Below are 57,671 nucleotides of genomic sequence, written 5' to 3' on the forward strand. Positions count from 1 at the left end.
CAAGGAGGAGATCGACCCCATTCTCAGCATAACTACGAAAGCCGCCTGATCATGACCTCAGGCCATCTGGAAATTTACACCACCTTGACGGACGTGACCGTGGCGCTCCGATGACGAATTTGTCCCATCGTGCTTCCTTCCATTCCTGAGAAAGGATCGCACCATCAAACCGTGGGATCAAACATCTAGTGCCAAGGGCAACTAGCGCCGGTTTGCGTTCACCGTCGCAACCGGGGCATTTTTACGACGGCTTGTCGTGTTCGATTGGCAAGGCTTCGCAGGCTTCGATTTGCCAACCGCCCTGATAGTTTTTCACCAAGCCGTCTTGCGGAAGGTCCATGCCGCCAATCGCAGCAACTTGACCCAAGCACCGGCTAAGGTGCCCACGCAGAACTTCCAGCGCGTCAAAGTAGGCTTCCCGAATGTCGGGCGGGCGGTAGAATTCGCCGAAACGCGGGTGCGGCGGGGCATCGTCGGACCTGTTAAGTAGTTCTTCGTAGGTGAGAAATTGCCGAATGCCTAGCGCCATGGCGTCTACAAGCAGGTAAAGCGAACCGTCTTGTAGGTCGGCAAGTTCAACCTGCTCATCTACCAGAATGCCGCGTATCTCACGCAACGAAGTCAGCGCGTTATCAATGCAGCCGTCGCAGCATTCCCACGCAGAAAGCACGCGCCTGTCAGCAAGGCGAATGACAAGTTCCCGTGCAACCTGCCGTTCCTTGTCCTTCGGGTTCACCGCGATACTAACGAACGGAAGGTTCAAGGTAACGTCGCCAACATGCTTGGTGTAGCGTTGGCGGGCACGGCCCAAAAGTTCGTCATGTCGAAGCGAAATGGAATCTTGCCTGTTCTCATGTCGTTGGCTTACCGCATTCGGGGAACAAACGCAGCCCACAGAAAGAACCGGGTGCGACATTCGATCACGCTTTCGTGAGCGTTCGGCGGGCCAATCTGACCCCCTCAAAGCCCCAAAAATCGCATGGGCAGGATTGGTTGATCGCCAATTTATCCAATGAAATCAATAGGTGATGGCGGAGACGAAGGGATTCGAACCCTCGAGACGGTTTCCCGCCTGCACCCTTAGCAGGGGTGTGCCTTCGACCACTCGGCCACGTCTCCGCTGCTCGGTATATGGACCGAAATCATGCGAAACAAGTGCTTTTTCCAGCACCTGTGAACCGGCATGCAAAATTGACCCCGCAGCGGGGTAATCGGTGTTCAAAAATGACCCCTTACACTTATGGTCATGATGCTCCCGAGGTTGTCGGAGAGCGCAGTGTGGGATGGTGGTCGTGGAGACGATAGCGAAGATCCGGCGGACGTATTTTCAGGACAAGAAGTCGATCAAGCAGGTCTGCCGGGAACTGCGGGTATCGCGGAACACGGTGCGCAAGGTGATCCGGTCGGGTGCGACGGAGCTCATGCCGTTCCGGCGACGGTCTCGCAGCGCCGCCTCGTCCGGTTCGACAAGAACCGCTACTCCGTGGATGGCCGAGCCGTTGGCCGTCCGGTCGAGATCCGCGCCCATGCCGGGCGTGTCGCGTTCTGGCAGGACGGCACGATCGTGGGGCAGCACGCCCGAGCCTTTGGGCGCGACAAGGCCATTTACGACCCGCTTCACGACATTCCAGTTCTGGCACGCAAGCCCGGTGCCCTCCGGAATGGCGCGCCCTTCAGGGACTGGGATCTGCCGTCGGCGATGAGGCCTGTGCCGCGCAAGCTTGGCAAGGTGCCGAACGGCGACCGGCAGATGGTCCAGATCCTGAGCATGATCCCAATCGATGGGCTGGATGCATTGGATGCTGCCTGTGCCAAAGCCCTGAACGAAGGGGCGCCCGCGGTCTGGGTCGTCATCACCATCCTGGCCCGGCACCGGGAGCCGCCACCGCCGCTGACGATCGATACGCCGGACGCGTTGCGACTGAGCTGCGAGCCCGTGCCCGATCGCAAACGCTGCGACAGCCTCAGGAGACCCAGCCATGGAACGATCACAGGTGCTGGACGCGATGGGCCAACTGAGGCTCTACGGCATGAAGGCCGCCTGCGACGAGATCATCACCACGGCCGTCAAGCGTCAGCACGAACCGCAACAGATCGTCGGCGAGTTGCTGGACGCCGAGACTGGCGAGAAGCAGGCCCGCTCGATCAAATACCGGATGACGACCGCCAAGCTGCCTCTGGCGAAAGAGGGCGACGCGTTCCGCTTCGAGGACAGGCCGATCAACGAGACGCTGGTGCGCGATCCGGCTTCCGGCGAGTTCCTCGAACGGCCGCGCAATGTCGTGCTCATCGGTGGCACCGGGACCGGCAAATCCCGCCTTGCCGTCAGCATCGCGCGGGCCTGCATCCGTCGCGGCAAGCGCGGGCGCTTCGTCCACGTCGTGGACCTGGTGAACACGCGCGATGCCGAAGCCCGCGCCGGCCGCCAGGGGCGTACGGCGGACCTGCTGTGCCGCCTCGACGTCCTGATCCTCGACGAACCCGGCGATCTCCCCTTCGCGCAGAGCGGCGGCCCGCTGCCGTTCCATCTCATCAGCCGCCTCTGCGCGCGCAGCTCGATCATCGTGACGACCCATCTCGACGTCGGCGAATGGCCTTGGGTCGTCGCGGACCACAGCGCTGCCCGACCGCCTGGCTCAGCACGGCGACATCGTTGAAACCGGCAATGAAAGTTGGCGCTCCAAGACCCGAGATGACCGGCTCCCACGCTGGCCGTCCGCAACAAGGGGGTCATTCCCGGACGCCGACAGGGGGTCAGGATTCCGTGCCGATTGACATTTTGTGGGCAAGACGATCCCGTGACGGAGACCGACACGAGGGTGCGGAGCGGCCGCCATCCGGCGCCCAGGCTGGACATGGCAATCCGGCCGGACGATCCGGCTTTTCCCGCGGCCGACAGGAAAGCCGCACAGCCCCGCGATGTTTCAGACGCTGTTGCGCGGGATCATTTCGTCCCAGCTTTCCTCATGCACGAGATCCTCGTTCTGCCAGGCGCGCAAGCGGGCGCGGATGCGAAAATCCGACGCCGTTGACGTCAGGCGCGTGGTTGTCTCGGTCCGGATGTCCCAGTCGTCGCGCCGCATCTTGTGGGTCCAGGTCACCTCGCCCTCGGCCGAGATCGGATCGTCCGGCAGGATGGAATAGCGTTCCACCCCCTCTGCGGAATGGGTCAGGCCGTGCTCGGTGATATGAGCCGCCCCTTCATGATCGCGCACATCGACGATCAGGCGGCCATTATCCGCATCCTCGGAGATTACCCATTCGGACCTTGGTGAGGGATCGAAGCTCTGCTTCAAAGGTTGCCCGGCGCGGGGTTCGGCGAAGGCGGGCTCTGCCTTCGGGCTGTCGTGCCGCAGTGGCAGGCTGAGCGTGCTCTGCCCGGTGTCGATTTCCAGCGTCAGCGACTCGGGTGTTGGCCAGGCCAGCGGGAAATAGCTGGTCGACAGGCCCAGACGGATCCGGTGCCCGGCGCGGAAGGTCTGGGCGACATGTTTCATCGGCACGTCAACCGTATAGACATGCCCCGGCTTCAGTGGGCGGGGATGTTCGTGACTGTCGCGATGCGTCAGGTTCAGCAGGCCGTAGCTGACCCGTGTCGCGGCACCGTCCGGGGCCACGTCGACCAGCCGCAGGGCCACCTGCGCGACCGGACGATCGGCGGTGAAGGTCAGGGTCAGGATCGGGTCGCCCACCATGTGCAGCGAAGCGGGCAGCGGGTCGGTCTCGAATGTCAGGCTGCCGGCATCGTCGCGGCGCTGATCGCTGGGTTGATCGCCGACATGTGCGTAGGAACACCACTTGCCACCGTGCCGGCCGACCCAGAGCGGCGAGGAAATCGCGCGCCGGCCGCCGGGCAGGTCCTCGGTATCCGACAGCCGACCATCCGCCCCAAGCGCGAAAGCGGTCCGGGTTATGTTGGGCGAGGGCCATGCCGGTTCGGTGATCCAACAACCGTCGCGGCGTGCATAATGGGTCTGCGGGCGGGCGTGATCCTGAAGGAAGACGCGCAGCGGAGGCTCGTCCATGATCCCCGTGTCCACGCCCTTGAGCCATTGGTCCCACCAGCGGACCTCCTCGGTCAGCCAGTCGATCGCCGGTCCCGGCACGCCGACATGCGGGTAGCGGTGCGACCATGGCCCGACGAGCCCCTTGACCGGGCCCGGCAGATTCTCGACCAGCCGGAACACGCTGCGGCAATAGCCGTCCGCCCAGCCGCTGACCGCGTAGACGGGAATCCGGATGTCGGCGTAATCCTCGCAGATCGAGCCGTGTTTCCAGAAATCGTCGCGCGTCTGATGCTCCAGCCAGTTCTTCAGCCACAGGCCCGAGTTCGTCAGCCGCGCCAGCCACATCTCGCGCCAGCGCGCACCGACATGCGCGGGGTCGGGGGGCAGGGTGTTGATGCCGAACATCACCGAGGCCCACGACAGCTGTTCGCACAGCAGCGTGCCCCCCATGTAATGAATGTCGTCGGCATAGCGGTCATCGGTGGAACAGATCGAGACGACCGCCTTCAGCGCCGGAGGTTGCAGCGCCGCCAGTTGCAGTCCGTTGAACCCGCCCCAGGAGATGCCGACGATGCCGACCTTGCCGTCGCACCACGCCTGATCGGCGATCCAGGCGATGACATCGCAGCCGTCCTGCAATTCGATCGGGGTATATTCGTCGGTCATCACCCCTTCGGACTCGCCGGCGCCGCGCAGATCGACGCGGACATAGGCATAGCCGCGTGCGGCAATCCATGGTGCGCGAGAGTGGTCTCGGGTCAGCGTCTTGTCGTTCTTGCGGTAGGGAATGTATTCGAGAATAGCAGGCACGGGTGTCGCGTCGGACCCCTCGGGCATCCAGATGCGCGCGGCCAGCCGCGTGCCGTCGGGCATGGCAATTTCGGTATGCTCGATCTCGCGGATCGTGGCGGGCAGCGGGTGGTCGATTTTCATGAAGCGGTTCCGAAGTGATGCAATTCAAGGGCTGGTCGCGCCGACAGCGCGCAATGTCCAGTGCGCCCGGGCCTTTCTATTCGACGATATCGGCAAACTCGTAGTTGAGCCGCTTCATGATCTGCTCGTAATTCCACAGCAGCTTGGACTGCTTGCCCGCACCCATCCAAAGCGAGGCCACGGCATAGCTGTAGGCGTCCTGTTCGGGCAGCTCCGACAATTTCATGCCGCGCTTGACATAAGAGGTGATGCGCGTGCCCGGAACCTGCTCTGCGGCGACCTCGATCTCGGCGCGCGACGGCGCGCGCGCAACGGTCGCATCGTTGAAGAACACCCGGTAGAAGAATTCGGCCGCGACCTTGGCAGGCCCCTCGCCGCGTGGCATGTCCGGCTTGCGCCCCAGGCCCAGATCGATCGTCACCTGCTGGTGGCTGACCCCATCGACCATCTCGAACAGGTCGCAATGCGACTGCGCGATGCGGGTATTGATCTCAAGCAGCCAGATCTTGTTCTGCACCTCGTCCCAGTAATACTCGACATTGAAGCCGGCATTGTCGTAGCCGATATGGGCCATGACCTTGCGGGTGATCTCGTTCATCTGGTCCTGAACGCGGGGCGGCAGGGTCGAGGGGTAGAGATAGTAGAAAAAGCTCAGGACCTGCGGATAGCGGATCGAATCCACCGTGCCGTAGGGCACCACCTCGCCGTCATGCACATAGCCCTCGACCGTGCATTGCCGCCCGCCGATCACCCGCTCGGCCATGCAGTAATGCCCCTCGATCGCGCGGATGTCGTCGGGCAGGTCAGCCTGTTCCATCACGTAGTTGAACGGCTCGGAAATCTGCCCGATCTCGGCGCGCAAGGCGGTGATCGCGTAGTCGAAATCCTCGGGGCTGTCGATGCGGAAACCGAGACGGGAACCCGAGGACTTGATCGGCTTGACGAAGAACGGAAAGCGCAGATCCGCCTCGCCGATCTTCGACAGGGCGTTGTCGTCGAACGGATCGAAGGCGGTGAAGGTGGGGGTGTGCTCGGGGATCACCTCGGCCATCACCTTTCGCGACCAGTACTTGTGCTCGCATTTCAGCAGGCTTTCCAGCGAGGCGTTGCGCGTTCCGTATTTCTGGCACAGCAGCGGCAGCATCGTGGAGACCGGAAAGTCGATATAGCCCACGATGGCATCGATCGGCCCGTCAAAGGCGTCGAGTGTTGCCTCGGCCTCGGCCAGCATGGCGGGGATATCGAATTCCTGCGTGTCCGACACCGCTTCCGGGGTCAGCAAGGGGTGGAAGACCACGTCTTCCACGCCCCTCAGCCGCCTGAGGCGCTCGGCGTTGAGTTCGTTCATTCCGACGACGAAAACATTTCTTGTCATTCTGGCAGTCCTTTCATGTCAGGCCGCGCGGCCCTCAGGGCTCATGCGTGGGCCCGATCGGCCTGAACCGGGAAGCTGCGACCCTTGAGCCGCTCGGCGGTGCCGACGATGTCATCGACAAGCAAAAGCAGGAAATCGCCGGGTTTCGCGCCGGCAATCGCCTGGCTCACGGCCTCCCTCTCGCTCATGATGACCTCGACCGAGCAATCCTGCCCCGCCCCGGTGGCTCCGGCCTTGATCAGCTGCGCAACCTCGCCCTCGGTGCGACCGCGCGCGTCGGATTCGTAGACGTAAAGGACGTCGCACATCTTGGCGAGTTGCGCACCCAGCGCCGACAGATCCTCGTCGCGGCGGTTGCCCGGCGCGGTCGAGACCCCGATCTTGCGCTGCTGGCCCAGACCGTTGACCAAAGGTTCCAGCGCCTCGAGAGCGGGCACGTTGTGACCGTAATCGATCAGGCACTTGACGCCGTCGGCCTCGAAATAGTTGGTCCGTCCCGGCATCTGCGCCACCGTCGGATGGAAGGTCCGAAGCCCGGCGCGAATATCGTCGATCTCGATGCCATGCGCCAGCGAGATGGCGGTTGCGGCCATCGCGTTCTGCACGTTGAAGGGCGCGTGCCCCTCGAACGCGATGGGCACATCGTTCACATCCACCACGTCCACCGTGATCTTGCCGCGCAGCAACACGATGCGTCCGTTCCTGACGGTCACGACCATGCGCCGCTCGCTCAGATGCTCTTGCAGCGCGGGATTGTCGGGATCCATGGTGAAGTAGATGATCTCGCCACGCGCCCAGTAGGTGCCATGCTCCATGACCAGCGGGTCGTCGGCATTCAGCACGCAATACCCGCCTTCTTTCTTGACGGCATCCACGACCACGGTCTTGCAGCGCGCCAGTTCTTCAAGCGTGTTGATATCCCGCTCGCCCAGATGGTCCGACGCGATGTTGAGCAACACACCCACGTCGCATTCGTCAAAGCCGAGGCCACGGCGCATGATGCCGCCGCGCGCCACCTCCAGCACGGCATGTTCGACCGTCGGCTCGCGCAGCACGGCATGCGCCGCCGCCGGGCCGGAATAGTCGCCGCGCAGGATCACGTGGTTGTCGATCTCGACCGTCCCGGTGCAGCCCATGCCGACGGAATGCCCGGATTGGCGCAGGATATGCGCGGTCAGCCGTGTCGTCGTGGTCTTGCCGTTGGTGCCGGTGATCGCGGTGATCGGGATGCGGCCATTATCGGTCGGGTCCGGGAACAGCATGTTGACGACATGCTCGCCGACGGGGCGGGGCGTGCCGTGGGTGGGCGCCATGTGCATCCGGAAGCCGGGCCCGGCATTGACCTCGACCACGCCCGCCGATTGCTGGTCAAGCGGCTTGGTCAGGGTTTCAGCCAAAAGGTCGATGCCGATCACGTCAAGCCCGACAAGCCGGGCGATCCGTTCCATGGCAAACTTGATGTCGGGATGCACCTCGTCGGTGAGGTCCGTCGCCGTCCCGCCGGTCGAGATGTTGGCGGTGGACTTGAGAAACACCAACTCGCTCTCGGCAGGGACGCTGTCGAGTGTCAGCCCCGCCTGATCCAGCATGCGGTGGGTCTGCTCATCCACATGGATCTGCGTGAGCAGGTTCTCGTGTCCGACCCCGCGCCGGGGGTCCTCATTCGCCTTGTCGATCAGTTGCTGGATGGTCGACCTGCCGTCACCGGTGACATGGGCCGGGCGACGGCGCGCGGCCGCGATCAGCTTGCCGCCGATCACCAGCATGCGGTGATCCTCGCCCTTGATGTAGCTTTCGACGATCACGGCGCCGGAATCGTCGCGCACCCTGGCAAGGGCGGCTTCATAGCCCGACTTCAGGTCTTCAAGACTGGAAATGTCCGTCGTCACCCCGCGCCCGTGATTGCCGGCCAGCGGCTTGGTGACCACCGGCCAGCCGATCCACTCGGCGGCTTCCTTCACTTCATCCCAGGAATAGCAGGTAAGGCCCTTGGGCACGGCCACGCCCGCGTCACCGAGGATCTGCTTGGTCCAGTCCTTGTCGTCGGCGATCGAGTGGCCGATGATCCCCGACGCGTCCGTCACCGTGGCCTGGAAGCGGCGCTGTTTCACGCCGTGGCCCAGCTGCGTGTAGCTGGTGCCCTCGGTCAGGTTGTAATACGGGATGTTGCGCGCCTTGGCGGCATTGACGATGGCCCCGGTCGAGGGGCCAAGCGCGTTGGCGTCGCGCACCCGCTTGAGATGGTCGATGATCGGAGGCAGATCGACATAGCCGCCGTCATACAGCTTGCGCACGATATCGACGGCAGCCTCGCCCGCCGCGATGCCGGTGGCCTCGTCGCGATAGCGGTAGACGACATTGTAGATGCCGGGCTCGTAGCTGTCGACGCTCTTGCCGTAGCCGACCGAAAAGCCGACCAGGTTCTGCAATTCGATCGCCACATGTTCGACCATGTGTCCGGCATAGGTTCCATTGCGCACCCGCTGCAGAAAGCCGCCCGGCTCGCCGACCGAGCAGCGGTGACCGTAGATGGTGGGAAAGACCGCCTCCAGGCTTTCCGCGATTCCGGGCACCTTGTCGCTGGGTCTGTCTTCGAGATCCTCGATATCAAGGCGCATGTAGATCGCCTGATAGCGGCTATAGTAATTCGGCCCGCGAAGAGCGCGATGCTCAATTATACGCATTATTGTTCTCCGGTTTGTTTGTCCCGAGCTCTGCCTGGCTCAGAACGCGGCGGTCCGACAGGCTGTAGGCGTTGCCGTCGACCAGCGCATGCATCGTGACGTTGTGGACGCTTACCGCCTCACCATCCGCCAGATCGAAAACATTAGAACCTGTGATCCCGGTACTGTCAACGAGGATGACGTGACCGGGTCCGAAGGCATGGATCGTGCCGTCCTCGAACAGGACGGCCGCGTCTTCGCCGATGCCCACGCCCAGATATTCGGGGTTCGTGGCACCCACTTCCATCAGGCGCGAGAACCGACCGCGCTCTAGGAAATGCGTGTCGATGATCACCCCGTCGATCAGACCGAAACCCGCCGTCATCCGGACCGCGCCCTTGCGCAGCGAATCCGTCGCGGAACCGCCATAGACCATCGTGGTCGATTGGCACGCGGCCCCGGCGCTTGTGCCGGCGATGACACCGCCGTGCTCGTAGCGCCTGCGGATGGCGGTCAGGGCGGCGGAGCCTCCGAAGATGCTGGTCAGACGCATCTGATCTCCGCCCGAGATGAAGATCACATCGCTTTTCTCGATCATGTCGATCATGGCGGGACTGGCCGCATCTGCCCGTTCGCGAATCCGGATATCCATGATTTCACTGGCACTTAGCCGTTCGAAGACCGCGCGATATTCCGCGAACACGTCATCGGGGATGCTGCTCGCCGTGGTGATGACGCCAACCCGCGGATTGGGCATGGGCGCAAAACCCAGCACCCGGCGCAGGATGTGGGTATCCAGTTCCTTGTCTTCGGCACCCCCGATCGCAACAAGCTTGCCGCGTGGCGTGGGGTGTATCGGCATGTCCATCAAGGCTCTCCTGTCCGCAAAGGGTCGGCTCAACATATTGTGGAATCTATTACGATACAAACAAGAGTCTGCACGATCTTTGACAGCGTCTCACAGTCGTGTCTAAACGTCGGGCAACCCGCCGAAAGACCTGCGCAAGCGACAGGGGGCGAAACCGGAAAGGACACGGAAATGACGAAGGGTTTTGCCCTGGCGATACATGGCGGGGCAGGGGTCGCGCCACGCACGCAGATGACGTCACAGCGTGAGGCGGCGTACCATGCCGCGCTGTCGCGGGTGCTGCGCATCGGAGAGGACATCCTGGCGGCGGATGGCACGGCGCTCGACGCGGTGACCGCCGCCGTTTCGGCGCTCGAGGACGAGCCGCTCTTCAACGCCGGGCGCGGCGCGGTCTTCACGCGCGACGGCACGCATGAAATGGACGCCGCGATCATGGACGGGCGAAGCCGCCGCGCCGGGGCGGTCGCGGGCATCGCGGGCCCGCGAAACCCGGTGCAACTGGCCCGCGCCGTGATGGAGCGGACGGACCATGTGATGATGATCGGCGAGGGCGCGCTGGCCGTCGCGCGCGAAGCGGGCCTCGCCTTCGAGGAGAACGCCTATTTCTTCACGCAGGAGAGATGGGACAGCCTGCAGGAAACCCTGCGCATGCAGGCAGAGGGAACGCTTGACGACGATCCCTCTCGCCGCCACGGCACGGTCGGGGCCGTGGCGCGCGATCGCAACGGCAATCTGGCCGCCGCCACCTCGACGGGCGGCATGACGGCCAAGCGCACGGGCCGCGTGGGCGACAGTCCGATCATCGGTGCGGGCACGTTTGCCGACAACGCCACCTGCGCGGTGTCGGCCACCGGCGACGGCGAGGCGTTCATGCGCCGGGTCGTGGCGCATGAGATCGACGCCCGGATGCGTCACGCCGGTCAGTCGCTGGTCGCGGCCGCCAGACATGTCGTGCAGACCGATCTGACCGCGCATCAGGGCTCGGGCGGACTGATCGCGGTCAACCACGATGGCGACGTTGTCATGCCCTACAATTGCGACGGCATGTATCGCGGCAGCGTCCGGGAAGGAGAGCCCGCCCACACGGCGGTCTATGACTGAGCCGGCGGGGACGCGCTGCCCCGCGGGTTCGCAGCAACGCGCCCCCGCCGCCGACTGGCAGCCGAGGTTGCGACAGACGCAAACCGGCGACAGGCGGGAACGGGCCGCACGGTCTCGTCGGCCATGCGAGGGTCGTCCCGCGCCCGTGCCGGGGTGTCCGCCACCCCGGCCGGCCTCAGCGACGGGCTAGCGGGTGCCGTTCTGGAACTGGGTCGCGATGTCGCCCGCGAGCCCGGCTATGAGCGCGGCCCAGCTGGATGCGCTTGAGGGGGCGGGGTTCCAGATCTCCTTGTCCGGCGTGGTCGTCGGGTCCGGGCCGGGCGTGTAGGTGGCGGGGTCGCTGCGGCCGAAGCCGCCGCCTTGAGCCTGCGCCTTGAGTGCCGCCACGAGGTCGCGCCCGGTCTCGGGCACGAGGCCCTGCGCCACCCCAAGCATCGCCCCGGCAAGCGTGCGGCGCGCCGCCAGCACCGCCTGCGGTCGGCCGAAGGCCAGCCGTTCGTCGAAGACCGCGGCCGTCAGCGCGGCGTCGAACACCAGCCCGCGCCGCCCGGCATGGGCCGCGCCGGTGAACATCACCGCGTCGTCCACGATCAGCGTTGTCGCCGCGCTGTGGAAGCCGCGCCCCGGTCCGCCCGTGGGCGAAACCCAGGCCACCCGGTCCGTGGCCGCCGCATCGAGGTCGTGCAGCGCCTTTTGCAGCGCGGCCTTTCGCACCTCGTCCACACGCAGGTTGCGATCGGGCAGATGCTTCGCCGGCAGGACCAGCGCGACGTGCAGCGCCGGGTTCGCCGCGAGCCGGTCGATGATCGCCCGAAGAAACCGGATATCGCCGCCCGGATCGGTGAAGCCCTCGGCATCCAGCGAGGGGGTCTGAAGCCAGATCAGATCCTCGGCTCGCCCCACGGCGGCCAGGGCAGCGCGGGCAAAGCCCTGCACGCCGTTGCGGTTCTTGTCCAGAAGCCGGTCGAACGCCGCCGAGGCGATGTCGTCGTCGAAGCTGGCCGAATCCACGATCCCGTCCACCGTCAGCCCGCCCGGAAGCCCCGAGAGCACGGCATCGAGACGCTGCTTGATGCCCGGGCTGGCCGGGTCGGTGCTGTCCCAGGTCGCGCCCGGGTTCACCGTGTCGGGGACAAGCGAGATCAGCAGCCCGCCATGCGTGCCCTTGGCCGCCGTTTCCAGCACCGCCGTCCACGGCCCCGGCACGGTCGGCGCGGTCGCGGCGGTGAAGATGCGGCCCATCAGCCCGATGAACTCGGGGATGTCGGCTACCCGCCTTTCGCGCATCAGAAGCCGCAGCCGGTCTGCGGCCGGCCCGGCCAGCCCCAGCCCCTCGCCGTGGATCTCGGGCGCGGCGTTGACGCCGGGATGCGCCAGCGCGGCGGGCGGCGCCTCGTGCCACAGCCGCCGTCCCGCGACCGCGCCGATCACGCCGCGATTGCCGGTCGTGTCATAGGCGGCGAAATCGAACATCTCCTGGCCCCGCGCGGGCGAATGGAAACCGCCCTCGTGGACGCGGGCCGGCCCGTCGGATTGCTGTGTGGCGGGCAGGTCGCCAGGCGGGGTCTGGGTAAAGGCGGGCTCGTTCGTCACGATCCGGTCCGAGCCGTCGGCGCGGTTCGGCAGGGCCGCGCTCAGGTCGGCACCCCGCAGCGAGCTCATCTCGACGGCGGTGAAATCCCCGGCCGCGACCGCGCCAGTCAGCGCGATGAGGCTGTGGCCCGGAGCGATGGCGCCAGAGCCGGGCGCGGGCTGGGCCGCGGTCTCGGGGCAAAATAGCGTCATGGCACCCAGCGCGGCGACGTCCGCACGTGTCGCATCGGTGACGGCGGGCCGGGCGGCGCGACGGTCAGAGTAGAGGCGGCTGCCCTCGCTGGTGGTGACCATGAGGTCATAGCTGAACTCGGCCGTGGCTTCGCCGTCCGGCAGGGGCAGCACAAGCAGCGCGGTGCCCCCGGCATCGGCCAGCGCCGCGCCTCCGGTCATGCGAAAGCGCCTGCCGGTCGTCGTGTCGCGCCCGTGCGGCCAGGCGCGGATCCAGGCCCCGGGCGGCAGCGTGGCGTCGAAATGCAGCACGACGCTTTGGGCGGCGGAGGTCGCGCCGGCGCTGCTGCCCGAGCCTTTCAGCGTGTGGGCCGAGGCCGCGGGGTCGTCGAAGGCGTTGTCGAAGGGGTTTCCGGGCGACAGCGCGGCCGGGGGCTGGGGCCCGTAGTCGCGGTCGAGTTCGGGAGCGATCAAGTCGACCGTCGCGCCGGCGTCGGCAAGGCGGGCCATGACTTCGGCCGCGACGGCGTCGGCGGTGGCAAGAAAGAGCGGGGTCGCGGTATTCTGGCCCGGGCTGACGCGGCGGCGGGGGTCGGCCTGCGCCGAGCCGGCCACTCGCGAGAGGCCCGTGAGGTGGCGTTCGACATCGGTCACGGCGACACGCTGGAAGTCGCGGGCCAGGGCACCGGCATCCGCCCAGCCGGCGAAGGGCGTGGCGCTGCCCGGCGCGACATAGGGGCCGGCGGGCAGCGGCGCCACCCGCGGGATCGGCGCGGTGTCGGTATCGGCATCCGCCGCAGCAGTCAGCGCGATGGCCGCGCCGGCGGCGGCGGTGAAGAGCACATCCGAGCCGCCCGTCGCGGTCAGCCCGGTGAGATCAAGCCGCCCCTTGACCGCCGCCTCAAGCGGGCCCTGATGGGCGTTGACCAGAAGGACGGTGCGGCTGTCGGCCACGCCGGCGGTGCGCTGGCGGGTGGTGTCGGTCGCCGCCCAGAGATTGTCCCAGTCGGTCGTCGCCAGTCGCTTCCAGATCGCGGCGACCGCGCCGGCGTCGTAGGCGCGCCCGCCTCGGGTGAAGGCCCAGAGCTTCGCGGTCGTGATCGGGCCGGGGCCGTTGTTCTGAAGAAGCCTGCGCTCGTCCTTTTCGGGGCGGCGCAGGATGGCGGCGGGTTTCGCGGCGTTCGCAAGCCCGCCGGCGTTCGAGAGCCCGACATAGGCGGCGCGGTCGGCATCCGTGGACAGGCTCGCGGCGACACCGCGCAGATCCGAGGCGTCGAAATCGGGCAGCAGGTCGCGAAGGTCCGAGACGCTTGCGACGGTGCCCGGCGCAAGTTCAAGCGCGAGATGGGTGATGACCGGGCGGGTCCGCTGGTCGGCAATCGCCGCGGTCGCGGCGTCGGGGCGGGGGACGGCCTGCGACAGCGCGCCGAGGCGCTCGGCCACTTGCGGCAGCAGCCGGAACAGCAGGATGAGCGCGCCGGTCGTGAAAGCCGCCGTCCCGTCCGCCTGCCTCAGCCCGGCGAGCGCCGGGGGGCGCGTGGCGGTGGCGACCTGATAGGAGAGCGTGCCCCCGGCTGGCGCATTCCAGATCGCGCCCAGGGGCAGGCTCGCGGTCACTGACAGGTCGGGGTTCGGTGCGGGCAGGTCGCCGAGGTCGGAGGCGTCGGTCGATGAGGTCTCGAACCAGGGCCCGAGCGCCGGGGAGAACAACCCCAGTGATGACGGTGCGGGAGCGAGCGTGGGCATGGGCGGCCTCTTTCAGACGATGTGCTCGACGGCGGGACTGTTGCGCCCCACCGGGTCGATCAGGCGGACGCGGTAGCGGGTGCCCACAGGCAGCACTTCGGTCGCCCCGCTCTGGACGGCGAAGGCGGTGCCCGAGGGGGCGGGGTCCTCGCTGACGAGCGAGAGACCGGCGTCGGGTTCGGCGCGCTCGACCCGGATGCGCCAGGGTCCCGGCGAGCCGGGCGTGAGGTCGTGCGGATAGGTGAAGTCGATGCGGATGTCGCGCCGCCCGCCGGGCGCCGGGATGCTGGTGCCGCCGACAAGGGTGGGCGCGACCGGCGGGGCGTCCGGGACCAGCGTCAGAGTGGCGGGGGGCGAGGGCTCGGACCAGAGGCCCGGCACCGCGCCCGAGGCCGAAGCGACCGAGCCCGGTTCCGGCGCGCCCTGCACCTCGGCGAGCCAGGCGTAGTTCACGAAGGCCGCGAGCCGGGCGGATGGCGCCACCACGGCCGAGCCGATGTCGCGGAAGGTCGCGGTCTGCAGGCCCGAAACGGGGTCCACCGGTCCCATCGCCACGGTCGCCACCACCGGGTTGCGCAGCGGATCGACCACGCCCGATCGGGTGCGGCGGATGCGCGCGACCGCGCCTTCCGTCAGCCCGGCCCGCAACGCCACCGTCACCTCGGCGACGATCGGTGGCTCTCCGGCCTGGGGCGGCACGAGCCGCACCCTGACCGAGGGCCGCGCGGGCGGGTCCGAATTCGGCACCGCGTAGAACACGGTATCGAGCGTGGTCAGATCCGGGCCGGCGGCGTTCGCGGCCGATTCCACCGCCACCTTGTAGGCGCTGAGCACCCGCAGCGTCCCCGGCAGCCCGTGCCGGAAGCGCAGGATGGGCACGGTCTCGACCGCGTTCTCCAGCCGCTCGAAAAGCGTCGCCGGGAACCGCGCCTGCACCCCGCGCAGAAGCGTCGCGCGGGCGGCGGGGTCGGGCTCGGCCTCGAGTTGCGCCAGAAGCGTCGCGTCGGCGGGCGCGGTCGAGCGGCGCAGGTGGTCGCGCAGCCGGTTTTCGTCAGCGTAATACACGGCATGGCGTTGCGAGGCGCTGCCGGGAATGTCGCGCTCGACCCAGGCGGTGCCGGTCGCGTCTGGCCGGGCGGCGTAGTCGAGCACGTCCGGGATCGGGATCTGCGCGGGCGGATAGGGATCCGTCATCGTCAGCACGACCGGCTCGGAGACAAGCGATCTCTGCCCTGCGGTATCGACCCAGACCGCCGTCATCTCGAGCTGGCGGCTCTGGGTGGCGGGGATCGAGGGGCCGTCGAAGCTGAGGCGCAGGCCCGGCTGGTTCTCGCCCGTCGGGATCGTCTGGTCGGGGATCGAGGCGTTCGGATGGATCTCGATCGCGCTGCCCACGGACAGGACGCGGACGGGGCCGAAGCTGGTCCCGGACACCTTCACCGTGAGTTCGGCGTGGCTGAGTGGAAACGACCCCGGAGCGAGAGCGGCCTGCTCGGGCAGGGGCACGGTCGCGGTGACGCGGCCGACATGGCTGAGCGAGGCCATGTCGGGCTGGGCGTAGCTACCCAGAAGGATCGGGCGCGGCGGCTTGGGCCGCGGGCCGGGCGCACCGGTGGCCTGCGCGAAATCGGAATAGCGCCCGAACCGGTCCATGTTCGCGGCATGGATCGTGAACCCGTCGGGGCCGGTGCGGTTGTTCGCGATCAGCGTCTGCGTCGGTGGCCCTGACGACGGGAAGTTCGGATCGCTCGAGGGTGCCGACGGCAGGATCAGCGTCCGCCAGCGCCCCGCCCCGATGTCCTTCTCGGCGTTGAGCGTCCGCCACGGCCCGCTGCCCTGCGGCTGGCGCATCTGGACGGCGAGCGCGCCGGCGGCCGGCACGCCGTCGATGTCGGTCTCGGTCGAACGGATCGGGGCGGCAGCCGGCGCGGGCAGCCAGGCGACATGCCGTGGCGTGCCCATCACGGGCGCGGTGATCGGATCAAGCGGCGCGCGGTGATCGGCCACCGCGAGCGCGCCCATGTCAAAGCCGGTGAAGGGCGTCAGCGGGTCGGCGCGCGCGGTGATCCCGCGCGCGCCAAGCCAGTTGCCCGCCAGCGCGAGGAAGATGCGGAACAGCATGTCCTGCGACTTCAGCCCGTGCTGATTGCGCGCCGCCGCGACGAGCAGTGCGAACAGAAACCCGCCCTCGGTCAGCACGTCGTTCGTCGGGTTCCGGAAGAAACCTGTCACCCGGTAGAAGCTGAGCCGGAAGGCGGTGTCGTCGCGCGGCAGGTCCAGCGTCTTGTAACCCATCCAGCTGCCAAGGCCGGGATCGGTCTGACCCTGCAGCACCAGACCAAGCGTCGGCGCGCTGGCCTCGGCGCTGTTGTCGGGCAGGATGTTCGTCACCCCGTCCGCGTGCGTGAGCTTGTGCCGCGTGACCTGCTGGTGTTGCGGCACAAGGTCGGTCAGAAGCCTGTCCAGCGGCTTGTCGATCCCCTCGAAGAGGGTAAGGACGCGCCGGAACTCCTCGGCAGGCGGATGGCCCGGCGCGGAAAAGCGCGGAAGCGCCGAGGCGAGATCCTGCATCGGCCGACGCAGCGGCACCTGCGCGTCGACCCGGTCCTTGCACAGCGCCTGCCAGTCCGAAAGCGCGATATAGCGCCGCCCGCCAGCGTGGGGCAGGTTCAGCACGTCGCTTGTCTGCCAGTCGGATTTCAGCAGCCGGTCGGCGTCCAGCCAGCGGATGCCGACGACGGTGCCGTTGCCGCGAATGACCAGCCGCACGATGCCGGGGCCCGAGAAGGCGAAGGGCGGCTCGGATCGCGTCCCCAGCGACGTCGCGGACCCGGTGGCCGAGCGCTGGAAGGCCTCGACCTGCATTGCCGTGGCGAAGGCGCGCGGTGTCGGGATCGGACGGTCGGGCTTCTTCGGCGCGCCGGGATCGGCGATGATCTCGGCCCAGAGCGCGGCGATCCCGGTGCCGGTCGGCAGCGTCACCGTCACCTCGTCGCCGTGGTCCATTGCGAAAGGCGGCGCAAGCGGGTTGCCGGCCTTGTCGCGCCAGATCGCATCGGTGCGGAACGACAGGCGCTCGAACCGGTCCCGTGTCACGCCAAAGCGTTCCAGCACGAAAGGCATCGTCGGCATGCCCAGCAGCGGGTGATGCGCGACGCGGACATGGACGCCCTCTCGGGGGTGGCTCTCGCTGCCGTCGACATGCAGCGCCTGGAGGTTCAGGAGGCCGGGATTCGCGATCTCTGTCATCTCAGAAACCCTCCAGCTCTAGCATCAGGGGTCGGACGCGCATCTGCCTGCGCCCGGTCAGCGTGCCCTCGCTCGTGTCGAAGATCAGCCGGAAGCTCGCCGGATCGACCCCGGCCGGGATCGGCGAGACCGGGCGCAGCAGCGCGCGGGTGGCGTTGCGGCTGAGGCGGGTGACGCGCAGTTCGATCCCGCCATAGCGGCCCTCGCGCAGGCGGCAGCGGTCGGCGATGACCACCTCGGTTCCCGAGATGACATGCGCCTTGCGGTTCAGCGGTTCCAGCGCGTCCACGAGGAAGCCGACGCAGGCCAGCGTCGCGCCCTGTTGCTCCCAGATCTGGATGATGCGCGCGCCGTCCCTGGGCAGGCCGAGTGTTCCCAGCCCCATCGCGTTCATCGCCTCGTCGAAAAGCCGGTCGGAGGGCGGCTCTGCCCCCCTGGGCGTCGCCGGCGCAGGCACCGCGGGAAGGGTTGCGCCGGGCTCGAGGATCAGTTCGGGCGCGGGCGAGGGCGCCACGGAGCCGTCGGTCGAACAGCCGAGCGCCTCGACCATCTCGGTCGGGTTGGCGTAGCGCGAGGTGAAGAAGTTCGCCGCCGAGACGAGCGCGCGGTCGGCGCTGTCCGAGGTCCTGACCGCCCAGAGATTGGCGTCGTAGAAGACGTTCGGCTCCAGCGGATAGACGCCTGCAATGGCGGTGCCGCCGACCGGGCGCTCGCTGTCGATGCAGGGCGCGTCTCGCACCGCATCGGTGATCGCCCGTTCCGCAGGCGTCAGGAATTGCCTGTCGATCGCGAGGATGTGCAGCGTGCCGACAAGCGGCGCGGCGGCGGCGGTGCCAAGGCTGCCGCCGGGTTGCGGCGGCGGATCGGTCCGGCGCAGCTCGATCTCGAGCGCGCGGCCGTATTGCGCGGCAAGGTTCGCCACATGGTCCTGGGTGAAGTGGAACACCACCGGATCGGCGGTGAAATGCGCGATGGCGCCGGTCTCGGGCGAACTCGCCGCGAGGTAGCGGTCGAGGTCGCGGGCGTCGAAGAGATGCTCGTTGGGCCCGTCCTGCCGCGACGGCGGGGCCACCAGCTCGTCGGCGGTGCGGAAGCGGAAGACCTGCGTCGTGCCAGTCTTCCAGTCGGCTTCGTCGGGTGTCGTGGGCGGCTGTTCGTCCTCCTTCTCGCTGAGCCAGCTCTGGAATTTCCAGTCCACCTCGATGCGGTAGGTCGTCCCGGGTTCGAGGATCACGGGCCGGCCGCCGCCAAGAGGATCGGCGCCGTCAAGTTGGTCCTGGATCTCGTCGCGGATCTCTTCGTCATGGGCGTGCCACTGGGCGGCCTTGTCGTCGATGGCGCAGAGCCCGATGAAGGTCACGTCCACGCCGGCGCGACGCGTGCGCAACCGAATCTCGTCGATGGCCTGCGGCACGGACGGCATGGTGTAGCGCACGATATGGCAGACGGTTCCGTCGCGGTTCTGGTGGCTGGCGACGATCTCGGGCGACCAGCCGTTGCCGGTCCCGCCCTCGGCGCGCAGGCGGCCGATGACCTCTGGCAGCGCCGGCACGGTGGCGGCGGCGGCGCGGGTGAGACCGGATTCGCGCCGGGGCACGGGGAAGGGCGTGTCGCGCCTGTCGTCGCGCAGGCAGATCTCCACGAGCCCGCCGACGCCCTTGGTCCGGACCTCGATCCGGGCGATTCCGGGGGCCTTCAGCGTGACGCGCAAGGCTTCGCCCGCGGCCTCGCCGCCCTCGCCCGCGATCCGGGCGCCGCGGGCGTCGTAGCCCTCGATCTGGTATCGCGTCCCGGACTTGGCCAGCAGGTGCAAGCGGACGTTTCGTGCGGGCCGGGACAGCGCGATGTCAAGACCGGCTGCGCCATAGACCAGCGCGCCGGGCCGGTCGCCGCGGCCGGGCAGGGCCTTCAGCACCGGCTCGCCGCGCGGATCGCGGAAGGTGACGCCCTCGTGCTCGATCCGGGCCACCGCGCGGCGGAGCCGCAGTTTTTCAAGCGAGACGCATCGGTTCTGCGGCCGCACCAGCGCGCCCGAGCGGCAGCAGAGCCGGTAAAGCACCGCCTCGTTCGAACCGCCGGCAAGCACGATGCGCCCGATTGGCACCCGGCCCGAGAGCCGCATCACATGGGGCACGCGCTGGCCCTCGGCCTCGGCGCGGGCGACGGCATTGCCGGCGGCGTCGAAGCCCACCGCCTTGACCGGCCCGGCGAACAGCATGACGTGCAGTTCGATCTCGGTGCAGCCCGAAGGCAGCGTGAGTTCGATGCCCCGGTCAGGCACCCACAGCTCTGCCCGCCGGTCGCGGCCGGCGCGCGGCGCACCGGTCGTGTCCACCTGATCGGCGCGGCGCAGCGTGTCGCCTCGCGCCAGTGTGCGCAGGGTGATGCCGTCATGGGTGGCCTCGCGCTGGCCCTCGATCTGCCGGGGCACATCGTCGAATGCGACGCAGGTGGCCTCTGGCGTGGCCGCCCGCGTGAGACAGCACAGCCGGTAGAGGAAGGCCTCGCCCGAGCCGCCCTCGATCATCACCGAGACGATGGGCACCGAGGCCGCAAGCGTCAGCGTATGGCCCACCCCTTGCGTCGGCGGCGTGCCGGCGCTGACAACGGCGTTGCCGCCCGCATCAAAGCCGGTCGCCTTGATCTCGCGCGCGCCCAGCACGACCGAAAGTTCGACCCGCATGCAGGGCTGGGGCAGCGTGACGCGCATCCCCGAGAACGGGATCTGCAGGTCGCCGATGCCGTCCTGGCCGAAGCGATCGGGCTCGGGCACGGTGTCCACCGCGTCGCGCAGCGCGAAGCGCTGGCCTGCGTCCAGCGCCTCGAACCGCGCGCCGTCATGGTCGAACACGGCGCGGTTGACGAGATCGGCGTTGAGGCTGGCGAAGTCGAGGCAGGCTGCACGGTCGTCCGGGTCCGGCTGCCCGGGCCGCGTGCAGCAGACGCGGTAGAGGTGAAACTGCTTGATCCCGTCGGTCAGCATCTCGACCCGGACAATCCCGGTTTCCGATGTCAGGATCGCCAGCGCGGGGCGGTTCGGGGGCGTGTCCTCGATCTGCTTCGTCGTCGTGCCGTCGGCATGATGGATGCGCAGGACAAGCACGCCGTCGCTTGGCTTGAACCAGTGGATCTCCAGCCGGTGGCAGGGGCGCTTGAGCGCGATCTCGGCCCCGGGATCCGAGACGATGACATCGGTGGTCCCGTCGCTGCCGAAGACCGGGTCGGCGATGTTGGAAATGTCGATCCGGTCGGTCGCCTGCAGAAGGTTGCGGCGCGGCGCGGCCCCGTCCTGGACCGCCGTCAGCACGAAAGGCGGCAGATCGAAGCGTTCGGCCTGCTGGCCGGCCTTGAGGTCCTCGAACTGATAGCAGCCCGCGCCCGTGTCACTGCCCTCGCCGCTGTCGCAGACCATCAGCGTCAGCACGCCCGTCCGCACGGCGCGGTCAAGCTCGATCCGCCAGGGCAGCGCGGTCGGCACCAGCCCGCCGCCGGCATCGGTCCGCAGCATCCTTGGCAGGCGGTAGCCGGTCGCGACGGTGCCGGTGGCGATGGCGGTCGCGGGGACCGCGCGGGTCGTCCCGGCCTCGAACAGCCCGCCGGTCGCCCCGACCAGCGCCACCAGTTCGTTGCCGGTCACCTCGATCGTGCCTGCCTGAAGAAACGACCGCGCATTGCCCTGGAAATGGCTCGGATAGGGCGTGGGCGGGGGCGTCAGGCGCCGCAGCCGGGTGACGGTGGGCGCCAGGATCCGGGTCTCGTCGCCGCGCAGGCAGGATCTGCGCGGGGGCGGCACCGGTTCGCAGACGCGGCGGATGATTGTCGCGGGGTCGCCGGGCTGGCCCGCGCCGCCGTCGGCGGTGCTTTGAGCCCAGGCCCAGGGCTCGCGGTTGAGAAGTTGCAGATGGGTGACCTCGGCACCCGAGGGGCTGAGAGCGCCGCCGCCCGAACTGTCGTCGGCGGGCCGCTGCGGCGGATGCGTCCAGGCCGACAGCAGCGCGCCTCCCGACGGGTCGGTGACGGGCGCGCCGTCGCTGTCCTTCACAAGCCGGACGTCCATGAGCCGGTAGGCATAGCGCAACCGGTTCGAGCCGAACCAGCGCTCGCCCGCGGGCTGCCCGCCCGGGTCGAACTGGGCCCCTGTCGGGATCTTGTCCTCGATGAAATGCCGGAAATTCAGCACCGGCACGGTGTCGGGCCAGACGGTGTGGTTGTTCTCGGGGGCCGCGCCCCGGTTCACGGTCTGGCCGTTCACCTCGGCGAAGTCGTAGATCGCGGCAGCCTGCGGCGAGCCGGTGGTGGCGCCGCCGGTGATGCGGTTGAGCCGGTCGGCGAGGCTGATGCCCGCGACGGGCGGCGGCGGATCGGGCGCGTCGAAGGTGGCGGCGCTGCCGAAATCAAGCGTGATGCAGCCCTTGACCGAAAAGAAGAAGAAATCCACCTCGGCGCAGAACCGCGCCTCTTCGATGGCGGCGACGGGATCGGCTGCGCCCGGCGGGTCATAATAGCTGACCACCACCGCCGCATCGACGGAGGCCGAGACGATCACCAGGTCCAGCGAGCCGCGCAGATAGAGGCCGCCCTTGATGAACAGCGGATCGGTGCCCATCCCGACATAGATCGCGCCCGAAACGGACAGTTCCAGCGGGCCGGCCTTCCATTCGAAGCCCGCCCCCGCACCGAAGCCGATCGAGAAGCCGTCGAAGTTCCAGTCCCTGTTCGGGCCGAAACCCGGCAGGCCCCCGCCCTCGACCATCAGGAAGGACCAGACCTTGATATCGAGGATACCGGGCAGGAAGGTGATCGTGACGGGCTCGCCCGCGCGGCCCGGACCATTGTCGGAGCCGATCCGGACATAGGCGCTGCCGCTGCCCGGTGCAGGGAAGCGCGCGCCGAACGGCACCTTGAGGATCAGCAGCTTGGGGATCGTGTAGGTGGCCGAGACCGCGACCGTGACGCCCGTGTCGTTGATGACGACGAGGCCCGTGATCGAGGCGCTCTGGCCGTCCTTCTTGTCCTTGGCGGTGGTGTCGGGCAGCGACAGGATCTCGATCTCGACACCGAAGATCACCTCGACATCCGGGAAGGCCACGACGACCATGCCGGTCGCCGAGAACGAGAAGGAGGCGTCGGGCAGGGTGCCCACGACAACGCCGACGCCAAAGGCATACTGGCCCTTGCGCGGGATATACTTGTCCTCGGGCGCCTTGCGCCACCAGCCGATCTCGCGGGCGACCACATCCTCGACGGCGGCCACGTCGCGGGTGCCGTTGATCGTGACCTGGCCGATGAAGCCGTGGATGGCGATGGGCAGCGGCCCAAGCGGGATGCCGCCCGGGAACTGCACACGGCCATAGAGGCTGAGGAACAGCGACGGTGCGAAATCGGGCGGATCGTCCGGGATGCCGACCGCGAGTGCCACGGAGGCGCGCACCTGCAGCGGGATCAGCGTCGCGTCGACGCCCGCGCGCAGGATGCCTCCATCCTCGATCCTGATGCGCCCCTCGCCCTGCACCGTGGCGGGAATGTCCACGCTGGCCTTGAGGCCGCGCAGGCTGAATTCGGGGCTGCCCGAGAGATTGCCGTTCGCATCGGTGTTGAAGGTGACGCGGAAGGTCGCCTCCGAGACCTCGACGACGCCGATATCGATGGCGATGGCCAGTGTCGGCTCGAACCACAGCGATCCCGTGCCCATCTTGAACTCGGTGATCCGCAGAAGCCGCCCAAGGGGCCCATCGATCTTCCAGAGGCCGGAATCCTCGATGGACATGCTCTTGGACGACTGCGCGAGGCCGAATTTCTCGATCAGTGGCGCGTCCGGGTCGGTGTTGTCGAACTCGACGCCGACATCGGTATACTTGATCTTCATCGGCTGGTCGGGATCGGTCCGCAGCCCGAGCGCGCCGGCGTTGATATGGACGGTGTTCGAATAGTCGGTGAGGATCTGGACCTTGTAGGATTGCAGCGGGTCCGCGATGGTCCGCGTCTGCGCCTTGGCCTGAAGCTTGGTGAAGGCCGATCCGGAGCCCGCCGCGATCAGCGGCCCGCCGCCGCCGAAATCCACCCCCGCAAAGCCCGTGATCGCCGCCAGAGCGGCCAGACGAACGCCGGATTCCACCGCGTCGGTGTCGAAATCCACGCCCGAGGCGAGCATCGGCCCGAAGGTCAGCGCGGCGACGAGGTTCGGCTGCTCGGTATCGAAGAGCCCGTCGGGGTCGCCGTCCGACTTGATGCCCAGAAGGAACTCGGTAAAGCCCGTCAGGTCATCATAGACCCACTTGCCGAAGACCGTCAGCACCTCGGATGTCGTGCTGATCCCGTCCGCGGGCGAGGGCGTCCAGGCGTATTCGAACTCTGCCAGGTTCGGGACGATGTCCTCCCAGCCGGAAAAGCGCGGCCGGTCCCAGCCAAGCTTCAGCAGCACCCGGTAGTCGGCGCGCGCGTCGGCATTGTCTGCGGGCAGGACCTCGCGGCCCGTGGCGGGCACGAGGACCTGCCGCCGGGTCGGGGCGACGGCGCCGCTGGTCTCGCGCCGCGCCTCGGGGGCCGAACTGCCGCCGACGGCATAGATATCCACGCGGCGGAACCGCTCGCGGACCCCCTCGCGCGTCGGGTCGGGCGGGCTCGACCGGATGCCGGTGCCGTCGGGGTTCCGGGGCCAGGCCGAGCGGTCGACCACGTCCACGTCCATGATGAGCCTGGCCGAGGCCTCGGCGTCGTCGGGCTCGATCAGCGCCCTTGTGGCGGCGTCGAGGCCGCCGAGGCTCTGCTCCTGGTGGCCCTCGACCGTGCCCGAGGCGGCGGGTTCGCCTCCGGCCGGGGTCCGCAGCAGGTTCACGCCGGCGTCCCGACGCCGCCCGGCGAGGCCGACATTGTAGCTGTCGGAGCCGATATCGTCGCAGCGCCCGATGACCACGAATTTGGCGCCCGTATAGTTGGCCGCCCACCGCAGCAGCCCTTCGTGCAGGTTCGAGCCACGGTCGTTGAAGGGTTTGGCCTGACCCCAGCGCTGCGGGTCGCTTTCGTCGAAATTGAACTCGATCTGGACGTGGCGGTCCTCTTCGAATCCGGCGGGCGTGCCACCCTCGTAAAGCGCGACCTCGGCCAGGGTGCCGGCGGGCGTGTTGACGGTCGTGCCGCTGATCGATGCCATCGCGTTCGCGCCGTCGAGGCGGCCGTGCTCGTGGAAGGCGTCGAGATCGTAGCAGCCCAGCACCAGGGCGGGTGCCAGCGGGACGGTGGGCGCGGTCGCGTCGAACACGCCGGTCTCGCAGCCGACGAACAGCGGGTCGCTGCCCGGATCGCGCAGGCGCAGGCGTATGCGGCTTTGCGAGGTCTCGGCGTTCGTCTGGCGCAGAAGGATGTAGTGGACGCCCCGCGCCTCGGCTGGCAGGGCGATGGAAAAGGACGCGCCTGCACGCTGGAAGCCAAGCGTCGGCGAGGACCATGCGAAGCTTGCCGCCGGGTCGGCGGGCTGGGCCGCGGCCTGCAATGTCAGCGTGGTGATGGCGTCGATGGGACCGGTCAGGTCCACGACGTTCGCAAGTGTCGTGCTGGCGATCTGCACCGAGATCCTGGGCGCGGTGCCGCTTGCCACCATGCGGACGCTGAACTCGGGCTTGCGGAGGCGCCGGGCCGAGGCGCCGGTGCCGATCACCTCGATGGGCGTGATCCGCAGCACGTCGCCGTGGCGGACGCTGCCGGTGGCGCTGTCGCCGGTCTGCGGGCTGCGGCCCGGGAAGGCGAACTCGGCCTCGTAATCGGTGATGTCGCTGCCGGCGGGGGGCGCGGGGACGGTGAGGCTGGCGGTCAGTTCGACCGACTGGCCCGCGGCGGCCTGGATCGCGAGCGTGCCGTCGCCGAAATCGAAGCCGCCCGAGATGTCGGTCCCGCCCTGGCTGAAGACGAAGGTCGCGGGGTTCAGGGGCGAGGCGCCGAACTGCACCTCGATCTCGGCCTGCAGTCCAAGCGGGTCGCCGATCAGCAGGTCGCGCACCGACAGCGAGAAGCCGCCCTTGCCCACCGCGTTCGAGGGGCAGTAGATTGCCGCCTCCTCGATGGCGAGGCCGACCCAGTCGGCGGACTGGCCGCGTGCCAGCACGAAGGCGGGCGAGAATTCTTCCGAATAGTCGAAAAGCACGTTCTTGACCGTCAGGCCGAACTGCGAGGTGCCGATCAGCACATGCGGCGGGGCGAGCGTCACCGAGGTGACCGCCCCCGTCCGTGCGTCCGGCACGAAGGGATCGCCGCCGCCGGTGGCGTCCAAGAACCGCGTGACCACCGGCTGGTCGGTCGCCATGCGCTCGAACCGCAGCGCGGCGGCCCCCACGATGGCCGCCGGTGGGTTCCCGGGCTTCGGCGCGAGGTGGCGCGGGGTCGTTCCGCTTTCGGCGATGAAGTCGGCCGCGGTCAGCCCGTCCAGCGTCAGCTCGAACTCGCCCAGCATCAGGTCGAACTGCCAGCCGCCCGCGCCGGGTTCCAGATCGGCGATCACCGCGGCGCGGCGGAAGGCCAGGCGGAACGGCACGCCGGTGGTGATCATCGGGATCTTGAGCTTGCCGAAGGGCAGGTCGAAGGATTCGACATCCTGCCCGGCGATCGCCACGTCGAGCGACTGGATGCGGCCGGTGTGGATGATCGCGTCGGCGCTTGTCCGGCTTTCAAGCTCCAGCGCCACGAAGCGTTCGACGAACCGGGAGAACGGCGCCGGAAGCGCCTGGTTCACGCGGTCGGCGGCCTCAAACAGCGACACAAGAGAAACGCCTGCGACCTGCGGCATGGCTTCCCCCCCCGCCTCAGAACATTTGAATAGAATTCTTATGGTTTGTTTCGCCTCACGATAGCACCGTGCTGCGGCGTGTCACAACGATTTTTCCGCGCGTCGTCGAACGCCCGCCGGTCAGGATCGAATGTCGGTGCGATCGACCGGAACCGACGCCGCTGGACACAGGCCGGATCGGCCAGCCTCCGGTGAGGCTGCTGGTCCAACGCGGGACGGGGTATCGGCGTGGGCGGAAAAGCGTCAGTCCTGTCCGGCCATCGGCCTATCAGGTTCCTGTCCTGGCCGCGACCGCGAACGCTGCCCGGTGGGCCTGCGCCGCAGCCGGGGCTATTTCAACCGGAAGCTGGCCGTGCTAGCGACGCGGCCCGTAACGATCGGTCTGGCGCGGAGCGCGACGTGTCGGCAAGATTTCCGCAACCCCATGAGATGCCGTTTGCGCCCAGCCTGCCCGAAGGCCGGGTCGCGGTGACAAGGACGAACAGATGCCTTCGACCACGGAACAGATTCGCGCCTGGACAGGCCCGGCGATCCTGACCCACGGGTTTCGCCCGTTCTTCTTCGGTGCGGCGGTCTGGGCGGCGCTGGCGATGGTGCTGTGGGTGCCGATGCTGTCAGGCGGCCTGAGCCTGCCGACCGCCTTCGATCCGGTCGCCTGGCATGCGCATGAGTTTCTTTACGGCTATCTGGGGGCGGTGGTCGCGGGCTTCCTGCTGACGGCGGTGCCCAACTGGACAGGACGTCTGCCGATTGTCGGATGGCGGCTTGGCATTCTGGCGCTCTTGTGGCTGGCGGGGCGGGTGGCGGTTGCCGTCTCGACCGGCCTGCCTGCGGGACTTGTGGCGATCGTCGATCTGGCCTTTCCGACGATCCTTGCGCTGGCCATCGGGCGCGAGATCGTCGCCGGCAGGAACTGGCGCAACCTGATCGTCCTGGCGATGCTGGTCGTGTTCCTCATCGGCAACGCGCTGTTTCACGCCGAGGCCGCGCGCGGCGCGCATGCCGCGCAAGGCCATGGGCTGCGGCTGGGGCTGGGCGCGGGCATCATGATGATCGCGGTCATCGGCGGGCGTGTGGTCCCGTCATTTACCCGCAACTGGCTGGTGAAGCGGAACGCCAAGACCTTGCCCGTGCCGCCGATGCAGAGTTTCGACACGGCGGCGCTGGTCGTGTTGCTGGTGACGCTTGTCCTCTGGGTCGCCCTGCCGCTTGCGGCGATGACGGGCGCTGCGCTTGCGCTGTCCGGGGGGCTGCACGTTCTGCGGCTGATCCGATGGGCCGGGCACCGGACGCTGGCCGAGCCGCTGGTGGCGGTGCTGCATGCGGGCTACGCCTTCGTGCCGATGGGGGCCTTCGCCCTGGCGGCGGAAATCCTTGCACCCGGATCCTTCGGAACGGCCGGCGCGCAGCATCTGTGGATGGCGGGCGCGATCGGGCTGATGACGCTGGCGGTGATGACGCGCGCCACGCTGGGCCATACCGGTCAGGCGCTGACGGCGGGGGCGGGAACGGTGACGATCTATGCGGCTCTGATCCTGTCGGTCCTGGCGCGGGTCGCGGCCGGAATCCGGCCCGAGATCGCTGTATCGCTGCACATGCTGGCGGGCCTTGGCTGGATCACCGCCTTTGGCGGGTTTGTCCTGGTCTATGGCGCCCTTCTGCTGCGCCGGCCTGCGGTCGGGCGCGCCTGAGCGAGCGGGACGGGGGACCGGGCCGGTCACCGCCCATGTGGTGTTCCATTGCGCCGGCTTCGATGCCTGTGCGCCGCTTTGCGCGCAGACGCGGCCGGGGCAATCCGGCGCCATGCCGGCCCGTCTCGGCATCGCGACCTGTGCCGGGGGGCGCAGGCCTTCCAGGCGTCCCGATCCGGCGCGGCCCGGTCCCGGGCACCGATCCTGTCATCGGTCCGTCATTCAGGCCGAAAAATTGTCGATCAGCGGATTGGGCTTGGCGAACCGCTCGATCTCGGCCTGGTTGTCGATGGTGATGCAAGTGCCCTTCACCGTGATTCCGTAAGGCCGCAGGCCCTTGAAGGCGCGGCTGAGGTTTTCCGGCGTCATGCCCAGCACCGAGGCAAGGCGGCGCTTTTCGAATTCAAGATCGAACACGGCGCCGCCACCCGCACGCCTTTGCTGCCTGAGCAGGTAGTTCGCAAGCCGTTCAAGCGAGGTTCTGAGCTTGAGCTCCTTCTGCGCCTTGATGACCGAGCGGTAGCATTGCGCCAACTCTGACACGATCGCGCGGGCAAAGTCGCCGTCGGCGTCAAAGGTCGCGCGCACATCCTGACTGGGGATCAGCGCGATCCGGCTTTTCTCCAGCGTGCGCGCCGACATCAGATAGGGCGCATCCCTGATGGTCGCGGCAAGGATGAAGGTCGAGATGGGCCGCACGATCGCCATGCTGCTATCCCGCCCATTCCAGACCGAGAACAGATCGACCGATCCGGACAGGACCACATGAAGAAAATCGCTCGGCTCGCCCTCGGTGATCAGTTCGACCTGCGCAGGGAAGTTCTGCACATAGGCGCCCCGCATCAGTGAGGTGAAATGCTCATCCGCCATCTGCGAGAAAAGCGCCAGCTTTCGTATATCCCGGTATTCCGAGTCGGGCATCTCGTCCCCCTGCGCATCTTCGACCATAACGAACAGATGGATTGATAAAAGTCAATCCGGCAGTTGACTTTCGCAGCGCGGGCCTTGACCTGCCCTCGCGCATGACATGACATATTTCTATAAGCCATTTTTTTCGTTATGTTTTTTGTCGGTTCATGATCTAGATCAAGTCATCCGCGCGGCTCTGGTCGCAGGTCTGGCGATGAGCCCCTCGCAGGGGGTGGATTTCGCCAGACCTGCCGGAGAACCGCCATGCAGACCATAGCAACAGCCTCGCGCGCCGATCAGACACGCGCCTTGAGCCTGAGCACGATCGCCTTTACCGCCTGTTTCGCGGTATGGACGATCTTTTCCATCATCGGTGTCGCCATCAAGGCCGAGCTTGGGCTGACCGAGTCACAGTTCGGCCTTCTGGTCGCCACCCCGATCCTGACCGGGTCCGTCACCCGCCTGTTCCTTGGTGTCTGGACCGAGAGATATGGCGGGCGGCTGGTGTTCTCGGGGCAGATGATCCTGACCGCGCTGGCGACCTGGGCGCTGACGCTGGCGGACAGCTACGTCATGTATCTGATCGCGGCGCTGGGCATCGGGCTTGCCGGCGGGTCCTTCATCATCGGCGTGGCCTATGTCAGCCGCTGGTATGACGCGGGCCACCAGGGCACGGCCCTGGGCATCTTCGGGGCCGGCAATGTCGGCGCGGCCGTCACCAAGTTCGTCGCCCCCTTCGTCATGGTCGCCTATGGCTGGCACGGCGTCGCCTATGTCTGGGCGGCAGGGCTTGCGATCATCGGCGTGCTGTTCTTCCTGCTGGCCAAGGACGATCCGGAGCTGGTCGAACGGCGCAAGACCGGGGCCAAGGCGCCCTCGCTCGCGCAGCAATTCGCGCCGCTGAAGAACCTCCAGGTCTGGCGTTTCTCGCTTTACTACTTCTTCGTCTTCGGCGCATTCGTCGCGCTGGCGCTGTGGATGCCGCACTACATGATCGATGTCTACGGCATCGACGTGCGCTTTGCGGGCATGGCGGCGGCCTCGTTCAGCCTTTCGGCCTCGCTGTTCCGTGCCTATGGCGGCTATCTGTCCGACAAGTTCGGCGCGCGCCAGGTCATGTACTGGACCTTCGGCTTCTCGCTGCTCTTCCTGTTCATGCTGAGCTATCCGCCCACCGAGTATGTCATCCAGGGCAAGGACGGCCCGATCGCCTTCTCGACCCAGATGGGACTCTGGCCCTTCATCGCGACGCTCTTCGCGCTCGGCTTCTTCATGAGCCTCGGCAAGGCGGCGGTGTTCAAGCATATCCCGGTCTATTATCCGGGCCATGTCGGCGCGGTCGGCGGTCTTGTCGGCATGATCGGCGGGCTTGGCGGTTTCGTCCTGCCGATCATGTTCGGTGCGCTGCTGGACCTCACGGGCATCTACACCTCGTGCTTCGCGCTTCTCGCCGTGCTGGTGGCCGTCGCGCTGACCTGGATGCATCTGTCGGTCCGCGCGATGGAGCGGAGCGCCCATGGCGCGGCGCTTGACACGTTGCCCCAGCTGCCCGAGATGCGGGAAATCCACCATCCCCAGAGCACGTCCATGCCGCGCGTCCTGGAGGATTGGCGGCCCGAGGACCCGCAATTCTGGGAGGAGAAGGGCCGCGCCATCGCACGCCGCAATCTCTGGATCTCGATCCCGGCGCTGCTTCTGGCCTTCTCGGTCTGGATGGTGTGGTCGGTGGTCGTGGCCCGTCTTCCCGCCATCGGCTTCGACTTCACCCCGGGTCAGCTGTTCTGGCTGGCGGCCTTGCCCGGCCTGTCGGGCGCGACGCTGCGGATCTTCTACAGCTTCATGGTGCCGATCTTCGGCGGGCGGCTTTGGACGACACTGTCGACCGCCTCGCTGCTGCTGCCCGCGATGGGCATCGGCTATGCGGTGCAGAACCCCGACACGCCTTACCTGATCTTCCTGGTGCTGGCGCTTCTGTGCGGCTTCGGCGGCGGCAACTTCGCCTCGTCGATGGCCAATATCGGCTACTTCTTCCCGAAGGCCGAAAAGGGCAATGCGCTGGCGCTGAACGCAGGTCTTGGCAACCTGGGCGTGTCGGTCATGCAGTTCCTGGTGCCCATCGTCATCACGGCGGGCGTTTTCGGGGCCTTGGGCGGGCAGCCGCAGACCATGTCCGACGGTGGACAGTTGTGGATGCAGAACGCCGGCTTCGTCTGGGTGCCCTTCATCGTCGCGGCGACGATCGCCGCCTGGCTGGGCATGAACGACATCGCCGACGCGCGCGCCAGTTTCGCCGACCAGGCGGTGATCTTCAGCCGCAAGCAGAACTGGTTGATGTGCATCCTCTACACCGGCACCTTCGGCAGCTTCATCGGCTATTCGGCAGGCTTCCCACTGCTGACGCGTCTGGCCTTCCCCGACGTGAACGCGCTGAACTACGTGTTCCTCGGGCCGCTGGTGGGCGCGCTCAGCCGCGCCGGAACCGGCTGGATCAGCGACCGCTTCGGCGGAGGACGGGTAACCTTCTGGACCTTCGTCGCGATGATCGTGGCCACGTTCGGCGTCATCACCTTCCTCGGGCTCGGCTCGTTCATCGGGTTCTTCGCCTGCTTCATGGCGCTGTTCTTCCTGACCGGTGTCGGCAACGCATCCACCTTCCAGATGATCCCGGTCATCATGGGCCGCGAAGTGCCGCGCCTGATGCCGCAACTGGGTGTCGAGGAACGCAAGCGGCAGGTCGCCATGGAATCCGGAGCGATCGTGGCCTTCACCTCGGCCATCGCCGCTTATGGCGCCTTCTTCATCCCCAAGGCCTACGGGACATCCATCGCGATGACCGGGTCCGCGGTGGGGGCGCTCTGGGGCTTCCTGATCTTCTACGCGATCTGCGTCGCCATCACCTGGGCAGTCTACACGCGTCCCGGTGGCCTGCTGCACGACATCGAACACGGGCGGAGGCCGGAAGGCCCCGCCGCCCAGCCCGCACAATGACCCAGCCGGATGCCTGGGCGGCGCAGGCCGCCGCCCGGACCAGCACACTCGAAAGGACAGCAAAATGAGCCATCTGCTCGACAGACTGAACTTCTTCCAGAGCAAGGAACTGGAGCAATTCTCGGACGGTTGGGGCCAGACCACCCGCGAAAACCGCGACTGGGAGGACACCTACAGAAACCGCTGGCGGCATGACAAGATCGTGCGCTCGACCCACGGGGTGAACTGCACCGGGTCGTGTTCGTGGAAGATCTACGTCAAGTCCGGCATCGTCACCTGGGAAACCCAGCAGACCGACTATCCGCGCACGCGGGCCGGCCTGCCCAATCACGAGCCGCGCGGCTGTGCGCGGGGGGCGTCATACAGCTGGTATCTGTATTCCGCGAACCGGGTGAAGAACCCGCTGATCCGGGGCGCCCTGATGCGCGCCTGGCGCAAGATGCGTCAGACGATGACGCCGGTCGCCGCCTGGGCCGCCATCCAGAACGATCCTGCCTTGCGCGCCTCCTACACCAAGACGCGCGGCAAGGGCGGTTTCGTGCGCGCCACATGGGACGAGGCGACCGAGATCGTCGCCGCCGCCAACGCCTACACCGCAAAGACGCATGGCCCCGACCGTGTGTTCGGCTTTTCGCCGATCCCGGCCATGTCGATGGTCAGCTATGCGGCGGGCTCGCGCTATCTCAGCCTGCTGGGCGGCACCTGCATGTCCTTCTATGACTGGTATTGCGATCTGCCGCCGGCCAGCCCGCAGACCTGGGGCGAACAGACCGACGTTCCGGAAAGCGCCGACTGGTACAATGCCGGCTTCCTGATGCTGTGGGGTTCGAACGTGCCGCAGACGCGCACGCCCGACGCGCATTTCTACACCGAGGTCCGCTATCGCGGGACCAAATCCGCCGTGGTCAGCCCCGACTATTCCGAGGCCGCCAAGTTCGGCGACATCTGGCTGAACCCGCAAGCCGGCACCGATGCGGCGCTGGCGATGGCGATGGGGCACGTGATCCTGCGCGAATATCACCTCGATCGGCAGGCCGAGTATTTCGAGGATTACGCCCGCAAATACACCGACATGCCGATGCTGGTGCGGCTGGACGAGAGGGAAGGGCACCTGGTGCCGGGCCGGATGCTGCGTGCCGAGGATTTCGACGACAAGCTGGGCGAGACCAACAACCCCGACTGGAAGACCGTCGCCTATGACGAGGCCTCGGGCCAGATCATCGCCCCCAACGGGTCGATCGGTTTCCGCTGGGGCGAGGAAGGCAAGTGGAACCTCGAACAGCGCGCCAAGGGCGCGGAGGCCAATCTGCGCCTGAGCCAGGTCCTGGACGAGCACCATGACGAGGTCGTGGGTGTCGATTTCCCGTATTTCGGCGGCGTGGCCACGGGCGACTTCGTCAAATGCGATCACCCCGAGGTGCTGACCCGCAACATCCCGGCGCGGCGCGTCACGCTGGCCGACGGGCAGCAAGTCCTGGTCGCCACCGTGTTCGACCTGTTCTGCGCCAATTACGGCCTTGACCGGGGGCTTGGCGGCGACTGGGTGTCCAAGGACTTTGACGAGGACCTGCCCTATACACCGGCCTGGGCTGAAAAGATCACCGGGGTCGAGCGAGAGAAGATCATCGCCGTCGCGCGCGAATTCGCGGGCAATGCCGAAAAGACCCATGGCAAGTCCATGGTCATCCTGGGGGCCGGTCTGAACCACTGGTACCACATGGACATGAACTATCGCGGCATCATCAACATGCTGGTGATGTGCGGCTGCATCGGTCAGGAAGGCGGCGGCTGGTCGCATTACGTGGGCCAGGAAAAGCTGCGCCCGCAGACCGGGTGGCAGCCGCTGGCCTTTGCGCTGGACTGGAACCGTCCGCCCCGGCACATGAACTCGACCTCGTGCTGGTACGCCCATACCGACCAGTGGCGCTACGAGACGCTGAGCGCGGGCGAGATCCTGTCGCCCACCGCACCCGAGGGCGATTGGGACGTCAGCCTGATCGACTACAATATCCGCGCCGAACGGATGGGCTGGCTGCCGTCGGCACCGCAGCTGAAGACCAATCCGCTGGAGGTCTCCAAGGCCGCAAAGGCGGCGGGGAAAGAGATCAAGGATTACGTCGCCGAACAGCTGAAATCGGGCGATCTGGAAATGTCCTGCCAGGACCCGGACGCGCCGGAAAACTGGCCGCGCAACCTGTTTGTCTGGCGCTCGAACCTGCTGGGGTCCAGCGGCAAGGGGCACGAATACTTCCTCAAGCACCTTCTGGGGACCGATCACGGCGTGATGGGCAAGGATCTGGGCGAGGAAGGCGGCGTGATGCCGAAGGAGGCCGTCTGGCATGACGAGGCGCCGAAGGGCAAGCTGGACCTGCTGGTGACGATCGACTTCCGGATGTCCACCACCTGCGTCTATTCCGACATCGTGCTGCCGACCGCCAGCTGGTACGAAAAGGACGACCTCAACACCTCGGACATGCACCCGTTCATCCACCCGCTGCAAGCGGCCGTGGATCCGGCCTATGAGAGCAAGTCGGACTGGGAGATCTTCAAGTCGATCGCCCGGAAATTCAGCGAAGTGGCACCCGAAGTGCTGGGGGTCGAGACCGACATCGTCCAGCTTCCGCTGCTACACGATACCCCCGGCGAACTGGCGCAAGCGCATGTGAAGGACTGGAAGAAGGGCGAATGCGACCTGATTCCCGGCAAGACCGCGCCGAACTACATCGCGGTCGAGCGGGATTATCCCAACCTCTACAGGAAGTTCACCTCGGTCGGGCCGCTGCTGGAGAAGCTCGGCAATGGCGGCAAGGGGATCAACTGGGACACCAAGGTCGAGGTCGGGCATCTGCGCGATCTGAACGGGGTCGTGCTGGATGACGGTGTGTCGAAGGGTCACGCGAAGCTGGAAACCGCCATCGACGCAGCCGAGATGATCCTGATGCTGGCCCCCGAGACCAACGGCGAAGTGGCCGTGAAGGCGTGGGAGGAACTGGAGAAGCCCACCGGCCGCCACCATGCCCACCTGGCCGAGGGCGCGCATCACACCAAAATCCGCTTCCGCGACATCGCGGCGCAACCGCGCAAGATCATCTCGTCGCCCACCTGGTCGGGCATCGAGAGCGAGGAGGTCTGCTACAATGCCGGCTACACCAATGTCCACGAGTTGATCCCGTGGCGCACCCTGACGGGCCGCCAGCAGCTGTATCAGGACCATTTGTGGATGCGGGCCTTCGGCGAGGGCTTCGTCAGCTATCGCCCGCCGGTGGATCTGAAGACCATCACCAAGGCCGTCAACAACGATGCGGCCGAGGGCAGCCCGCATGTCGTGTTGAACTTCATCACCCCCCACCAGAAATGGGGCATCCACAGCACCTATACCGACAACCTGCTGATGCTGACGCTGAACAGGGGCGGTCCGGTGGTCTGGATGTCCGAGGTGGACGCGAAGAAGGCCGGGCTGGTGGATAACGACTGGGTCGAGGCCTACAACATCAACGGCGCGCTGACAGCGCGGGTGGTGGTGTCGCAGCGGATCAAGCAGGGCACGCTGTTCATGTATCACGCGCAGGAAAAGATCGTGAACACGCCCGGCTCGGAAAAGACCGGCAATCGCGGCGGCATCCACAACTCGGTCACCCGCGCGACGCTGAAGCCGACGCACATGATCGGCGGCTATGCGCAGCTGTCCTACGGGTTCAACTACTACGGCACCGTCGGAAGCAACCGCGACGAGTTCGTGATTGTTCGGAAAATGAAAAAGGTTGACTGGCTGGATACGCCTGCGACCCGCAACGTGGAGGCAGCGGAATGAAAGTTCGCGCGCAAATCGGCAAGGTCCTGAACCTCGACAAATGCATCGGGTGCCACACCTGTTCGGTCACCTGCAAGAACGTCTGGACAAGCCGCGAGGGCGTTGAATACGCCTGGTTCAACAATGTCGAGACGAAGCCCGGCACCGGCTATCCCACCGACTGGGAAAACCAGAAACGCTGGAATGGCGGCTGGACACGCTCGGCCTCGGGCAAGCTGCACCCCAAGCAGGGGTCCAAATGGCGCATCCTGGCGAATATCTTCGCCAACCCCTCGATGCCCGAGATCGACGATTACTACGAGCCGTTCGATTTCGACTACGACCACCTGAAATCGGCGCCCGACATGACCGCCTTTCCCACCGCGCGTCCCCGGTCGAAGATCACCGGCGAGCGGATGGAAAAGATCGAGAAGGGTCCGAACTGGGAGGAAATCCTGGGCGGCGAATTCTCGAAGCGGTCGCAGGACTACAACTTCGAGAACGTGCAGAAGGCCATTTATGGAGAGTATGAGAATACCTTCATGATGTATCTGCCGCGTCTGTGCGAGCATTGTCTCAACCCGACCTGTTCGGCCTCGTGCCCGTCGGGCGCGATCTACAAGCGCGAGGAAGACGGCATCGTCCTGATCGACCAGGAGAAATGCCGGGGCTGGCGGATGTGCGTCTCGGGCTGCCCCTACAAGAAGGTCTATTACAACTGGGAGACCGGCAAATCCGAGAAATGCACCTTCTGCTATCCGCGCATCGAAAGCGGCCAGCCGACCGTCTGTTCGGAAACCTGCGTGGGCCGCATCCGCTATCTGGGCGTGATCCTGTATGACGCCGACAAGATCGAGGCGGCGGCGAGCGCCGAGCGGGAAACCGACCTTTACGGCGCGCAGCTGGATGTGTTCCTCGACCCCAACGACCCCGAGGTGATCGCCGCCGCCCGCCGCGACGGCGTGCCCGACGACTGGATCGAGGCAGCCAAGGTCAGCCCGATCTGGAAGATGGCGATGGACTGGAAGGTCGCCTTCCCGCTGCATCCCGAATACCGGACGCTGCCGATGGTGTGGTATATCCCGCCGCTGTCGCCGATCCAGAACGCCGCCCAGGCCGGACAGATCGCGATGAGCGACCAGATGCCCGACGTGCGGTCCTTGCGCATTCCGGTGAAGTATCTGGCCAACATGCTGACGGCAGGCGACGAGGAACCCATCGTCCATGCGCTGGAGCGGATGTCGGCCATGCGCCTGTATATGCGGGCCCTGACCGTTGACGGCGTGCGCGACGAGGGCATCGCCGCCCGCGTCGGCATGTCCGGCCGGATGATCGAGGACATGTACAAGATCATGGCCATCGCCGACTATGAGGACCGCTTCGCGATCCCGACGGCGCATCGCGAACAGAACGAAGCAGGCGCCGATATCCGCGGTGGCTGCGGATTCACCGACGGCAATGGCTGTTCGACCGGCGAGAGCGGCAAGACGACGCTCTTTGGCGGCAAGAAGAAGTCCTTTGCCCTTCCGCTGGAGTCTTTCTGATGATGGACCGTACCCTCAAGGCGCTGTCGCTGACGCTCAGCTATCCCGGCACCGAACTGCAGGACGCCATGCCCCAGATCGGCGCCGTGTTCGACACCGATCGCCGCATCGCCCCGGACACCCGGGCCGCGTTGCGAACCCTCACCGAAAGGCTGGGGCAGGGCGACCTGTATGACCTGCAAGAGCAGTATGTCATGCTGTTCGACCGGTCGCGCACGCTGTCGCTGAACCTGTTCGAACATGTGCACGGCGAAAGCCGGGACCGGGGTGGCGCGATGGTCAGCCTGGTTGAAACCTATCGGGGAGGCGGGTTCGAGCCCGCCACCTCGGAACTGCCCGATCACCTGCCGGTGCTGCTGGAATTCCTGTCCACGCGTCCGTCGTCCGAGGCCCGCGAGACCCTGGCAGACGCCGCGCATATCCTTGATGCCCTCAGCGCCCGGCTTTCCCGTCGCGAAAGCGGATATGCTGCCGCGTTCGCCGCGCTGTCGCAGCTTGCCGGCGGCCAGGCCGACGCCGAGGCTGTCGCCGAGATGCTGGCGCATCCTGATGACGACCCCACCGACCTGACCGCGCTGGATGCCGTATGGGAAGAAGCCGAAGTCACCTTCGGCCCCGACCCGAACGCCGGCTGCCCCCAGGTCCGCGACATGCTGGCCCTGATGGACAAACCGGCGGTCAAGACGGCCCCCGCCCCCACCACCCTGAACAGGAGCGCATGACATGTTCGGCGATTTTGACATCAATTTCATCATCTTCGGGGTCATGCCCTATGTGGCGCTGACAGTCTTCCTGGTTGGGTCCATCGCGCGCTATGAGCGTGACCCGTTCACCTGGAAAAGCTCATCAAGCCAGCTCTTGCGCCACAAGCAACTGGTCTGGGGGTCGATCCTGTTCCATGTCGGCATCATCACGGTGTTTTTCGGCCATCTTATCGGGCTGTTCACTCCGATCTGGGTGCTGGACGCATTGGGCGTGCCCTACGGGCTGAAGCAATGGATGGCGGTCCTGATCGGGGGACCCGCCGGCATCGCCGCGCTGGTCGGCTCGACCATGCTGCTGCACCGCCGCATTGCCGATCCGCGCATCCGCGTGACATCGACGGTGCCCGACATCCTGATCATGGCGCTGATCTGGCTTCAGCTGGCCATCGGTCTGCTGACGATCACGCAAACCCTGCAACACATGGACGGGGCGGAAATGGTGCGGTTCATGACGTGGTCGCAAAGCGTCGTGTCCTGGAACGTGAATGCCTGGATCACCGTGGTCGACGTGCACTGGCTCTACAAGCTGCACATCTTCCTTGGCCTGATCATCACCATACTGTTCCCGTTCACCCGGCTGGTGCATATCTGGTCAGGCTTCGCGGCCCCGTTCCGCTATCTTCTGACGCGGCCCGGATACCAGATCGTGCGCTCGCGCCGCCGCCGCGCGCTGGAAGACCGCCGCAGCGACTACGATGCGCGTCAGGGCAAGGCCGGCCCCAAAGTCACCACCCCGGCGGAGTGATCGCGATGAATGTGGCCCTGTTTCCCGATGTCGTCGTGAACGGCGAAACCATTCCCTCGGCGGCGATCGCCGCCGAGGCCCAGAACCACACCGCGCCCAGGGACAAGCCCGGCATCGCCTGGCGCAAGGCGGCTCAGGCGCTGGCGATCCGGGCCCTGCTGCTGCAAGAGGCGAGGGCGCGCGGGCTGGAGCCCGACCCGATCGAACTGGCCCCCGGCCGGGTCGAGACCGAGGACGAAGCCCTGATCCGGGGCCTTCTGGACGAGGCGTTGACCATCGCGCCCGTCACCGAGGACGCGGTGCGTGCCGAATGGGCGAGGGACCCCGACCGGTACCGGTCCGCGCCGCTGTGGGATGTGTCGCATATCCTGTGCGCCTGCGACCCGCGCGACGAACAAGAGCGAGAGGCGGCCGCGGCACGATCCGTCGCCCTGCTGGAGCGACTTGACGGCGACGCCAAGGGTTTCGCGGCGGTCGCCCGCGAAAGCGATTGCGGGTCGAAGGCTGCCGGCGGGCATCTGGGTCAGCTTGGCCCCGGCGACACCGTGCCGGAATTCGAGGCGGCGCTGCGCGGCCTGACGGAAGGCGGAATGACGCCCGCGCCCGTCCTGTCGCGGCACGGCTGGCACATCATCCGCCTGAACGCCACGGCGCCAGGGCAGGTGCTGCCCTATGAAACCGTCCGCCCCAAGATCGCGCAGGCGCTGGAAAAGGCAGCTTGGGCCCGTGCCTCGCGGACCTTTGTCGAGACGCTTGCCGCCAAGGCAGACATCACCGGCGCGAGCCTTGCGCCGATCTGAAACGCTTGAGGAGGCGCGTCATGAATCCGTCAGATCCAGCGCGTCGCCCCAGCGGTCATGGCCCGACGGATCCGGGCCTGCTTGACAGTCCGCTGGATTTCATCAGCGAGGACCATCTGCGGGAACGCCAGATCTGCGCGGTGATCGATGGTCTTGCCGCGGCCGCCTCGCTGGAGCGGCAGGCTGCTCTGACCATCCTGCGCTTTCTCAATGAAGAGGTGAACGTGCATCTGCGCGACGAGGTGGAAGAGCTGTTTCCCCTTCTCGCGCAGCGCTGCATGGCCGAGGACGCCATCGAAAGCGCGATTGCCCGGATCAGGGTCGACCAGATCGCGGCCATGCGCCTGTTGCCCCCGATACGGGCAAGCCTGGCCGGCTGCCTGGACAGCGGGTCGGACCTGTCCTCCGAGGAGCGCGCGATGCTGACTCGATTCGCCGCGCATATGCGCCGCCACCTTGTGGCCGAAAATGCCATCCTGCTGCCGATTGCCCGCGCCCGGCTGACCCGGGCGGATCTTGCGACGCTGTCGCATCACATGCGGGCGCGACGGGGGCTGGCCCCCGATGTGGAGAAAAAGAATGCTGAGTGACCTTCTGGCGCGCAATCGGGACTGGTCGGAACGGCGCCACGCTGAAGAGCCGGACTATTTCACCCGACTTGCAGCCCTTCAGGCGCCCGAGTTCTTCTGGATCGGCTGTTCCGACAGCCGGGTCCCGGCGAATGTCGTCGCGGGCCTCGATCCGGGCGAGGTGTTCGTCCATCGCAACGTCGCCAACATCGTTCATTCCTCCGACATGAACCTGTTGTCGGCGCTGGAATTCGCGGTCGAGGCCTTGCATGTGCGCGAGATCATCGTCTGCGGTCATTACGGCTGCGGCGGGGTCAGGGCCGCGACCGAGGATCTGCCCCACGGTCTGACCGATCACTGGCTGGAACCGATCCGGCGGCTGGCGCGGGCCTATGCGGTCGATCTGGGCCGCGAACCCGATATGGAAGGGCGGCGCGACCGTCTGGCCGAATTCAATGTCGTCGAGGGCGTGCGGCGCGTGTGCGAGACGCCGATCCTGCAAAGGGCCTGGTCTCGCGGCGCGAATATCCGCGTGCACGGCCTGATCTACGGCTTGATGGACGGTCGCCTGCGCGACCTCGACTGCAGCATCGGGCCCGGCCATTTTCAATCCGATCATCTCAAGCATGAGCCGGCACAATGACGATCTGTCACCCCATCGCGTCATCGGGATGCGGCTCTGACGGGCAGGATGTCAGGGCTGTTCGTCCTGCCCGCAAGGCCGATCTTCTTCCTGCTTGCGCGCGTGCCGCATGCAAACCCGTCCGCCACAGCCGAGGAGCCGAGACATGATGCTTGCCTATACGATGGCGCCGGGGCGCGGCGACACCGACCTGATCCTTGCAGGGCTGGCCGCCGATATCGAGGCCCGCGGCCTCAGATGCTGCGGCACCGTCCAGATCAACAGCGAGCGCGGGGATTCCGGCCCGTGCGACATGGATGTGCGGGTTCTGCCGTCCGGTCCGGTCCTGCGCATCAGCCAGGACCTTGGCCCGTCGTCGCGCGGATGTCGCCTCGATCCGGTCGCTCTGGAAACGGCCGTGGGGCTTGTCGTGGCGCGGCTGTCATCGGGCGCGGACCTGCTGATCATCAACAAGTTCGGCAAGCACGAGGCCGAGGGACGGGGCTTTCGCGACGTGATTGCGCAGGCCCTTGCGATGGATGTGCCGGTGCTTGTCGGCCTGAACGGGCTCAACCAGGACGCGTTCGAGACCTTTGCAGGAGGGATGGCCGTCCAGTTGCCGCCCGAACCCGCGGCATTGCGGGACTGGGTTGAGCGTGCGACTGCCCCTGCGACGGCAACCGCGGCGGCCCGCTAGGCGCGGGCCGCGAAACGCGTGGTCCTCATCGGCTTGGCCACGATGGCGCTGAACCAGGCGCAAGCGCGCCGTCGCATGCCCTGCGACAGGCGCCGCTAGCGTTGGTGGCCGTCGCGCGGCCATCATGGCGAACCGGCAGGCTGGCTGTTTCCCGACCTGAAGGCCAGTCGCATCTGCTTTTCCGTTTCGATCAGCCCGAAAAAGACGACGCCAATCGCGACGATCAGCAGCCCGTCGAACAAGGGCACGGCTTCCGTTCCGAAGACGGCCTGAAGCGGCGGCAGGTAGGTGACGGCGAATTGCGCCGTGGTAACGGCGATGACGCACGCCCAGACGACCCGCGTTCCTCTTGCCGCCGCCCAGGTAAGAGACGTCCCGTGGATGTTGCGGATGAAGAAGAGGTGGAAGATCTCCAGCACGACGATGGTGTTCATCGACATCGTCTGCGCCAGTTCCTGCGAATGTCCCTTGTCCAGCGCGTAGGTATGGACCGCGAACACGGCGGCGGTGAACAGTAACGACACCAGCGCCACATGCCACAGCAGTCCCCCGGTCAGCAGCGCCTCGCCGCGCGGTCGTGGCGGGCGTCGCATCGTTCCGGGTTCCGAAGGCTCGAACGCCAGGGCCAGCCCCAGCGTCACGGTGGCGACGAGGTTGACCCAAAGGATCTGTACCGCGGTGATCGGCAAGGCCATCCCGAGGAAGAGCGCGATGATGATCGGCATCGCCTCTCCGGCGTTGGTGGGCAGGGTCCAGCCGATCACCTTCTTGATGTTGTCATAGACGGTGCGGCCCTCGCGCACGGCGGCGGCGATCGAGGCGAAGTTGTCATCGGCCAGCACCAGTTCGGCCGCCTGCTTCGCCGCCTCGCTGCCCTTGAGGCCCATGGCGATGCCTGCGTCGGCGCGCTTCAGCGCGGGCGCGTCGTTCACACCGTCGCCGGTCATCGCCACGGTCAGCCCGCGCGACTGAAGGGCGGTGACGAGGCGCAGCTTGTCGGCGGGCGAGGTGCGCGCGAAGATGTCGGTCTGCACCGCGGCATCGGCCAGCGCGGCGTCGTCCATCGCTTCAAGATCGGCGCCGGTCAGGACGCGGTCGTGGTTTTTCAGGCCGATCATGCCCGCAATTGCCCGCGCGGTAGCGGCATGATCGCCGGTGATCATCTTCACGCGGATGCCGGCGGCGTGGCACTCGGCCACGGCCTCGATGGCCTCGGCGCGCGGCGGGTCGATCAGGCCGATCAGCCCGATGAGTGTAAGCCGCCCCTCCAGATCCGCGGTGTTCAGGATCGTGTGGTCCTGGGGAACCGCCCGGACCGCCACGGCGATCACCCTCTGCCCCTCGGCCGCCAGATCCTCGACCATCCCGTTCCAGTGATCCGCGTCGAGTGGCTCGGACCCGCCATCAGCGGCACGCTGATCGGCGCAGAGCGCCAGCACCGCCTCGGGCGCGCCCTTCACGTGGATGCAGCCGCGGCCTTCGTCGTCGTGGTGCAGAACGGCCATGTAGCGGTGGGCGGTATCGAACGGGATCGCATCGCTGCGGGTCCATTGCCGGAAAGGCTCGGCCCCCTCGCGCGTGATCTTGCCGGCGAGCGCCATCAGCGCGCCTTCCATCGGGTCGCCCTCGACCCGCCATCCGGCCTCATGGGGCCGCAGGACCGCATCGTTGCACAGTCCGGCGGCGCGGGCGAACTCGATCAGCACGGCGTGCTCGCCGGGATGGGCGTCGGCCTCGCGCCAGCGCACCGCGCCCTCGGGCGCATAGCCGTTCCCGCCGACGGCGTAGATATGCTCTGCCGCCGCCAGAGACGCCACCATCATCTCGTTACGGGTGAGCGTGCCGGTCTTGTCGGAGCAGATCACCGAGACGGAACCCAGGGTCTCGATCGCGGGCAGCCGGCGCACGATGGCGTTGCGTCGGGCCATGGCCTGAACGCCTACGGCGAGGGTGATCGTCAGCACCGCAGGCAGACCCTCGGGGATGGCCGCAACCGACAGGCCGACAACGGCCATGAACAGCTCGGCGAACGGCAGATGCCCGACGAAGTAGCCGTAGATCAGCAGCGAGGCTGCGACGATCAGGATGAAGACCGTCAGCCAGCGCGCGAAGCGGTCCATCTGGGCCACAAGCGGTGTGGTCAGCGTCTCGACGCGTCCGAGCATGCCGCTGATCCCGCCGATCTGGGTGGCGGTTCCGGTCGCGACAACCACGCCGCGACCGGCCCCTGCGGCCACCAGCGTGCCGGAAAACAGCATCGAGGCCCGGTCGCCCAGAGCCGCATCCTTCGCCACCGGGGCAATGCCCTTGTCCACCGGCACGGATTCGCCGGTCAGGATCGCCTCTTCCGCCTTGATGCCGCGCGCTTCGATCAGCCGCAGATCGGCGGGCACCCGGTCCCCGGCCTCGATCAGCACGATGTCGCCCGGCACAAGATCGGCCGCGTCGACGCTGATCCGCCGCCCGTCACGCAGCACGGCCGAACGCGGCGCCAGCATCCCGCGGATCGCATCCATGGCCTGCTCGGCGCGGCCTTCCTGGATGTAGCCGATCACGGCGTTTACAATGACCACCGCGAGGATCACGCCGGTATCGACCCAGTGCTGCAGCGCCGCCGTCACCGCTGACGATGCGATCAGGACGTAGATCAGCACGTTGTGGAAATGCGCCAGGAACCTCAGGATCGGGCTGCGCTTCGGCGCGTTGGGCAGACGGTTCAGCCCGTGTTCGGCCTGGCGGCGGGCGACCTGCTGGTGGTCAAGCCCTTTCTTCCCGCTGGCAAGCGCATCAAGTGCCTGCCGCGCGGACATGGCATGATGGTGCGTGGTTTCCGTGTTCTGGGTCATTGCTCGGATCCCCGCTTCCGTTGAATCGCCATGTCGTCACGTTTCAGGGTGCCTGCTCGTCTTCGATCCCGCTTGCCGGGCTCCCGATCCGATCCTTCTTCGGTGCATCGCAGACGTGGATGACATGTCCCATACGCAATGTCAGCCCGATCCGATAGCCGAAAATGGATGTGAACGAGACTTGCCCGAGCGACAGCGAGCCGTTGCACCGCACCCAGCGAACGGATGCGCTTCACATCGCGCGTGATGCCGACAAGGACCCGCCGCACGACGCTTTCCGGTTCCGACAGCAAGCTGACGGGCGCACAGCGCGGCGGCTGCCGGGTCAGGTCGAATACGTCTTTCGCGCGCACCGGTGTTCTGCAACAGGATGCAGAGACGTCATTGCGTGGGATTGGGTCCGCTCGGCAGCCGGTGCGGACAGTCGAGACAGAGGGGACCATCATCATGGCCGAGATTTCCTTTCCTCGGGAACCGGACGAATTCGAACGCTGGATCGCGAAAACCGACGCCCATGCTGTTGCCAAGGCGCTCAACCGCTGTGCCCCGGACGAACGCATCGCGGCCTTTCGCCGGCTCCCCCAGAAGCGTGCCGGACGCGTCCTGAGCCTGCTCGATCCCGTCAACCAGGCCGATGTTCTTCTGGCAATGCCCGAGACCCGGCGCCGCGTGTTGCTGAACGACATGGAGCCCGATGACCGCGCGCGCCTGTTCGCAAGCGTGCCGGCATCCGTGTCGGGACGCATGCTCGATGATCTGTCTGCCGAGGAACGTGCCTCGACCGAGGCGCTGCTGCGCCACCGGCCCGAGAGTGCGGGGCGGATCATGAGCCCCGAGTTCCTGAGCCTCGGCCTCGACATGACGGTGTCCGCGGCCCTCGATGCGATCCGCGAGGGGCAGGAGCGGGCCGAGACGATATATCTCATGCCCGTCGTGCAGAAGGACATGCAGCTGATCGGGATGCTGGACCTTGCGCGGCTGGTTCTTGCAGAACCGGACGCGCTGGTGGCCGAACTGGTGCGCGAGGATGTGCCGGTCGTCTCGGTCGATGACGACCAGGAGGATGTCGCACGGCTGATGAAGGGGGGCGACCTGATGGTCGTGCCGGTGGTCGAGAACCGCCGGCTTGTGGGAATCATCACCTTCGACGACGCCATGGAGGTGCTGGAGTTCGAGGAGGGTGAGGATTTCGCACGAACCGGCGCGTCCGAACCGCTGGGGCGGCCGTATCTGGCCGTGCCCATCCTGCGCCTCGTGCGCGCGCGCATCCTGTGGCTTTCGCTGCTTGCCGTCGCGGCTGCCCTGACGGTCAACGTGCTGCGTGTCTTCGAGACCATGCTGGAGAGCGCCGTGACCCTGACCCTTTTCATTCCCCTGCTGATCGGCATCGGCGGCAACACCGGCGCGCAGTCGGCGACGACGATCGTGCGCGCGCTTGCGGTCCATGACGTGCAGCCGGCCGATGTGCTGAAAGTGGCCCTCCGCGAGGCCGCAACGGGTCTGACGATGGGCCTGCTCATCGCAGCTGCCGCTCTCGCCCTGGTCTCGTATCTCTTCGATCCTGACCTGGCCGTCGTCGTGGCGGTGACGCTGGTTGCGATATGTCTGCTTGCCGCGCTTGTCGGATCGGTGATGCCCATCTTCGCCCGACTGCTCGGAATCGATCCGGCGGTGTTCAGCGCGCCTTTCGTGACGACCATCGTCGATACAACCGGCCTCATTGTCTATTTCCTGGTGGCCCGTCTGGTTCTCGGCCTCTAGCAGGCCGTCCCGCGCCGGGCCCGATCGACACAGGGCTAGCGCTGCCGCCCGAAAGACGTGGTCGGTCTTTGCCGCCGGGCTCTTGTGCAACGGCGGAAAACAGCGTTCCTTGGGTCGCACGGAGGTGTGCCGAATGAAGATCGATCATGATACCTGGATCGTCGTGGCGGATGGCGAGAAGTTTCTTCTGCTGCGCAATGAGGGCGATGCCCAGCATCCCATCCTTCGCGCCATGGCGAAGGAAGAAGACCCCAATCCGCCCGCCCGAGAGCTTGCAAGCGATCGCCCGGGGCGGATGCCGGACCAGGGCGGAACGCGCGGACAGGCCGGGGGCGGGATCGCGCATGGCGGGGGGCCACGAAGCGCGATGGAGGAAACCGACCGGCATCGCGTCGCGGAACATCGCTTCGCCGAGGAACTGGCGGAACAGCTTGTCGAATGGGCCGGCAAGGGCCGCTTCAAGCGCCTCATCGTCGTCGCGGATCCGCGAACCCTGGGTGTGCTGCGCGACGCGTATGGCGACAAGCTGGAACCCGTCCTCGTCGCCGAGATCGACAAGGACCTGACCAACCTGACGTTGCCGGACATGGCGAAGCTGCTGAAAGACCACTGAACGGGGGGCCGGCCGGCGCGCGCCCGGTCGCCGCGGCCGGGCCGTCGCCTCGGGAAAGGCGCTCATGATCGTGTTCCGGGCGTTCGTCGCGACGAAGAAAGGCCCTCCGATCCGGCAGATCGGACACAGGCGCGGTGAAGGCGTCGTCATCGTGGGGAAACCGGAACCGGTCGTTGCCGGCACCGGCCAGGCAGCTTGCCCGTGAACGGGGAGGGCGAGGGGCCCGGGCCGATCCGCGCGGGTCATTCGGCTGAACTGACGGCCTCGAAACCCGACACGACGTCAAGCAACTCACGCGTGATCGTCTCCTGGCGCCGCAGGCGGTAGAGTTGGCCGAGGTCCTCGCGCCGCTCCTCGATATTGCGTTCGGCGGCCTGCATCGCGGCCAGGCGCGAGGCGTGTTCGCTGGCCAGTGCCTCGGCAAGGGCGCGGTAGATCACCACGAACAGCCGTTGCTGAACAAGCCAGGACATCAGCCTTGCGGCATCCATCCGGAACAGCGGCAGGGACCGGCCGGGCCAATCCGCCCGCGCCAGCTTTTCAAGATAGCTGTCGGGCAATGGCAGAAGCCGGTGCGCCTGCGGCTTGGCCGTGATGCGTCCCTGGCGGCGGTTATGCGCCAGCCAGACCTCGCCGACGCCCTGTTCTTGCGTCCAGCGGTCGACCGCGACGATCATCGACTGCACCAGCCTCGACAAGCCCTCGACCGAGCCGGGCTGCGAGCGCAAGACATCCGCCGGCCGCCCGGCCGCCTCGAGCCGGGCCGCGGCGCGCGTTCCGATGACGCCCAGCACCACCGGCCGGTCGCCCATCCTCGACAGCGCAAAGCGGGTGATCTTGTCGTTGTAGCCACCGCACAGGCCGCGATCCGAGCCGATCACGATCAACCCATCGCGACCCGTCTTGCCGCCCCCGCGCGGCAGGGGCCGCCCTGCCTGCCGGTGCCTGCGCAAGACCGCCATCAGGCCCAGCTCGACCGTGCGGGCATAATCCGCCATTGCCGCCTCGGCGTTTTCATATTGCCGGATGCTGACCGAGGACAGCGCCTTCATGGTGCGCACGATCGACTGGATGTCACCCGTGGTGTCCAGCGCGTCCGAAAGGCTTTCAAGCGTCTCCATCGTCGCCCTCGGTCGGCGGCGCCCCGGACAGCGCGTCCTGCAGTGCCTCGATCAACGCCTTGCGGTCGGTGTCGTCCAGCTTTTCGCCGGCGGAGATCCTGTCGCAGATATCGGGAACCTCCGAACGCACGGCCTTGCGGACGGTCTTTTCGGCCTCGGCCACATCGTCGGGCTCGAGATCGTCGAACAGCCCCTCGGTTGCGGCCATGAGGGCTGCGATCTGCTCGGGCACGGGCTGATGATCATGCTCGCGCTGCTTGAGAACCTCGCGAACCCGCAGGCCGCGGGTCAGCTTGCGGCGGGTCTCGGCGTCGAGTTGCGTGCCGAACCGGGCGAAGGTCTCCAACTCTTCGAATTGCGCGTACATCAGCCGCAGATTGCCGGCGACGGCGCGAAAGGCGGGCAGCTGGACCTTGCCGCCCACGCGGCTGACCGAGGTGCCGATGTCGATCGCCGGCAGATGGCCTTTCTCGAACAGCGAGGGCGACAGGTAGATCTGCCCGTCGGTGATCGAGATCAGGTTCGTGGGGATATAGGCCGAGATGTTCTGTGCCTGTGTCTCGACCACCGGCAGCGCGGTAAGCGAACCGCCGCCATGGTCCTCGCGCAGTTGCGTGGCGCGCTCCAGCAGGCGCGAATGGATATAGAAGATGTCGCCCGGATAGGCCTCGCGCCCCGGCGGGCGGCGCAACAGAAGCGACAATTCGCGATAGGCGCGCGCGTGGCGGGTGAGATCATCATAGACGATCAGCACGTCGCGCCCCTTGGCCATGAAATGCTCGGCCATCGAAGTCGCGGCATAGGGGGCGGCAAATTGCAGGCCGGGCGCATCCTCGCCGCTGGCCACCACGACGATGGTGCGATCCATCGCGCCGCCCTCGCGCAGGCTCTGGATCACGCGCGCCACGGCCGAGGCGCGCTGCCCGATGGCGCAGTAGATCGACAGCACGCCGCTGTCGGCCTGGTTCAGGATCGTATCCACGGCGATGGCGGTCTTGCCAGTCTGCCGGTCGCCCAGGATCAGTTCGCGCTGGCCGCGACCGATCGGGATGGCTGCATCGACGGCCTTGATCCCGGTCTGTAGCGGCACCTGGACCGGCGCGCGGTGCATGATCGGGGGCGCAAGCCGTTCGATGGGCAGCCGCTCCTCGACCTCGACGGCATCGCCGCCGTCCAGCGGCCGGCCAAGGCCGTCAACCACGCGCCCGATCAGGCCTGCGCCGACGGGCACATCGACCACGCGGCCCGTGCGGCGCACCGGATCGCCCGGCCGCAGGCCCTCGGTCGGCCCCAGGATGATGACTCCGGCGCGTCCCGCGCTGATGCTGGAGGCGATCCCCAACACGTCGCCCGCGAAAACCAGCAATTCATCCGCCCTCAGATCGGTGAAGCCCGCGACCTCTGCCACGCCGTTGCTGACCGACAGGATATGCGCGATCTCGGCCATCTCGAGGACCGGCCTGACCCGCGCAAGCGCATCTTCGAGCGGTTCGAAGAGATCGTCCTTCAGGTCGTCGGTGATCGTCTTGCGCGCCATCAGCCGCCTTCCGCGCTGTCGTCGGGATCCGGCAGGCCTGCGGCGCGGCGCCGCAGGCCGCCCTCGATCACTTCGTCAAGCGTCGTTTCCAGACGGTGCAGGAAGCGTGTGGCGGACCATTCCACCGTCTGCTCACCGATGGTCAGGCGCACGCCCAGCAGCAGGTCGTCATCCTCGCGATAGTCCACCTCGATATCCGGGGCGATGTACTCGCGGATCGCGCGCGTGATCTGACTGCGCGCAGCCGGCTTGAGCGGGACGCTGCTCTGCAGCGTGGCGGTGCCGTCCGCGCGCTCGGCCGCGGCCCTGAGCTTGTCGCGCGCCTCGTCGTCGAGGTCGGTCAGACGGTCCACGAAGGTCCCGGCCACCTGACCGGCCAGGTCGCTGCCCGCATAGTCCCTGAGCACGCGCCCGACGATCTCGATCACCTGATGGCCGGCCTGATGGCGCAACCGCTCGGCAAGTTCGTCGCGCTCGTCGTCCAGATGGTCTTGCCAGGACGTGCGCCGGGCCTCGATCTCCTTGCGAAGATCGTCTTCCAGATCCTCGCGCAAGGCCTCGGCCTTCTGCCGCGCCTCGCGCAGGACCTCTTCGCGCCTGGCCTCAAGCCTTTCCTGCTTTTCACGCAGATCCTCGGCCTCGGCCTCGACCTTGGCGCGCGCCTTCCTTGCCTCGGACAGCCGGGATTCGATGCGCTCTTCGCGCCGCGCCATCGCGGTGGTGATCGGACGGTAGAGAAACCGCTGCAACAGCCAGACCAGGACCAGGAAGTTGAAGATCTGCGCCGCGACCGTCAGCCAGTCGATCTGCATGGTGTCAGCCTCCGGCAGCCTGGGTTGCAAGATCGGCGGCAAGATTGGCGAAGGGATTGGCGAAGATCAGGATCATCGACACGACGAAGCAGTAGATTGCCGTCGATTCGATCATCGCGAGACTGACGAACAGGGTGCGCGTGATGGTGTTTGCCGCATCGGGTTGCTGCGCGATCGCCTGCAGCGCCGTCGAGGCGGCGCGTCCCTCGGCCAGCGCCGGGCCGATCGACCCGATGGCGATGGTCAGCCCGGCGGTAAAGATCGAGATCGCGGCAATCAGGGTTGCGGCATCCATGCTCAGTCTCCTGTGTGATTGGTGGACGGATCGTCGGACCTGCGGCGGCTGCGGCTGGCCGATCCGATATAGACCATCGCGAGGATGGCGAAGATATAGGCCTGGATCAGGCCGGTCAGCAGGCCCAGAACCTGCATCACGATGGGAAAGAAGAACGGCGCGATACTGATCAGGATGCCCACGATCACCGTGCCGCTCATCACGTTGCCGTAAAGCCGCACGGCCAGCGCGATGGTCCGCGACGCCTCGCTGACGATGTTGAAGGGCAGCATCAGGGGCGTCGGCTGCACATAGTTGCGCAGATAGCCGGCAAGACCGCGTTCGCCGATGGAAAACAGGGGCACCGCGACCAGCACGCAGATCGCCAGCGCCGCTGTTGTCGACAGCGAGCCGGTCGGCGGCTGGTAGCCCGGCACGATGCTGAGCACATTGGCCGCAGCGATGAAGAGGAAAAGCGTGCCGATGAAAGGCAGGTAGCGGCCGGGCGTATCGGCACCGACCTCGGCGATCTGGTCGCGGATCGTCGTGACGATCACCTCCAGCATCACCTGCCAGCGCGAGACGGTTTCCCCCTCGCTCAGCCGCGCGGTGATCGCCCATGAGCCAACGACGAGCAGCGCCATGACCACCCATGTGAACACGATGGTCGCGTTGAGCGGCAGTCCCCGCCATTCGTAGAGGACCCAGGCGTCGGGGTTTATTTCCATGTGGGTTTCCCTGGCTCTGTGCCCGCAACCAGGCGCGTTGCGGCGATTCTTGCGGCAACGAATCCGATCACTGCGGCGGCGATTCCCTCGACCCGCAGACCCAGCGCCGCCGCCGCCGCCAGAGCGCCAATCAGCAGGGCCATCCGCGCCACGCCAAGCGCCACGAATGTCAGCATGCCGCGGCGATCCTGCGGCAGCGACCGCACGGCCATCCAGAGCAGCCCCAGATAGACCGCGCCAAGGGCCCCGCCAACTGCGGCGCCGCCAAGCAGGGAGGTCATGGAAATCGTCATCCTGCATCTCCGAGGATCTGTCCGGCCCGATCACTCATCGCGACCCTCCCGCTGAACCCAGTACCAGGCATTGAGGGCGCCCAGGACGGCACCGGCAAGCAGCAGGGTCAGGGTCCAGGACACCTCGCCCGGCCAGCGCCGGTCGATCCAGATCCCCAGCGCAATGCCGGCGACGGTGGGAACCGCGACGGACCAGCCCACCAGTCCGAACATGCCCAAGCCATACCATGGGCTTTCGCGGCGGCGTTTGCGAGCCTCCTGCATCTGCCGCGCCTTGCGCGCGATGGTGCCTGTCTCGCTGTCGCGGTCCTCGGTCATGATCCCGCCATCCCCAGATCACGAAAGCGGCGGATCATGCTGGCCTCGAGCCGGGCAAGCGCCGCGCGGGCGTCGCGCTCTTCGTCCTCTCGCTGGCGAAAATCGGCCACGACGCGATCGCGCAACGCGTCCAGATCGTCGCCTTCGACCGCACCGCGCACGGCCACCCGCACCGTGTCGCCGCATTTCACCAGCGTGCCGGAATTGACCGCGACAAAACGTTCCGCGCCCTGCCCGGTTTCATAGACCAGGATACCCGGGACCAGTTCGCTGATGAAATCCACATGTCCGGGCAGCATGCCGAAATGCCCGTCCGGTCCCTCGGCGACGATGCGCCGGACTTCGCGATCCAGGCAGACCGCACTGGGCGCGATGACTTCAAGCCGCATCGGTGGTCTCCTCTGGCTCGGCGAGGTCCTCGATGGATCCGATCATGTAGAAATCCCCTTCGTCGCGATCGGCGAAGTCCCCTGACAGGATGCGCTCGCAACTGTCCAGCGTCTCGTCCAGCGTGACGAAACGGCCCTTGCTGCCGGTCATCGCCTCGGTCGAGAAGAACGGCTGGGTCAGGAAACGCTCAAGCTGGCGGGCTTGCCGGACCGTGGCGCGGTCATGTTCGGACAGTTCCTCAAGGCCCAGCATCGCGATGATGTCCTTGAGATCCTCGTATTCGGCCAGCGTCGTGCGCACGGCGCGGGCGACGCGATAGTGACGAACGCTGACCGTGCCGGGTGTCAGCATCCGGGAATAGGATTTCAGCGGGTCGATGGCGGGGTAAAGCCCCTCGGACGCCTTCTTGCGCGACAGGACGATCGAAGCGGAGAGATGCGCGAAAGTGTGCGTGGCGGCCGGATCGGTAAAGTCGTCGGCCGGCACATAGACCGCCTGGATCGAGGTCATGGTGCCCCGGTCGGTGGAACAGATGCGCTCCTCCAGATCGGCCAGTTCGGTGCCCAGTGTCGGCTGGTAGCCAACCCGGCTGGGGATGCGGCCCAGAAGGCCCGAAACCTCTGACCCCGCCTGCACGAAGCGGAAGATGTTGTCGATCAGCACCAGCACGTTGCGGCGCAGGTCGTCGCGGAAATACTCGGCCATGGTCAAGGCGGCATGGCCCACGCGAAACCGCACGCCGGGGCTTTCGTTCATCTGGCCGAACATCATCACGGTGTTTTCCAGAACACCGGCCTCGCCCATCTCGCGGTAAAGCTCCTCGGCCTCGCGGGATCGTTCGCCGATGCCGCAGAACAGGCTGACGCCATCGTATTCGGCCACCATGTTGTGGATCATCTCGGTGATCAGAACCGTCTTGCCCACGCCCGCGCCGCCGAAAAGCCCAGCCTTGCCGCCGCGTTCCAACGGGCTGAGCAGGTCGATCGCCTTGATCCCGGTCTCGAAGATCTTGCCCTCGACCCGCCGCTCGGACAGCGGGACGGGCGCGCGCAGGATCGGTCGCCGGGGCAGGTCGGGCAGTGGCGGGCCGTCGTCGATGGTCTCGCCGAACAGGTTGAACATCCGGCCAAGCACCTCCTCGCCCACCGGCACGTCGATGGGGCCGCCGGTGTCGCGCACCGCAAGGCCGATGCGCAGGTCGGCGGTCGGATTCATGACAAGACCCCGGGCGATGCCCTTGCCCGGCAGGCCCGCGACCTCGATCACGATCTCGGGATCAGTCAGCGTGACCAGCCGGTGAGAGATCGCCGGCAACGCCTGTTCGAAGCGGATGTCGGCCACGCCGCCACCAAGCCGGACGATATGCCCGATGCGGTTGTCCCGTTGCTTCATTCACCATGATCCTTGCGTATCGGATGGACCCGTCCCTGTAGGACCGCAGGGCTGCGACAGGCTTGCCGCCGCAAGATAGCGTGTATCCATTGGCAAGAAAAACGGGTTTTCGACATCAGGCATGGTCAGGAAGGCGAAACGTCCGGTGCCGGTCACCACGACACGGGCCGCGCTCGTCCGATCGTGGATCCGACCCGTCGCGGGCCCGGCACCATGGAAACGGCTGCGCTCATACCGGCATGGCATCGGACGATTTGCGGCTGGAGGCAGGCTTGCCGCGGGACGTGCCCGCGTCCTTTGCGTCCTTGTCGACCGCAGAACCGGGCAGTCGCACCGTCGTTGACGCATCGACGCCACGCATGCACAGCGCCGTCCACTCCATCAGATCCGCAGTCATGCGCTCGAACGAGCCGCGCTGCCAGTCGGCCATCGCCTGCATGGCCGCTGCCGGGTCGACGGAGCCGGTTGCCTTCATCTTGTGCAGGGCCTCGACGGCCGCTTCGGTCGCCTTCTGGCGGCGTTCGAACCAATGAAGCGTGAACAGCCTGGCCTCCTTGAGCATGCAGCACTGCATTTCGAGGAGTTGTTCGACCTGGCCCGAGGCCGGTCCGATTCCCGTGAAAAGGGCCCGGGTCTTGCGCGCCGTCTCCGTGCGATCGAGTTGCGATTGTTCCTTCGCCATGTGCACTCTCCATTTTACGCTGCCAGCCTGATCCTTGATTCATCAGATCAGGTTCGTCGGCCTATCGGCATTAACCTGCGTCAACCCGGTCAGACCGAGGCCAGGGGATGTCATTGCTCCGGGCGTTGTCGTAACGTGTTCCCGGCAAGAAAGATTCACGTGGACGGTCGGACGCGTGCGCGTCGGGCGCTGCATCCATTTGCCGCATCTTCGGAGGAGCCGATGTCGCCACAAGACGACTTGATCCACAAGACAGGCCAGGCGCTCGATGGCGTCCAGCTGCGTCGGGACGCGCGTGTTCAGGCGAGTCTGGCGGCCGCGCTCGATCACACGATGCGTGTCTTGTCGAAGGGAACGATCCTGGTGTTCGAGGGCGCCAAGGTGGATTCGCTTTTCCACGTCACATCGGGCTGGCTGGCCGCAGCCAAGTCACTGCCCGAGGGCGAACGCCAGATCGTCGAATTCGTCCTGCCCGGCGAAACCTATGATCCGACGTCCGCCGACGGCCAGACGAGCTATGTCGAACTGGAAGCCCTGTGCGAGACCACTGTGGCGATTATCGATGCGGCGACATGGGCGCGGCTGCTGAGCGAGTTGCCGGAGCTGCGCGATTCGGAAAGACTGAGGGATGTCGCCGCGCGGGCCCGGCAGTCCGAACGCATGCTGCGCCTTGGAAAATCCAGCGCCGAGTCCCGGGTCGCCTATGCCCTGATCGAGTTCTGCATGCGGATGACGGCGATCGGCGAGACAGACAGGGATTGCGTCTTTCATGTCCCGCTTGGCCAGCAGCAGCTGGCCGAATATACGGGACTGTCATCGGTCCATGTCTGCCGGACGCTGCGGCGACTCGGCCGGAACGGGCTGATCACCGCGGATGATCACATGGATCTCGAGATCCATGATGTGCACGCGCTGGCGGTTCTGGCGGGCGTCGATCTTGATGCGCTTCGTCGGGAGATCATTCCCGGGGCCGCGTGACATGCGGGGCAGGGCCGCCTGACAGGCGCGCGCGCGCCTCGCTGATCTCGCCCAGCACCTGTCCGGCAAGCTCTTCTGACACATGTTCGGCAATATCGCCGACCGACAGGATGCCCACCGGCATGCCCGAGCGGTCGATCACCACCAGACGCCGGACCTGCCGGTCGCCCATCAGCGCCGCCGCCTGTGTCACGTCCTGATCCGCAAAGCAGGTCAGCACATCTGACGACATGATGTCCGCGATCCGCGTTTGCGGCCCCAGATCGGATGCCGGGGCGGCAAGCGCGCGCGTGACGATGTCGCGGTCGGTCACGATGCCGATCGGCCTGTCATCCTCGAACACGGGCAAGGTGCCGACTCCATGGGTTTGCATCCGCGCGGCTGCTTCGGCGATGGTTGTCGCGGCTGCGACACTGACGATCGGGCAAGACATGACTTTTCTGACAAGCATGGCGGGTTTGTGTGCCTCCGTCCCGGACCGGGCGCACCGGCCCGAATTCGTGGATGGCAATGCTGGTTGATGCCGCGACGCACCGCATTAACCCCGAGCAATGCAGGGCTGTCGACCGCCGCGCAGGATCCGCGTCATGCCGTGACCGCACACAGGGCGCACAAACCTGCGCATGACCCGGATGGGCGATCACGACTTAATCCCCCCCCCGCGCGGGATTTCCGGCGCGATGCGGCCGATGGCCCAGCCTTGCGGCCTCACCGCCGGTTGCGCGCCGCGACCAGCACGGCGAGCGCCGCCGAGGCGCGCCGTTCGCGGGCGCTGTCAGCGCGGCTGGTCAGCGCGATTGGGATACGGGCGCCAAGGGCTATTCCCGCCGCATCGGCACCCGCCAGATAGTCGAGGCTCTTGGCCAGGATGTTGCCCGCCTCAAGATCCGGGGCGATCAGGATGTCGGCCCGACCGGCGACGGGCGAGTTGATGCCCTTGATTCGTGCGGCCTGTTCGAAGACCGCATTATCCATGGCCAGCGGTCCGTCCACGTCGGCCCCGGTAATCTCTCCGCGTTCGGCCATCGCGCGTATGGCTTGGGCGGCGACCGTGGAGGGAATGTCGTCGGTCACCGTCTCGACGGCCGAAAGCAGCGCGACCCTGGGGCGCTCGATGCCCAGCGCATGGGCAAGCTCGATGGCGTTTTGCACGATGTCGCGCATCGTATCCAGATCGGGGCGGATGTTGACGGCCGCATCCGAGACGAACAGCAGGCGCGGGTAGCCCGGCACATCCTCGATGAAGACATGGCTCATCCTGCGGGCGGTGCGCAATCCGGCAATGTCGATGACCGCGCGGAGCAGGACATCGGTATGCAGGCTGCCCTTCATCAGGGCATCACACCCACCCTCCGCGGCAAGTTGCGCGGCGGCGCTGGCCGCATCCCGGGGTTCCGGCACGTCGTGAATCCGGACACCCGACAGGTCCACGCAAGCCGCCTCGGCCGCGGCGCGTATCTTATGGCGGGACCCGAAAAGCACCGGCTCGATGAGGCCCGCCCGGGCGCTGCCGATCGCTCCTTCGATCGACGGGGCATCGACCGGATTGACGATCGCCATGCGGATCGGACCGGCTTCACGGGCAAGATCCTCGATATGCTCGAACCGGTCGGGTGGATGTCCCGGCTCCAGGGCCACAGGGCGGCCGAAACGTCGCGACACCGCTTTCTCGGGGGCGATCACCTCGACCCGACCCGACAGGATCACCGCCCCGTCCTTCCGGCAGCACCGGCAGTCGAGCTGCACCTTGCGGGACGCCTTGTCCACTGAAGCGACGCTGGCCTCGACAACGGCCAGGTCGCCTTGCTTCAGCACGTCGTGAAAGTCGAGCGACAGGGCGGCGAGGGATGTGCCCGGCCCGGGCAGCCGGGTGGCGATCAGGATCACCAGCAAGCTCACCGCGATCCCGCCTTGCGCCAGCGCCGCGCGGAAGATGGGATCGGAAGCCAGCGCCCGGTCGATTCCATTTTCCGAAACGTCGGCCGCGAAGGTCGTGAAGCTGCGAAGGTCGCCTGCCGGAACCCGGCGTTCGATTCTCGCGCTGTCTCCCCGCTTCAAGCTGTCGATCGGGCGGTTCGCGATGGTCTTTTCTTCGCTCATTTCTGCAACACGTATGTTCCGGGGGCATCGTGCAGCGGCTGGTATTTTCCCTTCCCGGTGCCCAGACTGGGCGGCTCTGTCTCGGCGCCGGACCGCTCGTTCAGCCACGCGATCAGCGCCGGCCACCACGAGCCATCGCGCTTCTCGGCCACGGTTTCCCATGTCTCGGGCGGCACATAGGGATCGTCCTGTTCGGTGGTGTGAATGTGGAACGACCGCCCCTCG

General features: G+C 66.9%; 37 protein-coding genes, 1 tRNA gene and 2 pseudogenes (1 of these 40 running past the window's edge). 16 read left to right on the plus strand and 24 right to left on the minus strand.

The window, feature by feature from the left end:
* Positions 1 to 241: 241 nt before the first annotated feature.
* Together L1965_RS13340 and L1965_RS13345 are read right to left on the minus strand one after the other, a co-directional pair.
* The gene (locus L1965_RS13340) at positions 242 to 916 is read right to left on the minus strand and encodes a DUF6650 family protein (protein WP_235756947.1); all 675 of its coding nucleotides are present in this window, start codon (positions 914 to 916) and stop codon (positions 242 to 244) included.
* A 113-nt stretch (positions 917 to 1,029) separates the two neighbouring features.
* Positions 1,030 to 1,119, minus strand: a tRNA-Ser gene (locus L1965_RS13345).
* 292 nt (positions 1,120 to 1,411) lie between these two features.
* Between L1965_RS13345 and L1965_RS13350 the strand changes: the two are divergent.
* Positions 1,412 to 2,047 (plus strand): annotated as a pseudogene (locus L1965_RS13350) (Mu transposase domain-containing protein); the annotation flags it as partial.
* Positions 1,980 to 2,694: pseudogene (locus L1965_RS13355) on the plus strand (ATP-binding protein); the annotation flags it as partial. The pseudogenes L1965_RS13350 and L1965_RS13355, both read left to right, overlap by 68 nt.
* 230 nt (positions 2,695 to 2,924) lie before the next feature.
* On the opposite strand, the gene L1965_RS13360 reads toward L1965_RS13355, so the two are convergent.
* From L1965_RS13360 to L1965_RS13375, 4 genes are all read right to left on the minus strand, one after another.
* Complete coding sequence (locus tag L1965_RS13360; protein ID WP_235756948.1) at positions 2,925 to 4,940, minus strand: CocE/NonD family hydrolase; 2,016 nt, start codon at positions 4,938 to 4,940, stop codon at positions 2,925 to 2,927.
* Between the two features lie 76 nt (positions 4,941 to 5,016).
* The gene (locus tag L1965_RS13365) at positions 5,017 to 6,315 is read right to left on the minus strand and encodes an ATP-grasp domain-containing protein (RefSeq protein ID WP_235756949.1); all 1,299 of its coding nucleotides are present in this window, start codon (positions 6,313 to 6,315) and stop codon (positions 5,017 to 5,019) included.
* Positions 6,316 to 6,356: 41 nt separating this feature from the next.
* The gene (cphA, locus tag L1965_RS13370; RefSeq protein ID WP_235756950.1) at positions 6,357 to 8,999 is read right to left on the minus strand and encodes a cyanophycin synthetase; all 2,643 of its coding nucleotides are present in this window, start codon (positions 8,997 to 8,999) and stop codon (positions 6,357 to 6,359) included.
* On the minus strand, positions 8,986 to 9,846 hold the full coding sequence (locus L1965_RS13375) for a cyanophycinase (RefSeq protein WP_235756951.1): 861 nt from the start codon (positions 9,844 to 9,846) through the stop codon (positions 8,986 to 8,988). The genes cphA and L1965_RS13375 overlap by 14 nt, the downstream gene beginning before the upstream one ends.
* A 171-nt stretch (positions 9,847 to 10,017) precedes the next feature.
* Between L1965_RS13375 and L1965_RS13380 the strand changes: the two genes are divergently transcribed.
* A complete protein-coding gene (locus L1965_RS13380) occupies positions 10,018 to 10,947 on the plus strand; it encodes an isoaspartyl peptidase/L-asparaginase family protein (RefSeq protein ID WP_235756952.1) in 930 nt (309 codons plus the stop codon).
* 186 nt (positions 10,948 to 11,133) lie between these two features.
* Here L1965_RS13380 and L1965_RS13385 read toward each other — a convergent pair whose 3' ends face one another.
* Genes L1965_RS13385 through L1965_RS13395 form a run of 3 tightly spaced genes read right to left on the minus strand, consistent with a single transcriptional unit; the run spans position 11,134 to position 26,482 of the window.
* Positions 11,134 to 14,457: a phospholipase D-like domain-containing protein gene (locus L1965_RS13385; RefSeq protein WP_235756953.1), complete on the minus strand. Its 3,324-nt coding sequence runs from the start codon at positions 14,455 to 14,457 to the stop codon at positions 11,134 to 11,136.
* 12 nt (positions 14,458 to 14,469) lie between these two features.
* Positions 14,470 to 17,706, minus strand: coding sequence for a hypothetical protein (locus L1965_RS13390; RefSeq protein ID WP_235756954.1), 3,237 nt, complete (start codon positions 17,704 to 17,706; stop codon positions 14,470 to 14,472).
* Position 17,707: 1 nt separating this feature from the next.
* The gene (locus L1965_RS13395) at positions 17,708 to 26,482 is read right to left on the minus strand and encodes a hypothetical protein (protein WP_235756955.1); all 8,775 of its coding nucleotides are present in this window, start codon (positions 26,480 to 26,482) and stop codon (positions 17,708 to 17,710) included.
* Positions 26,483 to 26,967: 485 nt separating this feature from the next.
* Here L1965_RS13395 and L1965_RS13400 point away from each other — a divergent pair, with 485 nt between their 5' ends.
* Positions 26,968 to 28,173 (plus strand): NnrS family protein, encoded by a 1,206-nt coding sequence (locus L1965_RS13400; protein WP_235756956.1) that lies wholly within the window; start codon positions 26,968 to 26,970, stop codon positions 28,171 to 28,173.
* Between the two features lie 222 nt (positions 28,174 to 28,395).
* On the opposite strand, the gene L1965_RS13405 is transcribed toward L1965_RS13400, so the two are convergent.
* Positions 28,396 to 29,094 carry a cyclic nucleotide-binding domain-containing protein gene (locus L1965_RS13405; RefSeq protein WP_235756957.1) on the minus strand — a complete coding sequence of 233 codons (699 nt, stop codon included), beginning with the start codon at positions 29,092 to 29,094 and terminating at the stop codon, positions 28,396 to 28,398.
* Positions 29,095 to 29,346: 252 nt separating this feature from the next.
* Between L1965_RS13405 and L1965_RS13410 the strand changes: the two genes are divergently transcribed.
* The 9 genes from L1965_RS13410 to L1965_RS13450 all read left to right on the plus strand — a co-directional run bounded on the left by L1965_RS13410 (position 29,347) and on the right by L1965_RS13450 (position 41,601).
* Entirely contained in the window at positions 29,347 to 32,070 is a 2,724-nt protein-coding gene (locus L1965_RS13410; RefSeq protein WP_235756958.1) for a nitrate/nitrite transporter, read from the plus strand.
* 64 nt (positions 32,071 to 32,134) lie between these two features.
* Complete coding sequence (locus tag L1965_RS13415; protein WP_235756959.1) at positions 32,135 to 35,881, plus strand: nitrate reductase subunit alpha; 3,747 nt, start codon at positions 32,135 to 32,137, stop codon at positions 35,879 to 35,881.
* The gene (gene narH / locus L1965_RS13420) at positions 35,878 to 37,404 is read left to right on the plus strand and encodes a nitrate reductase subunit beta (protein ID WP_235756960.1); all 1,527 of its coding nucleotides are present in this window, start codon (positions 35,878 to 35,880) and stop codon (positions 37,402 to 37,404) included. Before L1965_RS13415 ends, narH begins: the two co-directional genes overlap by 4 nt.
* A gap of 2 nt (positions 37,405 to 37,406) precedes the next feature.
* Positions 37,407 to 38,126 carry a nitrate reductase molybdenum cofactor assembly chaperone gene (gene narJ, locus L1965_RS13425; protein ID WP_235757110.1) on the plus strand — a complete coding sequence of 240 codons (720 nt, stop codon included), beginning with the start codon at positions 37,407 to 37,409 and terminating at the stop codon, positions 38,124 to 38,126.
* Position 38,127: 1 nt separating this feature from the next.
* Positions 38,128 to 38,913, plus strand: a complete 786-nt coding sequence (narI, locus tag L1965_RS13430; protein WP_235756961.1) for a respiratory nitrate reductase subunit gamma — start codon at positions 38,128 to 38,130, stop codon at positions 38,911 to 38,913.
* A gap of 5 nt (positions 38,914 to 38,918) precedes the next feature.
* On the plus strand, positions 38,919 to 39,713 hold the full coding sequence (locus tag L1965_RS13435; protein WP_235756962.1) for a peptidylprolyl isomerase: 795 nt from the start codon (positions 38,919 to 38,921) through the stop codon (positions 39,711 to 39,713).
* Positions 39,714 to 39,733: 20 nt separating this feature from the next.
* Positions 39,734 to 40,303, plus strand: coding sequence for a hemerythrin domain-containing protein (locus tag L1965_RS13440; RefSeq protein WP_235756963.1), 570 nt, complete (start codon positions 39,734 to 39,736; stop codon positions 40,301 to 40,303).
* Positions 40,293 to 40,925 carry a carbonic anhydrase gene (locus tag L1965_RS13445; protein ID WP_235756964.1) on the plus strand — a complete coding sequence of 211 codons (633 nt, stop codon included), beginning with the start codon at positions 40,293 to 40,295 and terminating at the stop codon, positions 40,923 to 40,925. Before L1965_RS13440 ends, L1965_RS13445 begins: the two co-directional genes overlap by 11 nt.
* Before the next feature lie 145 nt (positions 40,926 to 41,070).
* On the plus strand, positions 41,071 to 41,601 hold the full coding sequence (locus tag L1965_RS13450; RefSeq protein ID WP_235756965.1) for a DUF2478 domain-containing protein: 531 nt from the start codon (positions 41,071 to 41,073) through the stop codon (positions 41,599 to 41,601).
* A 122-nt stretch (positions 41,602 to 41,723) separates the two neighbouring features.
* Here L1965_RS13450 and L1965_RS13455 read toward each other — a convergent pair whose 3' ends face one another.
* Positions 41,724 to 44,447, minus strand: coding sequence for a cation-transporting P-type ATPase (locus L1965_RS13455; protein WP_235756966.1), 2,724 nt, complete (start codon positions 44,445 to 44,447; stop codon positions 41,724 to 41,726).
* Between the two features lie 447 nt (positions 44,448 to 44,894).
* Here L1965_RS13455 and mgtE point away from each other — a divergent pair, with 447 nt between their 5' ends.
* Both mgtE and L1965_RS13465 read left to right on the plus strand, forming a co-directional pair.
* Complete coding sequence (gene mgtE, locus L1965_RS13460; protein ID WP_235756967.1) at positions 44,895 to 46,208, plus strand: magnesium transporter; 1,314 nt, start codon at positions 44,895 to 44,897, stop codon at positions 46,206 to 46,208.
* 133 nt (positions 46,209 to 46,341) lie between these two features.
* Entirely contained in the window at positions 46,342 to 46,821 is a 480-nt protein-coding gene (locus tag L1965_RS13465; RefSeq protein ID WP_235756968.1) for a baeRF12 domain-containing protein, read from the plus strand.
* Between the two features lie 242 nt (positions 46,822 to 47,063).
* Here the strand turns inward: L1965_RS13465 and L1965_RS13470 are convergent, their stop codons facing one another.
* The 10 genes from L1965_RS13470 to L1965_RS13515 form a co-directional block, all read right to left on the minus strand.
* Complete coding sequence (locus L1965_RS13470) at positions 47,064 to 47,942, minus strand: F0F1 ATP synthase subunit gamma (protein WP_235756969.1); 879 nt, start codon at positions 47,940 to 47,942, stop codon at positions 47,064 to 47,066.
* On the minus strand, positions 47,929 to 49,479 hold the full coding sequence (locus L1965_RS13475; RefSeq protein WP_277882974.1) for an alternate F1F0 ATPase, F1 subunit alpha: 1,551 nt from the start codon (positions 49,477 to 49,479) through the stop codon (positions 47,929 to 47,931). The genes L1965_RS13470 and L1965_RS13475 overlap by 14 nt, the downstream gene beginning before the upstream one ends.
* A complete protein-coding gene (locus tag L1965_RS13480) occupies positions 49,479 to 50,291 on the minus strand; it encodes a F0F1 ATP synthase subunit delta (RefSeq protein WP_235756970.1) in 813 nt (270 codons plus the stop codon). The genes L1965_RS13475 and L1965_RS13480 overlap by 1 nt, the downstream gene beginning before the upstream one ends.
* Positions 50,292 to 50,295: 4 nt before the next feature.
* Positions 50,296 to 50,586, minus strand: a complete 291-nt coding sequence (locus L1965_RS13485) for a F0F1 ATP synthase subunit C (RefSeq protein ID WP_235756971.1) — start codon at positions 50,584 to 50,586, stop codon at positions 50,296 to 50,298.
* Between the two features lie 2 nt (positions 50,587 to 50,588).
* Complete coding sequence (locus tag L1965_RS13490) at positions 50,589 to 51,293, minus strand: F0F1 ATP synthase subunit A (protein ID WP_235756972.1); 705 nt, start codon at positions 51,291 to 51,293, stop codon at positions 50,589 to 50,591.
* The gene (locus tag L1965_RS13495; RefSeq protein WP_235756973.1) at positions 51,284 to 51,574 is read right to left on the minus strand and encodes an N-ATPase subunit AtpR; all 291 of its coding nucleotides are present in this window, start codon (positions 51,572 to 51,574) and stop codon (positions 51,284 to 51,286) included. The genes L1965_RS13490 and L1965_RS13495 overlap by 10 nt, the downstream gene beginning before the upstream one ends.
* Positions 51,575 to 51,616: 42 nt before the next feature.
* A complete protein-coding gene (locus tag L1965_RS13500; protein ID WP_235756974.1) occupies positions 51,617 to 51,904 on the minus strand; it encodes an AtpZ/AtpI family protein in 288 nt (95 codons plus the stop codon).
* A complete protein-coding gene (locus tag L1965_RS13505; RefSeq protein ID WP_235756975.1) occupies positions 51,901 to 52,293 on the minus strand; it encodes a F0F1 ATP synthase subunit epsilon in 393 nt (130 codons plus the stop codon). The genes L1965_RS13500 and L1965_RS13505 overlap by 4 nt, the downstream gene beginning before the upstream one ends.
* Positions 52,283 to 53,686, minus strand: coding sequence for a F0F1 ATP synthase subunit beta (gene atpD, locus L1965_RS13510; protein ID WP_235756976.1), 1,404 nt, complete (start codon positions 53,684 to 53,686; stop codon positions 52,283 to 52,285). Before atpD ends, L1965_RS13505 begins: the two co-directional genes overlap by 11 nt.
* A gap of 229 nt (positions 53,687 to 53,915) precedes the next feature.
* The gene (locus tag L1965_RS13515; RefSeq protein ID WP_235756977.1) at positions 53,916 to 54,368 is read right to left on the minus strand and encodes a hypothetical protein; all 453 of its coding nucleotides are present in this window, start codon (positions 54,366 to 54,368) and stop codon (positions 53,916 to 53,918) included.
* A gap of 222 nt (positions 54,369 to 54,590) precedes the next feature.
* On the opposite strand from L1965_RS13515, the gene L1965_RS13520 reads away from it, so the two are divergent.
* On the plus strand, positions 54,591 to 55,346 hold the full coding sequence (locus tag L1965_RS13520; protein WP_235756978.1) for a Crp/Fnr family transcriptional regulator: 756 nt from the start codon (positions 54,591 to 54,593) through the stop codon (positions 55,344 to 55,346).
* Here L1965_RS13520 and L1965_RS13525 read toward each other — a convergent pair.
* The 3 genes from L1965_RS13525 to L1965_RS13535 form a co-directional block, all read right to left on the minus strand.
* Complete coding sequence (locus L1965_RS13525) at positions 55,327 to 55,797, minus strand: CBS domain-containing protein (RefSeq protein ID WP_338421489.1); 471 nt, start codon at positions 55,795 to 55,797, stop codon at positions 55,327 to 55,329. The two genes, L1965_RS13520 and L1965_RS13525, sit on opposite strands and share 20 nt — an antisense overlap.
* A gap of 257 nt (positions 55,798 to 56,054) precedes the next feature.
* Positions 56,055 to 57,446 (minus strand): bifunctional enoyl-CoA hydratase/phosphate acetyltransferase, encoded by a 1,392-nt coding sequence (locus L1965_RS13530; RefSeq protein ID WP_235756980.1) that lies wholly within the window; start codon positions 57,444 to 57,446, stop codon positions 56,055 to 56,057.
* On the minus strand, positions 57,443 to 57,671 hold the end of the coding sequence (locus L1965_RS13535) for a PHA/PHB synthase family protein (RefSeq protein WP_235756981.1). The gene runs 1,658 nt beyond the window's last position; the window shows 229 of its 1,887 coding nt (coding positions 1,659–1,887); its start codon lies off the right edge, out of view — the gene reads right to left on this strand; it ends in the stop codon at positions 57,443 to 57,445. Before L1965_RS13535 ends, L1965_RS13530 begins: the two co-directional genes overlap by 4 nt.

It is taken from the genome of Paracoccus salsus, from assembly GCF_021556615.1.
GTDB lineage: Bacteria > Pseudomonadota > Alphaproteobacteria > Rhodobacterales > Rhodobacteraceae > Paracoccus > Paracoccus salsus.

Bases quoted from the DNA above. Each gene is read 5' to 3' on its own strand.
- L1965_RS13340 (WP_235756947.1), bottom strand. From the start codon at position 916: ATGTCGCACCCGGTTCTTTCTGTGGGCTGCGTTTGTTCCCCGAATGCG.
- L1965_RS13360 (WP_235756948.1), bottom strand. From the start codon at position 4,940: ATGAAAATCGACCACCCGCTGCCCGCCACGATCCGCGAGATCGAGCAT.
- L1965_RS13365 (WP_235756949.1), bottom strand. From the start codon at position 6,315: ATGACAAGAAATGTTTTCGTCGTCGGAATGAACGAACTCAACGCCGAG.
- cphA (WP_235756950.1), bottom strand. From the start codon at position 8,999: ATGCGTATAATTGAGCATCGCGCTCTTCGCGGGCCGAATTACTATAGC.
- L1965_RS13375 (WP_235756951.1), bottom strand. From the start codon at position 9,846: ATGGACATGCCGATACACCCCACGCCACGCGGCAAGCTTGTTGCGATC.
- L1965_RS13380 (WP_235756952.1), top strand. From the start codon at position 10,018: ATGACGAAGGGTTTTGCCCTGGCGATACATGGCGGGGCAGGGGTCGCG.
- L1965_RS13385 (WP_235756953.1), bottom strand. From the start codon at position 14,457: ATGCCCACGCTCGCTCCCGCACCGTCATCACTGGGGTTGTTCTCCCCG.
- L1965_RS13390 (WP_235756954.1), bottom strand. From the start codon at position 17,706: ATGACAGAGATCGCGAATCCCGGCCTCCTGAACCTCCAGGCGCTGCAT.
- L1965_RS13395 (WP_235756955.1), bottom strand. From the start codon at position 26,482: ATGCCGCAGGTCGCAGGCGTTTCTCTTGTGTCGCTGTTTGAGGCCGCC.
- L1965_RS13400 (WP_235756956.1), top strand. From the start codon at position 26,968: ATGCCTTCGACCACGGAACAGATTCGCGCCTGGACAGGCCCGGCGATC.
- L1965_RS13405 (WP_235756957.1), bottom strand. From the start codon at position 29,094: ATGCCCGACTCGGAATACCGGGATATACGAAAGCTGGCGCTTTTCTCG.
- L1965_RS13410 (WP_235756958.1), top strand. From the start codon at position 29,347: ATGCAGACCATAGCAACAGCCTCGCGCGCCGATCAGACACGCGCCTTG.
- L1965_RS13415 (WP_235756959.1), top strand. From the start codon at position 32,135: ATGAGCCATCTGCTCGACAGACTGAACTTCTTCCAGAGCAAGGAACTG.
- narH (WP_235756960.1), top strand. From the start codon at position 35,878: ATGAAAGTTCGCGCGCAAATCGGCAAGGTCCTGAACCTCGACAAATGC.
- narJ (WP_235757110.1), top strand. From the start codon at position 37,407: ATGGACCGTACCCTCAAGGCGCTGTCGCTGACGCTCAGCTATCCCGGC.
- narI (WP_235756961.1), top strand. From the start codon at position 38,128: ATGTTCGGCGATTTTGACATCAATTTCATCATCTTCGGGGTCATGCCC.
- L1965_RS13435 (WP_235756962.1), top strand. From the start codon at position 38,919: ATGAATGTGGCCCTGTTTCCCGATGTCGTCGTGAACGGCGAAACCATT.
- L1965_RS13440 (WP_235756963.1), top strand. From the start codon at position 39,734: ATGAATCCGTCAGATCCAGCGCGTCGCCCCAGCGGTCATGGCCCGACG.
- L1965_RS13445 (WP_235756964.1), top strand. From the start codon at position 40,293: ATGCTGAGTGACCTTCTGGCGCGCAATCGGGACTGGTCGGAACGGCGC.
- L1965_RS13450 (WP_235756965.1), top strand. From the start codon at position 41,071: ATGATGCTTGCCTATACGATGGCGCCGGGGCGCGGCGACACCGACCTG.
- L1965_RS13455 (WP_235756966.1), bottom strand. From the start codon at position 44,447: ATGACCCAGAACACGGAAACCACGCACCATCATGCCATGTCCGCGCGG.
- mgtE (WP_235756967.1), top strand. From the start codon at position 44,895: ATGGCCGAGATTTCCTTTCCTCGGGAACCGGACGAATTCGAACGCTGG.
- L1965_RS13465 (WP_235756968.1), top strand. From the start codon at position 46,342: ATGAAGATCGATCATGATACCTGGATCGTCGTGGCGGATGGCGAGAAG.
- L1965_RS13470 (WP_235756969.1), bottom strand. From the start codon at position 47,942: ATGGAGACGCTTGAAAGCCTTTCGGACGCGCTGGACACCACGGGTGAC.
- L1965_RS13475 (WP_277882974.1), bottom strand. From the start codon at position 49,479: ATGGCGCGCAAGACGATCACCGACGACCTGAAGGACGATCTCTTCGAA.
- L1965_RS13480 (WP_235756970.1), bottom strand. From the start codon at position 50,291: ATGCAGATCGACTGGCTGACGGTCGCGGCGCAGATCTTCAACTTCCTG.
- L1965_RS13485 (WP_235756971.1), bottom strand. From the start codon at position 50,586: ATGGATGCCGCAACCCTGATTGCCGCGATCTCGATCTTTACCGCCGGG.
- L1965_RS13490 (WP_235756972.1), bottom strand. From the start codon at position 51,293: ATGGAAATAAACCCCGACGCCTGGGTCCTCTACGAATGGCGGGGACTG.
- L1965_RS13495 (WP_235756973.1), bottom strand. From the start codon at position 51,574: ATGACCTCCCTGCTTGGCGGCGCCGCAGTTGGCGGGGCCCTTGGCGCG.
- L1965_RS13500 (WP_235756974.1), bottom strand. From the start codon at position 51,904: ATGACCGAGGACCGCGACAGCGAGACAGGCACCATCGCGCGCAAGGCG.
- L1965_RS13505 (WP_235756975.1), bottom strand. From the start codon at position 52,293: ATGCGGCTTGAAGTCATCGCGCCCAGTGCGGTCTGCCTGGATCGCGAA.
- atpD (WP_235756976.1), bottom strand. From the start codon at position 53,686: ATGAAGCAACGGGACAACCGCATCGGGCATATCGTCCGGCTTGGTGGC.
- L1965_RS13515 (WP_235756977.1), bottom strand. From the start codon at position 54,368: ATGGCGAAGGAACAATCGCAACTCGATCGCACGGAGACGGCGCGCAAG.
- L1965_RS13520 (WP_235756978.1), top strand. From the start codon at position 54,591: ATGTCGCCACAAGACGACTTGATCCACAAGACAGGCCAGGCGCTCGAT.
- L1965_RS13525 (WP_338421489.1), bottom strand. From the start codon at position 55,797: ATGCTTGTCAGAAAAGTCATGTCTTGCCCGATCGTCAGTGTCGCAGCC.
- L1965_RS13530 (WP_235756980.1), bottom strand. From the start codon at position 57,446: ATGAGCGAAGAAAAGACCATCGCGAACCGCCCGATCGACAGCTTGAAG.